Annotated in this window: 49 protein-coding genes and 1 pseudogene (1 of these 50 only partly in view); 25 read left to right on the top strand and 25 right to left on the bottom strand. The window is 65.0% G+C overall.

Annotated elements, in window-relative coordinates:
* Positions 1-30: 30 nt before the first annotated feature.
* Complete coding sequence (locus tag EAG14_RS21315; RefSeq protein WP_099657382.1) at positions 31-462, bottom strand: hypothetical protein; 432 nt, start codon at positions 460-462, stop codon at positions 31-33.
* A gap of 217 nt (positions 463-679) precedes the next feature.
* Complete coding sequence (gene ubiM / locus EAG14_RS21310) at positions 680-2,029, bottom strand: 5-demethoxyubiquinol-8 5-hydroxylase UbiM (RefSeq protein WP_205603449.1); 1,350 nt, start codon at positions 2,027-2,029, stop codon at positions 680-682.
* 587 nt (positions 2,030-2,616) lie between these two features.
* Here ubiM and EAG14_RS21305 point away from each other — a divergent pair.
* Positions 2,617-3,447: a M48 family metallopeptidase gene (locus EAG14_RS21305; protein WP_099742657.1), complete on the top strand. Its 831-nt coding sequence runs from the start codon at positions 2,617-2,619 to the stop codon at positions 3,445-3,447.
* Between the two features lie 121 nt (positions 3,448-3,568).
* On the opposite strand, the gene EAG14_RS23070 is transcribed toward EAG14_RS21305, so the two are convergent.
* Complete coding sequence (locus EAG14_RS23070) at positions 3,569-5,797, bottom strand: right-handed parallel beta-helix repeat-containing protein (RefSeq protein ID WP_205603446.1); 2,229 nt, start codon at positions 5,795-5,797, stop codon at positions 3,569-3,571.
* A 258-nt stretch (positions 5,798-6,055) separates the two neighbouring features.
* Here EAG14_RS23070 and EAG14_RS21290 point away from each other — a divergent pair, with 258 nt between their 5' ends.
* Positions 6,056-8,167: an acetoacetate--CoA ligase gene (locus EAG14_RS21290; RefSeq protein WP_121730064.1), complete on the top strand. Its 2,112-nt coding sequence runs from the start codon at positions 6,056-6,058 to the stop codon at positions 8,165-8,167.
* A gap of 273 nt (positions 8,168-8,440) precedes the next feature.
* Here the strand turns inward: EAG14_RS21290 and EAG14_RS21285 are convergent, their stop codons facing one another.
* Positions 8,441-9,463 (bottom strand): tripartite tricarboxylate transporter substrate binding protein, encoded by a 1,023-nt coding sequence (locus EAG14_RS21285; RefSeq protein WP_240456872.1) that lies wholly within the window; start codon positions 9,461-9,463, stop codon positions 8,441-8,443.
* Between the two features lie 108 nt (positions 9,464-9,571).
* A complete protein-coding gene (locus EAG14_RS21280; protein ID WP_240456871.1) occupies positions 9,572-11,596 on the bottom strand; it encodes an acyl-CoA synthetase in 2,025 nt (674 codons plus the stop codon).
* A 193-nt stretch (positions 11,597-11,789) separates the two neighbouring features.
* Between EAG14_RS21280 and pssA the strand changes: the two genes are divergently transcribed.
* A complete protein-coding gene (gene pssA, locus EAG14_RS21275) occupies positions 11,790-12,416 on the top strand; it encodes a CDP-diacylglycerol--serine O-phosphatidyltransferase (protein ID WP_121730063.1) in 627 nt (208 codons plus the stop codon).
* A 94-nt stretch (positions 12,417-12,510) separates the two neighbouring features.
* Here the strand turns inward: pssA and EAG14_RS21270 are convergent, their stop codons facing one another.
* The gene (locus tag EAG14_RS21270) at positions 12,511-13,491 is read right to left on the bottom strand and encodes a DMT family transporter (RefSeq protein WP_121730062.1); all 981 of its coding nucleotides are present in this window, start codon (positions 13,489-13,491) and stop codon (positions 12,511-12,513) included.
* 229 nt (positions 13,492-13,720) lie between these two features.
* Between EAG14_RS21270 and minC the strand changes: the two genes are divergently transcribed.
* The 6 genes from minC (at position 13,721) to EAG14_RS21235 (ending at position 20,506) form a co-directional block, all read left to right on the top strand.
* A complete protein-coding gene (minC, locus tag EAG14_RS21260) occupies positions 13,721-14,476 on the top strand; it encodes a septum site-determining protein MinC (RefSeq protein WP_099657388.1) in 756 nt (251 codons plus the stop codon).
* A gap of 44 nt (positions 14,477-14,520) precedes the next feature.
* Entirely contained in the window at positions 14,521-15,339 is an 819-nt protein-coding gene (minD, locus tag EAG14_RS21255; protein ID WP_099657389.1) for a septum site-determining protein MinD, read from the top strand.
* A 3-nt stretch (positions 15,340-15,342) separates the two neighbouring features.
* A complete protein-coding gene (gene minE, locus EAG14_RS21250; RefSeq protein WP_099657390.1) occupies positions 15,343-15,609 on the top strand; it encodes a cell division topological specificity factor MinE in 267 nt (88 codons plus the stop codon).
* Positions 15,610-15,755: 146 nt separating this feature from the next.
* The gene (gene yccS / locus EAG14_RS21245) at positions 15,756-17,957 is read left to right on the top strand and encodes a YccS family putative transporter (RefSeq protein ID WP_121730060.1); all 2,202 of its coding nucleotides are present in this window, start codon (positions 15,756-15,758) and stop codon (positions 17,955-17,957) included.
* A gap of 116 nt (positions 17,958-18,073) precedes the next feature.
* On the top strand, positions 18,074-18,700 hold the full coding sequence (locus EAG14_RS21240) for a hypothetical protein (RefSeq protein ID WP_121730059.1): 627 nt from the start codon (positions 18,074-18,076) through the stop codon (positions 18,698-18,700).
* Between the two features lie 294 nt (positions 18,701-18,994).
* On the top strand, positions 18,995-20,506 hold the full coding sequence (locus tag EAG14_RS21235) for a DUF4832 domain-containing protein (protein ID WP_121730058.1): 1,512 nt from the start codon (positions 18,995-18,997) through the stop codon (positions 20,504-20,506).
* Positions 20,507-20,597: 91 nt separating this feature from the next.
* On the opposite strand, the gene EAG14_RS21230 is transcribed toward EAG14_RS21235, so the two are convergent.
* Positions 20,598-21,119 (bottom strand): flavin reductase family protein, encoded by a 522-nt coding sequence (locus EAG14_RS21230; RefSeq protein ID WP_099657393.1) that lies wholly within the window; start codon positions 21,117-21,119, stop codon positions 20,598-20,600.
* Between the two features lie 187 nt (positions 21,120-21,306).
* Between EAG14_RS21230 and EAG14_RS21225 the strand changes: the two genes are divergently transcribed.
* The 3 genes and pseudogenes from EAG14_RS21225 to EAG14_RS23505 all read left to right on the top strand — a co-directional run bounded on the left by EAG14_RS21225 (position 21,307) and on the right by EAG14_RS23505 (position 23,335).
* The gene (locus EAG14_RS21225; protein WP_121730057.1) at positions 21,307-22,098 is read left to right on the top strand and encodes an alpha/beta fold hydrolase; all 792 of its coding nucleotides are present in this window, start codon (positions 21,307-21,309) and stop codon (positions 22,096-22,098) included.
* Between the two features lie 191 nt (positions 22,099-22,289).
* Positions 22,290-22,865: pseudogene (locus tag EAG14_RS23790) on the top strand (hypothetical protein); the annotation flags it as partial.
* Between the two features lie 53 nt (positions 22,866-22,918).
* Complete coding sequence (locus EAG14_RS23505) at positions 22,919-23,335, top strand: hypothetical protein (protein WP_240457092.1); 417 nt, start codon at positions 22,919-22,921, stop codon at positions 23,333-23,335.
* A 184-nt stretch (positions 23,336-23,519) separates the two neighbouring features.
* Here EAG14_RS23505 and EAG14_RS21215 read toward each other — a convergent pair whose 3' ends face one another.
* Both EAG14_RS21215 and EAG14_RS21210 read right to left on the bottom strand, forming a co-directional pair.
* Positions 23,520-24,092: an NAD(P)H-dependent oxidoreductase gene (locus tag EAG14_RS21215; RefSeq protein WP_121730056.1), complete on the bottom strand. Its 573-nt coding sequence runs from the start codon at positions 24,090-24,092 to the stop codon at positions 23,520-23,522.
* An 81-nt stretch (positions 24,093-24,173) separates the two neighbouring features.
* Positions 24,174-25,511: a D-amino acid dehydrogenase gene (locus tag EAG14_RS21210; protein WP_121730055.1), complete on the bottom strand. Its 1,338-nt coding sequence runs from the start codon at positions 25,509-25,511 to the stop codon at positions 24,174-24,176.
* Between the two features lie 226 nt (positions 25,512-25,737).
* Between EAG14_RS21210 and EAG14_RS21205 the strand changes: the two genes are divergently transcribed.
* Together EAG14_RS21205 and EAG14_RS21200 are read left to right on the top strand one after the other, a co-directional pair.
* Positions 25,738-26,649 (top strand): LysR family transcriptional regulator ArgP, encoded by a 912-nt coding sequence (locus EAG14_RS21205; protein WP_099657398.1) that lies wholly within the window; start codon positions 25,738-25,740, stop codon positions 26,647-26,649.
* Between the two features lie 104 nt (positions 26,650-26,753).
* The gene (locus EAG14_RS21200; protein WP_233195101.1) at positions 26,754-27,368 is read left to right on the top strand and encodes a TetR/AcrR family transcriptional regulator; all 615 of its coding nucleotides are present in this window, start codon (positions 26,754-26,756) and stop codon (positions 27,366-27,368) included.
* Positions 27,369-27,433: 65 nt separating this feature from the next.
* On the opposite strand, the gene EAG14_RS21195 is transcribed toward EAG14_RS21200, so the two are convergent.
* The 3 genes from EAG14_RS21195 to EAG14_RS21185 form a co-directional block, all read right to left on the bottom strand.
* Complete coding sequence (locus tag EAG14_RS21195; protein WP_099657400.1) at positions 27,434-27,856, bottom strand: universal stress protein; 423 nt, start codon at positions 27,854-27,856, stop codon at positions 27,434-27,436.
* Positions 27,857-27,981: 125 nt separating this feature from the next.
* Positions 27,982-28,830 carry a metallophosphoesterase gene (locus EAG14_RS21190; RefSeq protein WP_121730593.1) on the bottom strand — a complete coding sequence of 283 codons (849 nt, stop codon included), beginning with the start codon at positions 28,828-28,830 and terminating at the stop codon, positions 27,982-27,984.
* 43 nt (positions 28,831-28,873) lie between these two features.
* Positions 28,874-29,857, bottom strand: coding sequence for a LysR family transcriptional regulator (locus EAG14_RS21185; RefSeq protein ID WP_121730054.1), 984 nt, complete (start codon positions 29,855-29,857; stop codon positions 28,874-28,876).
* Between the two features lie 128 nt (positions 29,858-29,985).
* Here EAG14_RS21185 and EAG14_RS21180 point away from each other — a divergent pair, with 128 nt between their 5' ends.
* Positions 29,986-30,426 carry a hypothetical protein gene (locus EAG14_RS21180; protein WP_121730053.1) on the top strand — a complete coding sequence of 147 codons (441 nt, stop codon included), beginning with the start codon at positions 29,986-29,988 and terminating at the stop codon, positions 30,424-30,426.
* Positions 30,427-30,680: 254 nt separating this feature from the next.
* On the opposite strand, the gene EAG14_RS21175 is transcribed toward EAG14_RS21180, so the two are convergent.
* The 6 genes from EAG14_RS21175 to EAG14_RS21155 form a co-directional block, all read right to left on the bottom strand.
* Positions 30,681-32,549 carry a phosphoenolpyruvate carboxykinase (GTP) gene (locus EAG14_RS21175; RefSeq protein ID WP_121730052.1) on the bottom strand — a complete coding sequence of 623 codons (1,869 nt, stop codon included), beginning with the start codon at positions 32,547-32,549 and terminating at the stop codon, positions 30,681-30,683.
* Between the two features lie 371 nt (positions 32,550-32,920).
* Positions 32,921-33,628 carry a 7-cyano-7-deazaguanine synthase QueC gene (gene queC / locus EAG14_RS21170; RefSeq protein ID WP_099657404.1) on the bottom strand — a complete coding sequence of 236 codons (708 nt, stop codon included), beginning with the start codon at positions 33,626-33,628 and terminating at the stop codon, positions 32,921-32,923.
* A 122-nt stretch (positions 33,629-33,750) separates the two neighbouring features.
* Positions 33,751-33,897 (bottom strand): hypothetical protein, encoded by a 147-nt coding sequence (locus EAG14_RS22990; RefSeq protein WP_162996057.1) that lies wholly within the window; start codon positions 33,895-33,897, stop codon positions 33,751-33,753.
* An 83-nt stretch (positions 33,898-33,980) separates the two neighbouring features.
* The gene (locus EAG14_RS21165; RefSeq protein WP_121730592.1) at positions 33,981-35,180 is read right to left on the bottom strand and encodes a threonine ammonia-lyase; all 1,200 of its coding nucleotides are present in this window, start codon (positions 35,178-35,180) and stop codon (positions 33,981-33,983) included.
* A 33-nt stretch (positions 35,181-35,213) separates the two neighbouring features.
* Positions 35,214-35,837: a cytochrome b gene (locus EAG14_RS21160; RefSeq protein WP_240456870.1), complete on the bottom strand. Its 624-nt coding sequence runs from the start codon at positions 35,835-35,837 to the stop codon at positions 35,214-35,216.
* A 10-nt stretch (positions 35,838-35,847) separates the two neighbouring features.
* Positions 35,848-36,438: a TetR/AcrR family transcriptional regulator gene (locus tag EAG14_RS21155; protein WP_121730050.1), complete on the bottom strand. Its 591-nt coding sequence runs from the start codon at positions 36,436-36,438 to the stop codon at positions 35,848-35,850.
* Between the two features lie 200 nt (positions 36,439-36,638).
* On the opposite strand from EAG14_RS21155, the gene EAG14_RS21150 reads away from it, so the two are divergent.
* From EAG14_RS21150 to EAG14_RS21135, 4 genes are all read left to right on the top strand, one after another.
* Positions 36,639-38,657 carry a ribonucleoside triphosphate reductase gene (locus tag EAG14_RS21150; protein ID WP_121730049.1) on the top strand — a complete coding sequence of 673 codons (2,019 nt, stop codon included), beginning with the start codon at positions 36,639-36,641 and terminating at the stop codon, positions 38,655-38,657.
* Positions 38,658-38,857: 200 nt separating this feature from the next.
* Positions 38,858-39,052, top strand: a complete 195-nt coding sequence (gene nrdD, locus EAG14_RS21145; RefSeq protein WP_099657406.1) for an anaerobic ribonucleoside-triphosphate reductase — start codon at positions 38,858-38,860, stop codon at positions 39,050-39,052.
* The gene (locus tag EAG14_RS21140; RefSeq protein WP_121730048.1) at positions 39,012-39,770 is read left to right on the top strand and encodes an anaerobic ribonucleoside-triphosphate reductase activating protein; all 759 of its coding nucleotides are present in this window, start codon (positions 39,012-39,014) and stop codon (positions 39,768-39,770) included. Before nrdD ends, EAG14_RS21140 begins: the two co-directional genes overlap by 41 nt.
* Before the next feature lie 259 nt (positions 39,771-40,029).
* Positions 40,030-42,267, top strand: a complete 2,238-nt coding sequence (locus tag EAG14_RS21135) for an NADP-dependent isocitrate dehydrogenase (protein ID WP_121730047.1) — start codon at positions 40,030-40,032, stop codon at positions 42,265-42,267.
* A gap of 131 nt (positions 42,268-42,398) precedes the next feature.
* Here EAG14_RS21135 and EAG14_RS21130 read toward each other — a convergent pair whose 3' ends face one another.
* The 4 genes from EAG14_RS21130 to EAG14_RS21115 all read right to left on the bottom strand — a co-directional run bounded on the left by EAG14_RS21130 (position 42,399) and on the right by EAG14_RS21115 (position 46,903).
* A complete protein-coding gene (locus EAG14_RS21130; protein WP_121730046.1) occupies positions 42,399-43,265 on the bottom strand; it encodes a hypothetical protein in 867 nt (288 codons plus the stop codon).
* A gap of 190 nt (positions 43,266-43,455) precedes the next feature.
* Positions 43,456-45,315: a DNA helicase RecQ gene (recQ, locus tag EAG14_RS21125; RefSeq protein WP_121730045.1), complete on the bottom strand. Its 1,860-nt coding sequence runs from the start codon at positions 45,313-45,315 to the stop codon at positions 43,456-43,458.
* Between the two features lie 400 nt (positions 45,316-45,715).
* Positions 45,716-46,312 carry a hypothetical protein gene (locus tag EAG14_RS21120; RefSeq protein WP_143226024.1) on the bottom strand — a complete coding sequence of 199 codons (597 nt, stop codon included), beginning with the start codon at positions 46,310-46,312 and terminating at the stop codon, positions 45,716-45,718.
* A 9-nt stretch (positions 46,313-46,321) separates the two neighbouring features.
* The gene (locus tag EAG14_RS21115; protein ID WP_233205499.1) at positions 46,322-46,903 is read right to left on the bottom strand and encodes a hypothetical protein; all 582 of its coding nucleotides are present in this window, start codon (positions 46,901-46,903) and stop codon (positions 46,322-46,324) included.
* Between the two features lie 143 nt (positions 46,904-47,046).
* Here EAG14_RS21115 and EAG14_RS21110 point away from each other — a divergent pair, with 143 nt between their 5' ends.
* From EAG14_RS21110 to EAG14_RS21090, 5 genes are all read left to right on the top strand, one after another.
* The gene (locus EAG14_RS21110) at positions 47,047-48,111 is read left to right on the top strand and encodes a homocysteine S-methyltransferase family protein (RefSeq protein WP_121730044.1); all 1,065 of its coding nucleotides are present in this window, start codon (positions 47,047-47,049) and stop codon (positions 48,109-48,111) included.
* Between the two features lie 326 nt (positions 48,112-48,437).
* On the top strand, positions 48,438-49,400 hold the full coding sequence (ttcA, locus tag EAG14_RS21105; protein ID WP_121730043.1) for a tRNA 2-thiocytidine(32) synthetase TtcA: 963 nt from the start codon (positions 48,438-48,440) through the stop codon (positions 49,398-49,400).
* Positions 49,401-49,434: 34 nt separating this feature from the next.
* On the top strand, positions 49,435-50,886 hold the full coding sequence (gene yegQ / locus EAG14_RS21100; RefSeq protein ID WP_121730042.1) for a tRNA 5-hydroxyuridine modification protein YegQ: 1,452 nt from the start codon (positions 49,435-49,437) through the stop codon (positions 50,884-50,886).
* Between the two features lie 197 nt (positions 50,887-51,083).
* Positions 51,084-52,118, top strand: a complete 1,035-nt coding sequence (locus EAG14_RS21095) for a M48 family metallopeptidase (protein ID WP_121730041.1) — start codon at positions 51,084-51,086, stop codon at positions 52,116-52,118.
* 149 nt (positions 52,119-52,267) lie between these two features.
* Positions 52,268-53,548, top strand: coding sequence for an SH3 domain-containing protein (locus EAG14_RS21090; protein WP_240456869.1), 1,281 nt, complete (start codon positions 52,268-52,270; stop codon positions 53,546-53,548).
* Between the two features lie 136 nt (positions 53,549-53,684).
* Here EAG14_RS21090 and EAG14_RS21085 read toward each other — a convergent pair whose 3' ends face one another.
* The 3 genes from EAG14_RS21085 to EAG14_RS21075 form a co-directional block, all read right to left on the bottom strand.
* Positions 53,685-54,110: a PaaI family thioesterase gene (locus tag EAG14_RS21085; protein WP_121730591.1), complete on the bottom strand. Its 426-nt coding sequence runs from the start codon at positions 54,108-54,110 to the stop codon at positions 53,685-53,687.
* Positions 54,111-54,278: 168 nt separating this feature from the next.
* Complete coding sequence (locus tag EAG14_RS21080) at positions 54,279-54,920, bottom strand: hypothetical protein (RefSeq protein ID WP_121730040.1); 642 nt, start codon at positions 54,918-54,920, stop codon at positions 54,279-54,281.
* Positions 54,921-55,014: 94 nt separating this feature from the next.
* Entirely contained in the window at positions 55,015-55,611 is a 597-nt protein-coding gene (locus EAG14_RS21075) for a hypothetical protein (RefSeq protein WP_121730039.1), read from the bottom strand.
* Between the two features lie 1,023 nt (positions 55,612-56,634).
* Between EAG14_RS21075 and EAG14_RS23500 the strand changes: the two genes are divergently transcribed.
* A protein-coding gene (locus tag EAG14_RS23500) for a hypothetical protein (protein ID WP_240456868.1) crosses the window boundary here: on the top strand, positions 56,635-56,761 show its 5' end (the start). Its footprint extends 146 nt past the window's final position; only the first 127 of its 273 coding nucleotides appear in the window; its start codon is at positions 56,635-56,637; its stop codon lies beyond the right edge, outside the window.

Genomic DNA, 56,761 nt, shown 5'->3' with positions numbered 1-56,761 from the left:
CGCAAAGGCAGGCTGATCCCGCTCCGGCCCTCAGGCTTTGGCGGGCTTGCGTGTGCTTTTGGCGGGCTTCTTCTTGGCCGTGCCGCCCTTTTTGCCGCGCAGGTGCAGGCCCCAGCCCACCAGCAGCCACAGGTAGGACGCCAGCACCGAGTAGGCCGCGATGGCGGGCAGCGACAGCGGCGGTGCGGTGAGGGAGCGGGGGTTGCTGAGGGTTTCAAGCAACTGCTTGGTGCCCGTGCCCAGCACGGGCACGGTGGGCGCGCTGCCCGCGCGGGCCATGCGCGCGGCCATGAAGACAAAGAACTCCATGAGCAAAGCGCCAATCAGGTAGCAGGCCAGCAGGGACATCAGGAAGGCGAACGCCCGGCGGTCGCCCTTGGCCAGAAAGACGATGGCCGACACCAGCACCAGTGCGGGCAGCAGCAGGACCACGGCGGGCCAGGCGGAGAGGAGTGTTTGCATAGCAGCGGTGGAAATGCGGGGGCTGAGGCCCGTGGGGACGCCAGATGCCCAGGGTTCGTCTCAAGGGCCGATTTTGCGCCTGTCGGGCGCGGCTGCCGATGATAGTGGTCCGGCCGCGCCGCAGCGGCCAAAGCACCGACCACGAGGTAAGCAGGTTTTACAAAGCGGCCGCTTGTGCCGCTTGTGCCGCTTGGCGCGTGGGCACCGCCCCTGCCCGTCACCCCCGTGGCCGGGCGACGGCCAGTGCGTTGCCCAGCTGGGCCAGGGGCGCTTGCCAGCGGGGGGCTTTGCCGGTGAGCTGGGCCACGATGGCCGCCTTGAGCGGCGGCAGGCGCCGCGCGCCTTGCAGCACCAGCTGGCGCAGTGCACGGGGCAGGGGGCGCGCATCGGTGTACAGGCGCACGATGGCGTTGGTGCCCTGGTAAATGGGCCAGGCATGCAGGTGGTGGGCCCGCGCATAGGGCGCCAGCGCTGCCGCGTCGCCCCAGTCTTGTCCGCGCTGGCGGGCGGCCACCAGGGCCTGCGTCAGCCGCCCCACCCCGGCCAGGCCCAGGTTGTAGCCGTGGGCGGTGACGGGGTGCATGCCCACTGCCGCATCGCCCAGCAGCGCGCAGCGTGGGCCGGTAAAGCGCTGCGCGTACACGGCCACCAGCGGGTAGGCGTGGCGCTCGCCCAGCAGCTCCATGGCGCCCAGGCGGTTTTGGAACTGGGCTTGCACCTCGGCCGTGAAGGCGGCGGGCTCCAGCGCCAGCATGCGGGCGGCATCGGCGGCCTGGGCGGTGACCACCACGGAGCATTGCGCTTGGCCCTCGGTGGCGCCGTCGGTCGCACCGGCGGCCACATCGGGCAGCGGCAGCACGGCCAGCGTGCGTTCGTAGCCAAAGCACTCGTGGGCGGTGTCGCCGTGGGGCTCGGCATGGCGCATGCGGCAGACGATGACGGTGCGCCCAAAGTCGGTCATCTGCGCACCAATTCCCAATTGGCGTCGGGCGGCAGAAAAGCGGCTGTCGGCCGCCACCACCAGGGGGGCGCACAGCCGCTCGCTGGGCTGCCCGGGCTGGGCGGCCAGGGCAAAGTCCACTTCGGCGTGGGTGGCCAGGGCGGCCACGCGGTGCACCTGCGCCCCGGCCATGATGCGCACGCCCGGTGTGCGGGCTGCCACCTGGTAGGCCGTGCGGCGCAGGGCGTGGTTGGGCACGATGAAGCCCAGCGGGGGGCGGGGGCCTGAGGCTGTGGTGCCTGCTGGGGTGTCGGCGGAGCCAAACCCATCGGGCGCCTGCAGTTGCATGGCGCTGTGCGCGCCCACGGGGCCGTCGTGCACTTCTGCGGTGCGGATGTGCCCGATTTCATGGGACGCCAGCGCGCCCCAGGTGCCCAGGCGCTGCAGTGTGGCCGCGCTGGGGTAGGTGAGGGCGATCTCCCGCCCGTCCGGGGCGGGCTGCTCCAGCGCTGCGGTGGGGTTTTGGTCCAGCACCGTCGCGGTAAAGCCGGCTTGCGCCAGCGAAATCGCCAGAGACAGGCCGGCAGGGCCTGCGCCCACGATGAGTACGTCGCAGTGCATGTGCATGGAATGGGTGGGGCGCGGCCCTGAAAAATGACGCTGGCATTGTGGCCCCGGCCTTGGCCCCGGGGCTTGCATTGCATCAAAGGGCGCCTGGATACCTGGGGACCCTCTGCACAAATCACCGCGCCGTGTGCATCTGCGGTCTCGGGCGGTCTGCGGCGTTACAAATACTCGCAATAGCGATGGCTATTGCTGCGCTTTGCGCCTTGCAGCCCATCCCGATCCGCAGCGCACACTTGGTCAGCTCGATTCGTGCAGAGGATCCCTGGGCTGTGCGGGGTGGTGCAATGGACGCGCCGAGCGTGAAATATGTAACGCAAAGTGATGCGCGTTGCGCCGCCCGATGGCCACTAGAGCGGCGCCAGTGTTACAAAGTAAGGCGCGTTTCAATCGCCTCCGTAAAGATACGAACGGTTGCAATTGAAGGGACTGGGCAGGGCGTTTGGCGGGCGTGCGTGAAACAATTACGCCGCATTTGAAACAAGCCTCCTGCCCGGGTTGCCAATGCTGCAAGGGGCCACGCGGCACCAGCGGTGTGGCAGGGGCGCGCTGCACTGAATTCACATCCATCCAAAGAGGGAAATCACACCATGAAACAACTGTCTTACATCGCCATGGCCTGCGCGCTGGTCTTGACGGGCTGCGCCACCACCGACGGGGGCTCTGCCGGTGGCCTGTCGGCCGTCTCGTCGGCCTTGGGCTCGACCAGCGCTGGTGGTTCGGGCGCCAGCAAGTCCGAGAACAAAGTGGGCGCAGCCCTGGATGTGTTCAAGGCCGCCACCGTGTCGGACGACGAACTCAAGTCCGTGGCCCTGCAGTACCGCGCCTATGGCGACCGCACTGAAAAGCTGGCCCCTGCCAACAACAAGTACTCCCAGCGCCTGGCCCGCCTGACGGCCAAGCACGTCAATGAAGACGGAATGAAGCTCAACTTCAAGGTGTACCTGAGCAAGAACGTGAACGCCAACGCCACGGCCGATGGCTCCATCCGCGTCTATGCAGGCCTGATGGACATGATGAATGACCAGGAATTGTTGGGCGTCATCGGCCACGAAATCGGCCACGTCAAGCATGCCCACACCATGGGCGCGATGCGCACCGCCTACATGGCATCGGCTGGCCGCAAGGCCGTGGCCGCCTCGGGTGGCGCAGCGGCCAAGCTGGCGGACTCGGACCTGGGCGAGCTGGGCGAAAAGCTGCTCAACAGCCAGTTCTCGCAAAGCCAGGAAACCGAGTCGGATGACTACGGCCTGGCTTTCATGCAAAAGCACAAGTACAACGTCAAGGCGATGGAGGGGGCCTTCCGCAAGCTGGCCTCTTTGGGCGGCAAGCAAGGTGGCATGGACCAGATGCTGTCCTCGCACCCCGATCCAGGCGCCCGTGCCGACCGCATGCGTGACAAGGCTGCAGGCAGCAAATAACGCTATCAATAAAATAGCTGCTAGCGCTTTATGCATAAGCGCTAGAGGCCATTTCCAAACAAAAAGCCCCGCACTGCGGGGCTTTTTTTATGGGTTGGCAACGTGCTGGCGGGCGCTGGCCTCAGGGGTACTGGTGCCCCCGGCGCGTGCGCATTGCGTTTCCTGCGGGCAGACCCATGCCAGGCCCGCTGCCTGTGAGCACACTGGTGGCGCCCACCGTGCTGCCCGACGCGGCCGTGTCAAAGCCATAGGTGCCTTGCCACACGGCCCAGGTCATGTCGTTGCCTGTGCACTCGCTGTCCTTGAACGCCAGCGGGTGGGTGCTCTCCAGCAGGTTGGCTGCCACCGCAAGCTGGCTTGCCAGACCCGCCGGGCGGCTCTGGCAGGAAAGGCCTTCGTAGGGGCTCAAGCTGCCGTTGCTGATGATGTTGTGGCTGATGCGTGTGCCCGCACTGCTGGGGTTGAAGGGCCCCCAATTCAGGCCAATGTGCTGCTTGACGATGGTGTTGTGGTGCACGTCATGGTCGCGCATGGAGCAGGTCGATTGAAAGCACTGCACGCCCAGGTGGATCCCGGCATTGACGATCAGGTTGTGGTGAATGTGCACGTTGGCCGAGTTGTCCTGCGCAGAAATCTGAATGCCCATCGCCGTGCGGTTGGCGTCCGAGAAGGTGATGTAGTTCTCGCGGTAGGTGTTGTACTGCGAGTTGTCCTTGTCGTGAAAGCCTCCGTACACCTTGCCCAGGTTCAGCTGGTTGTTCTCGATCAGCGATTCGCCCGCATCGAACAGCGTGGTGGCGTAGCCGTTGCCCACATAGGGGCCAAAGTCGTTGTCCTGAATGAGGAACTTGTGCCGCCAGGCCGGGCCGGAGTCGCCCCAGCCATGGATGAACGCAGGGTTCTCGCCGTTGTTGGTGGCTTCGCCATCGAGAAAACGCACATGCCGGATCACCAGCCCGGCCTTGCTCGGGTCGCTGACGATGCCCCACTGGGTGACGCCGGTGATGTCGAAACCTTCGATGCGCACCGCGGGGGCGATGTCGCTGCCCACGCTGATGTTGGTGGTCTTGTTGAAGTTCAGCGTCACCACCTCGTCCGGGTAGGCGAGAAACTGCTTGGCCTTGTTGTCGTACACCTTGATGTTGCCAGGCAGGTAAGTCCCTTTGCGCAGCACGATGGCCTGGTTGGGCGTGGAGTTGGTCAGCGCGTAGGCCACGGTCTTGTAGGGCGCTGCCAGGGTGCCGCGCCCTGAAGCGTCGGTGCCATTCGGGTCCACAAAGAGAAAGCGCGAGGCCGCTGACTGGATCGTGAAGCTCTGCTCCAGCGTCTTTTGTGCAGAGCCACTGTCCTTGATCTCCAGGGTGAGCACGTAGGCGCCCTCGCTCGCCGGAGTGAAACGCACGGTGCCCCGGCGCCAGTCCAGCGAGACGCCTGTGGTGCTTTGCGCTACGCCGCCGAGGGTGAAGCTCTTGATGCGGTACTCGTACGGGAAGATGCCGCCCACCACGCCTGGGCGGCTTTCGTACGCAATGCCTGGGTAGGCGATGTCACGCAGGCCAAAGGACACGGCCAGCGCGGCGTTGGGCAATGTCTCGGGCAGGGTGAGGTGCGCAGCGCTGGTGTACATGCAGCGCACAAACACCGGCGCGCCATTGGCAGGCACGGAGGTGGGCGCCGCGCCGGACACCGCACACGCCTGGCCCGCAGGCTGTGCCAGCACACGCAAGTCCAGCGGCGCCCCGGCAGCCACCTGGGGCGTGAAGGTGTAAGGCTGGTTCAGTGTTGCATCCAGCGTGGCCGAGCCGTGCCCCAGCTTGAGCGTGCCACCCAGGCCGAGGCCTTGCACCCGCACATTCAGGGCGACCGGGCTGGCTGGAGCTGGAGCTGGAGCTGGAGCTGGAGCTGGAGCTGGAGCTGGAGCTGGAGCTGGAGCTGGAGCTGGAGCCGGGGCTGGAGCCGGGGCTGGGGCTGGGGCTGGGGCTGGGGCTGGGGCTGGGGCTGGGGCTGGAGCTGGAGCCGGGGCTGGAGCCGGGGCTGGGGCTGGGGCTGGGGCTGGGGCTGGGGCTGGGGCTGGGGCTGGGGCTGGGGCTGGGGCTGGGGCCGGTGCGGGCGTAGGCGTAGGCGCGGGTGTGGGTGTGGGTGTGGGTGTGGGAACCGGCGTCGGTGTGGGCGTTGTCGGTTGCACGGGCGAGGGGGCGGGTTCCGGGTTCGCCGTGGTCACGGTGTCTTGTGTGCCGCCGCCGCAGGCGACCAGGCTGGCGGTCAGCGTCCAGGCAAGCAGGGCCCGGGCGGTGGCATGGTGGCGGGGGCCTGCAGTGTGGGCTGGCAACAGGGGGGCGTGGGGCAGCATGGGGCTCAGATCCTGGGTCTGGTTTCAATCCGGCAGGCGCCGGGCTCTTTTTTTGGCTGCCGCTCGCTGGCGGCCTCTCTCTCTGAGCGCGGATTCTGTGTCATCGGATGTCGTACGTGTTACGTAGCCACCCCCACCTTGTTAAGGTTTGTAATTTTTGAGACCCAGGTGCTGCGTCGCCGCCACAGGCGCTGTGAGTGTCAAACAGGTGACTGACCCGGGTGGCTTATGTGTTGATGCACTGCTAAGTTGCCGGGCATGGAGACACCACATATTTCTGACGGCCGGGGCACATCGGCCGAGGGCCCCACGCCGCCCTACATTCCCCAGATTCGCCTGTACCAGCACTGGCTGCGCGATGCGCGCGGCCTGCAGTTCGACAGCTACGACGCCCTGTGGCGCTGGTCCACCACCGAGCTGGATGCGTTCTGGCAAAGCGTGTGGGACTACTTTGACCTGCAGTCGCCTACGCCGCACACGGCCGCGCTGGCGTGCAACACCATGCCGGGGGCGCAGTGGTTCCCCGGCGCGCAGGTGAACTACGTGCGGCAGGTGCTGCGGCATGTCGATGCGGCCCAGGCTGCGGGTCTGCCCGCCATCATCAGCCGCAATGAAAAAGGCCAGCACCGTGAACTCTCCTGGCCCGAGCTGCGCCGCCAGGTCGCGTCGCTGGTGCTGCACCTGAAGGCCCAGGGCGTGCAGCCCGGCGACCGCGTGGCCGCCTACCTGCCCAACGTGCCGGAGGCCATGATCGCCTTCCTGGCCACCGCAAGCATCGGCGGCGTGTGGAGCATCTGCGCGCCCGACATGGGCACCCACGCGGTGCTTGACCGCTTCCGCCAGATCGAGCCCACGGTGCTCATCAGCGTGGACGGCGTGACCTACGGCGGCCGCGACCACGACCGCACCGGCGTGCTGGCAGAGCTGCGCGCCGCGCTGCCCAGCGTGCATCATGTGGTGCTGCTGGGCAATCTGAATGCTTCTATTTCGATAGCTGGTTGCGCTGATTGGACAAGCGCTACAGCCCAAAATGATGCGGAGACTGCAGCGTTTGAGCCGATGTGGCTCCCGTTTGACCACCCGCTGTGGATCGTCTACTCCAGCGGCACCACCGGCCTGCCCAAGCCCATCGTGCACGGCCACGGCGGCAGCATGCTGGTGGCGCTGCAGCTCAAGGTGCTGCACAACGACATTGGCTGCAGCTACGAGACCAACAGCTTTGGCGAGCGCTACCACTGGTACAGCTCCACCGGCTGGGTGATGTGGAACGCGCAGATGAGCGGCCTGCTCTCGGGCACCACCTGCGTCATCTTTGACGGCAACCCTGGCGGCAGCAAGGAACACCCCGACTGGGGTGTGCTGTGGCGCTTTGCAGCCGAGACCGGCGTGACCTTCTTCGGCGCGGGGGCTGCGTTCTTTGCCAACTGCATGAAGGCGGGCATCACGCTGGCCGACTATGGCGACCTCACGCGCATCCGCGCGCTGGGCACCACGGGATCGCCGCTCTCGCCCGAGGTGCAGCAGTGGGGGACGGCGCAGTTTGAGGCCGTCGGCACGCACGACATCTGGTGGAACAACATTTCCGGAGGCACCGACTTCTGTGGCGCCTTCATTGGCGGCAACCGCGAGATGCCCCAGGTGCCTGGCGAGATGCAATGCCGCATGCTGGGCGCGGCGGTGGAGGCCTGGAACGCCGAGGGCCAGCCGGTGACGGACGAAGTGGGCGAGCTGGTCTGTGCGCAGCCGATTCCGTCGATGCCGCTGTACCTTTGGGGCGACAAGGACGGAAGCCGCTACCTGTCGAGCTATTTCGACATGTACCCCGCAGGCCACGGCCGCCAGCCCGGCGGTGGTGACGGCCCTGCCCACATGGGCGCGGTGTGGCGGCATGGCGACTGGCTGAAGATCGACGGGGCCACGGGCGGCTGCATCATCTACGGCCGCAGCGACGCCACCATCAACCGCCACGGCCTGCGCATGGGCACCAGCGAAATCTACAGCGCGGTCGAATCCCTGCCCGAGGTGCTGGACAGCCTGGTGGTGGACCTGGAGTACCTGGGCCGTGAGAGCTACATGCCGCTGTTTGTGGTGTTGCGCGCCGGGGTGGTGCTGGACGACGCATTGCGAGCCCGCATCAACGCCGCAGTGCGCACGGCGCTGAGCCCGCGCTTCGTTCCAGACGACCTCTTTGCCGTGGCCGAGGTGCCGCGCACGCTCAGCGGCAAAAAGCAGGAGCTGCCGATCAAGAAGCTGCTGCTGGGCCAGCCCATCGAGAAGGTGGTGAACAAGGACGCGATGGCCAATCCGGGGTGCCTGGATTGGTATGTGGCGTTTGCGGCAGGGCGGGCTGTGAAACTACAAAATTCATAGCGGCTAGCGCTTGTTGGACAAGCGGTGGCGACCTTTTTTCTTGAAATATGGCGTGGCTACATGGCCCAGTCAGCCCTGGGTTTCCGCGCACCAGCGGCGCTGCGGTCTTAGCCCCCTCTCCCCTGGTGGGAGAGGGTTGGGGAGAGGGGGCTTGTGCAAGGGGCTGTGCCTCATTACCCCCTCTCCCCCGCCCTCTCCCGCAAGGGGAGAGGGAGCATCAGGGGTGCTATGACCGATGCGGGGCGGTAGAAGGCAGCCCTGTCCCTCGCCACCTCAATCCAGCTTCGCTCCAGATGCCTTGATCAGCCGTTCCCACACCGGCCGTTCCTTGGCCATCGCTGACGCAAACAACGCGGGCGAGCTCTTTTGCACATCAAAGCCCATCGCTGCAATGCGCTGGGCCACGTCGGGCTGCTCGGTGGCTTTGCGCACCTCGGTGGCAATGCGCTCCAGGATGGCGGGTGGCGTGCCTGCAGGCGCACCAACGGCCAGCCAGCCCGCCACGCGGTAGGCCTCGTCATTCAGGCCCTGTTCGGCCAGGGTGGGCACATTGGGCAGCGTGCCCATGCGGCGCTCGCCGCTCACGCCAATGGCCTTGAGCTTGCCTGCGTCAATGTGGGCTTTGACCTGCAGCGCGCTGGCAAAAGCAATCTGGATTTGCCCGCCCAGCAGGTCCTGCACCATGGGCGCCTCGCCCCGGTAGGCCACATGGCTCATGTCGGCGTTTTGCGACTGGCTCATGTACGCGCCCGCCAGGTGCGGGTAGGCGCCCGTGCCATACGAGCCGTAAGACACCTTGCCTTTGTTGGCCACGATGTACTTGAGCAGCTCTGGCCCCGTGGCTACGGGCACGCTGGGGTGGGCCACCAGCACCAGGGGTGCGATGGCGATTTGGTAGACGGGGGCAATGTCCTTCTCGGGGCTGTAGGGCAGCTTGGTGTAGAGGAACTGGTTGGTGAGCATGGAGTTGCTCAGGCCCAGCAGCAGGGTGTAGCCGTCGGGTGCGGCCTTGGCCACGGCGTCGGTGCCGATGATGCCGGCGGCGCCGGGCTTGTTGTCGATGACCAGCGGCTGGCCCAGGCCCACGGCCATCTTCTCGGCCAGCACACGCGCCAGCACGTCGGTGGCACCGCCGGGCGCAAACGGCACCACCACCTTGATGGGCTTGCTGGGGTAGGCCTGGGCCAGTGCTGTGGTGCCCGTGCCTGCGGCGATGCAGGCTGCGGTGGCCAGGGCGGCCCCGCGCAGCCAGTGGCGGCGGGGCATCCAGCGGGGCATCAATGGGGAGGGGTGCATGCGATGTCTCCTGTCGTTGTGGTTGGCAAATCGTCAGCCTGGCTTGCTTTGCTGGGCGGGTGCTGGGGCAAGCCGCCAGCCCCGGCATGCAGCACCATCAGGGCCCAATCAGGTGGGCACAGGGGTGGCAGCAGCGCCCTGCGCTACCACCGTGATGCGCAAGGGCAGGGGGGCCAGCAGGTCGCGCAGCGCGGTCAGCCGTGCCGCGTTGTCTGCGCCAGGGGTGGGGGCTACGGTCACGCGCACGGCGTTATCCCCTTCGGCCTGGATCTGGACCTGTGTTTGCGCCGGGTTCAGGTCGGCCATGGTGGGCAAAGCGGCCATGGCGGCTTGCACCGCCTGGCACGCTGCGCGCTGGCGCAGCTCGGGCTTGTAGATCTTGCCGACGTTGGTCACCGGCATGTGCTCGATCACCTGCACCCAGCGCGGGCGGGCCACAGCCTCGTCCACGCGCGCGGCGGTGAAGGCCATCAGCTCCGCTTCTGTCACCTGCACGCCGGGCCGCAGGGTGGCATAGGCCACGGGCAGCTCGCCCGCATAGGCATCGGGGGCGCCCACGGCGGCGCACAGCTGCACGGCGGGGTGGGCGCCCAGCGCGTCTTCGATCACCTTGGGGTCGATGTTGTGGCCGCTGCGGATGATGAGGTCCTTGGAGCGGCCGCTCAGGTGCAGGCGCCCTTGCTCGTCCACAAAGCCCAGGTCGCCGGTGGCCAGCCATCCATCGTGCGTGAAGGCCTTGGCCGTGTCGGCCGCATCGAGAAAGCCCGAGAACAGGTTGGGCGACTGGAACAGCACCATGCCCGGCTGCCCGGGCGGCAGGTCCTGGTCGGACGCGTTGCCCTGCGCATCGAGCGCCACCACGCGCAGCTGGGTGTACGGCAGCCGCCAGCCCACGCAGCCTGCGGGCGCGTTGACGCCGGGCGGGGTGATGGTGGAGATGCCCGCCATTTCCGTCATGCCCAGGCTTTCGTGGATATGCAGGCCAAACAGCCGCTCAAACCGCGCCGCCAGCTCGGGCGCCAGGATGGCCGCGCCGGTGCGGCAGTAGCGCAGGGTAGAAATGTCGGCCCCGTCCAGCGGCACATTGGCCAGCGCTGCCAGCACCGTGGGCACGGCCGACAGGTAGGTGCAGCGGTAGCGCTCTACCAAGCGCCAGTAGTTGGCAATCACCTCGCGGTTGCGGAACAGGCCGGTGGTGGGGATGATGGTCTCCACCCCCGCAGACAGCGCCGCCAGCGAGCCCGGCAGCACGCCCGCCACATGGAACAGCGGGTAACCGTTGATGCCCACGTCCTCTGGCCGTATGCCCTGCATCTGCACGCTGCCCCAGGCGGTGAACACCTGCGCGCCGTGGCTGTGGCGCGCCAGCTTGGGCGCGCCCGTGGTGCCACCGGTGTGAAAGTACGCGGCGATGTCAGTGACCGCAATGCGGCGGCCGCTCACCAAGTGGTCGCCAAGGTGCTGGTGGCGCGCGGCCAGGTCCACCACGCCAGCGGGCAGGGCGGTTGTTGCGCCCGCTGCCTCATCGTGCGGGGCCACGCGCAGCACGGTGGTCAGCGTGGGCACCAGGGCGCGCAGGCGCAGGGCCTTGCTCCAGTAGCCCAGGTCGCCCTCGCCGCCGTAGGCAATCAGCACCTTGGCGCGGGCCAGGGTCATCATGGCCGCGATCTTCTCGTCGGTGAGCATGGGGTTGAGCGGCTGCACGATGCCCGCCGCCTCGCCACCCCACAGGGCCAGGTGGTATTCCAGGCAGCCGGGCAGCAGCACGGCCACGGCGTCCTGCGAGCCCACGCCCAGGTGGTGCAGCAGGTTGGCGGTCTGGTGGATGCCGGTGAGCAACTGGGCGTAGGTCCAGCGGATGGGGGCATCGGCCGGATCGGCCGTGGGCAGGAAGGTCAGCGCGGCCCTGTCGCCAAAGGCGCGGGCCGAATTCACGAAGATCTCGTAGGTGCTTTGCACCGGCAGCGCCTCGGCCAGGGGACGGGCTTCGAGCCGCTGCACATCCTGCAGGCTGCGAATAGGGAAGGCGTGGGAGAACGGGGCTGCAGGGGCCGAGGATGGGGGCTGTGGCGGCGTCAGCCCGCTCTGGGGCTGGTCGGTGCGTTCGTGCGGGCGGTTCCCGGGGGTGTGCATGGTGTGTGTCTCGCTGGTCCTGGCGCCACTGTGCCGTGGCGTGTGGCCACAGTCTCGCTGCGTGCGGGCGCAAAAGCAGTCGCGCAAATGTCAGTGGTGGCCTGCGGAGGCAGCCAGGGGTTACCCGGGGGCGGGGTGGCGCCGCGCCCATAATGGGAAGTGTTGTCACTGCGCGCTCAGGGCGCTCTTTTTCATGAACACTCCCCAGCACCCCAAACGCTTTTCCATGATCCGCGAATTCCATCTGGCCGACTGGTTCACCCTCGGCAACGCGGTCTGTGGCGTGGGGGCTCTGTTTTCGGCCATGTCGTACCTGGCCACGCACGATGTGGTGCACATCTACTTTGCCGCCGCCCTGGTGCTGGCGGCGCTGATCTTTGACGTGCTCGATGGCCGCATCGCCCGCTGGCGCCAAAAAAGCTCGGCCATGGGCCGCGAGCTGGATTCGCTGGCGGACGTGATCTCGTTCGGCGTGGCGCCCGCCATCATTGCCTACGGCTGCGGCATGCAGGGCCTGTACGACCGCGTGGTGCTGGCCTACTTTGTGGCCTGCGGCGTCTCGCGCCTGGCGCGCTACAACGTCACGGCCGAGACGCTTTCGGAAGGCACGGGCAAGGTCAAGTACTTTGAGGGCACGCCCATTCCCACCTCCATCGTGCTGGTGGGCCTGCTGGCCCTGGCCGCTGCCCAGGGCGCAGTGGGTGCCAACCTGTGGGGTGGTCGTCTGGTGCTGGGGGGCTTTACGCTGCACCCGCTGGTGCTGTTGTTTGCGCTGTCAGGCTCGCTGATGATCAGCCGGATCAAAATCCCGAAGCTGTAATTTGCTATCAATAAAATAGCTGCTAGCGCTTATTTGGTAAGCGCTAGCAGCTATTTTTTATGCAAATGGGTGGGTTGGCCCTTTGGGCAAGGGCTCAGGCCGCTGCCGGTTTGCGGTTGACCAGCACAATGCCCACGGCCACCAGCGCCAGTGCGGCCACCAACGAGGGCGTGACCGGCTCACCCAGCCAGCTGGCGCCAAACAGCAGCGCAAACACCGGGGTCAAGAACACAAACGAAGACATCTTGGTGGCCGGGTAGTGCGCCAGCATCCACATCCAGGCCAGGTAGCTCACAAACGCGCCCACCACCGCCTGCACCAGCAGCGATGCCCAGGCAAACGCGCTGAAGTGCCAAGACCACACCTCCCCCAGCGCCAAGGACAGCAGCGGCAGCAGCGCAGCGCTCACCGCCACCTGGTACAGCAGCTGCTGCGCCGGTGCCACCCGCGCCAGGGCCGTGCTGCGGATGACCACGGTGGTCAAGGCCCACATCAGGCCCGCCACCAGCCCCAGCACATCGCCCAGCCAGGCCAAGGGGTGGGCATCCGGGGCCCGGCCTGCCATGCCATCGCCCAGGGCCAGCCCCACCCCCACAAAGGCCGCAGCCAGGCCCAGCCACTGCCAGCCGCGCAGCCGCTCACCGGGGATAAAGCGCGGCAGCAGCAGCGCCACCCAGAACGGCGAGCCATACAAAAACACCGTGAGCCGCGAGGCGGTGGTGTACTGCATGCCCACGTAAATGCACGCAAACTCGCCTGCAAACAGTGCTCCGGCCAGCAGCCCCGGGCCCCAGCCGCCAAGCCGGGGGGCTTTGTCTGCGGCACCGGCCGGTGTGGGGCTGGGCACAGCGCCTGCCGCGCTTGGCGCGGGGGTGCGCAGGCCACTCCACAGGCACCACGCCGCCACCGCCACCGTGGCCAGGGCAAAGCGCACAAAGGCCTGGAACACCGGCGCCACCTCGGCCACCGTGGCCTTGACCAGCACCTGCTGGAACCCCCAGAACATGCAGCAGGCCAGCAGCAGCGAGATGGAGAGGGTGTCGAGATGGGTTTTGCGTGCGCGGGGGCTGGTCATGGCTTGATTATGGTCAGGTGACAGGGGCGGCGCTTCGGGGTTCAATAGGGGGGAATGCCCCAACCTGCCACCCTCGCCCCTGCCGCCCAGACGCCCCTGGCCGCAGGCGTTCGTCCCTTGAAACCGAATGTGAGCGGTTGCCCCGCCTGTGGCGGCTTGGCCACGCGCTGCCGCTACACTCAGGCCTTTTGGCTGCGCCCGGTGGCGTGGCTGCTCAACACACCCCTCCATGGCCACTGAAACGGCGGCGCACACCCGCGCCAGTTTTGACCTCAAAAGCGCTTCACTGCCGGTGGTGGCCGTGGTGCTCAAGACCACGGACGCGGCGCAGTTTGCCGTGGACTTGGCCGACCGTGTGGCCGATGCCCCAGGCTTCTTTGACTACGACCCGGTGCTGATTGACCTGTCGCCCGTGCGTGAGGCCGAAGACGCCATCGACTTTGCCGCCATCACTGAGCAGCTGCGCGAGCACCGCACCCTGCCCGTGGCCGTGCGTGGCGGCAGCCCTGCCCAGATGGAAGCGGCCCGCGTTGCAGGCCTGGCCGCCGCCCCCGATGCCCCACCCGCCCGCGCCGAAGCGCCCGCCCCGGTGGAGGTGGTGCGTGAAGTGGTGCGCGAGGTCGAGGTCGTGCGCGAAGTGCCCACCCTCGGCCCCGGCACCGTGGTGGTCGACAAGCCCTTGCGCTCGGGCCAGCAGGTGTACGCGCGCGGCGCCGATCTGGTGGTGATGGCCGTGGTGAGCTTTGGCGCCGAGGTGATTGCCGACGGCAACATCCACGTCTACGCCCCGCTGCGCGGCCGCGCCATTGCCGGGGCCCGGGGCAACACCGAAGCCCGCATCTTCAGCACCTGCCTGGAGCCGCAACTGGTTTCCATCGCAGGCATTTACCGCACCACCGAAACCGCCCTGCCCGAGAACGTGGCCGGCAAGCCCGCCCAGGTTCGCCTGGAGGGCGAAAAACTCATCATCGAGCCCCTGGCTTGATGGCTTCCATTCCCTCGTATCAACCCACAGAGAATCTGCAACACATGGCCAAAATCGTCGTCGTGACCTCCGGCAAAGGTGGCGTGGGCAAGACCACCACCAGCGCCAGCTTTGCCACCGGCCTCGCCCTGCGCGGCCACAAGACCGCTGTGATCGACTTTGACGTCGGTCTGCGCAACCTGGACCTCATCATGGGCTGCGAACGCCGCGTGGTGTATGACCTCATCAACGTCATCCATGGCGAAGCCAACCTGAACCAGGCCCTCATCAAAGACAAGCAATGCGACAACCTGTTCGTGCTGGCCGCCAGCCAGACGCGCGACAAGGACGCGCTGACGCAAGACGGCGTAGAGAAGGTGCTCAAAGACCTGGCCGCGATGGACTTCGAGTACATCGTCTGCGACTCACCCGCTGGCATCGAAAGCGGCGCCCTCATGGCCATGCACTTTGCCGACGAGGCCCTGCTGGTGACCAACCCTGAAGTCTCCAGCGTGCGCGACTCCGACCGCATCCTGGGCATGCTGGGCAGCAAAACCAAGCGCGCCATCGACGGCGGCGAGCCCATCAAAGAGCACCTGCTCATCACCCGCTACAACCCCGCCCGCGTGGAAGACGGCCAGATGCTGAGCCTGGAAGACATCCAGGACATCCTGCGCATCAAGCTCATCGGCGTGATTCCTGAATCCGAGGTGGTGCTGCAATCGTCCAACCAGGGCACGCCCGCCATCCATGCGCAAGGCACCGATGTGTCCGAGGCGTACAAGGACGTGATCGACCGCTTCCTGGGCGCGACCGACAAGCCCATGCGCTTCATCGAGGCCGAAAAGCCCGGTTTCTTCAAACGCCTGTTCGGGAGCAAATAAGCCATGGCTTCGTTCCTCTCTTTCCTTCTGGGCGAAAAGAAAAAAACCGCCAGCGTGGCCAAAGAGCGCCTGCAGATCATCCTGGCGCACGAGCGCAATGGCCGCAACGCCTCCGAGCCTGACTACCTGCCCGCATTGCAGCGCGAACTGGTGGCTGTGATCTCCAAATACGTCAAGATCAGCCCCGAAGACCTCAAGGTGCACCTGGAGCGCCAGGACAACCTGGAAGTGCTCGAAGTCAAGATCGAGCTGCCCGACACCGTGCGCTGAACGCCGGGCACTGCCTGGCAAGCACCCCCAAGCCCGCCCCGCAGCCCTGCGGCGCGGGCTTTTTTGTGCCGGTGTTGCGGTGACTGGCCTGACAATTGCTTAAAAAATCAGGGTAAACCCTATACCAATGGGTAGAGAGCATTTTGGTGGACACAACCTGGAAACTCAGCTGGCAGCGTGCCAGCAACCACGAAGGCTTCACACGCGGGGCGCGGGCGTTTTTGGCGCTGGCCGTGGTGCTGGCCTATGGTTGGTGGGCGGATTGGCAGACCGAGCTGATGCCCGTGCTGCTGGGCGTGATCGCCAGCGCCCTGACCGAGACCGATGACAGCTGGCGCGGCCGCTTGCGTGCGCAATTGCTGGCCATGGGCTGCTTCACCCTGGTGGCGTTGGCGGTGTGTGCCACGGTGTCGTGGCCCTGGGTGCTAATGGGGGTGATGGCGCTGTCGGCCTTCACCTTCACCATGCTGGGGGCGCTGAGCGAGCGCTACCGCGCCATTGCGTTTGGTTCGCTGGTGCTGTTCATCTACGAAGCGCTGGCCGCCCACACCAGTCGCGATGCGGCGGTGGTGGCCACGCCCTTGATGCTGGGCGGGGCCGCCTGGTACGGCGTGGTGTCGGTGCTGTGGAACGCGGTGATGCCCCGCGCCCCTGTGCGCTATCGGCTGGCCAAGTTGTACGCCATGCTGGGCGAATACCTGCGCCTCAAGGCCCTGCTGCTGGAGCCCGTGCGCGACGAAGACCTGGAGCGCCGCCGCATGGCGCTGGCCCTGCACAACGGGCGGGTGGTCGATGCGCTCAATGCCACCAAAGAAAGCCTCATCAGCCGCATGGGCCGGGGCACGCCACCGCTGTGGCTGCAAACCGCCATGCATCAATACCTGGCTGCGCAAGACGTGCACGAGCGTGTCAGCTCTTCGCACGAGCATTACGACCTGCTGGCCCAGTCGTTCTTCCACAGCGACGTGCTCTACCGCTGCCAACGCGTGCTCACGCAGCTGGGCGAGCAGGCGCTCAAATTCTCGGTGGCCATCCAGCAGCAGACCGAGCCGGTGCACTCCGGCGTCACCTCGCGCGCCATTGAAGACATGGAAGCCGCCCTGGCCCACCAGGAAGAGATCGAGCGCGAACACCCCAGCGCCGCGCAGGCCCGGCCCCTGCGCTCGCTGCGCGCCCTGGGACACAACCTCACCGCCCTGGCCCGCGTGTTTGCCGGGGCCCTGGCGCTGCCGGTGGACGAGCCCGGCGCCTCTGCGGCGGTGGACTACAGCCTGTTTGACCGCGAGCCCCGCACCCTGCGCGACGCCTGGGGCCGCATCCGCGCCCAGTGCCGCGCGCAGTCGCCCTGGCTGCGCCACAGCGTGCGGCTCAGTCTGTCGCTGGTGCTGGGCTTTGTCGTCATGCAGGCCACCGCCGACCCGCATGGCTACTGGATCTTGCTGACCATCGTCTTCGTCAGCCAGCCCCAATACGCCGCCACCCAAACACGCCTCATGCAGCGCGCCAAGGGCACGGCCATCGGGCTGGCACTGGGCTGGGCGGTCATTCAGCTGTTCCCGGGCGACTTCATCCAGGCCGCCTTGCTGGTGCTGGGCGGCGCCGTGTTCTTTGGCGCACGCCACACCCGCTATGTGCTGGCCACCGCCGCCGTCACCACGCTGCTGCTGCTGAGCTTTCACCAGATGGGTATGTCGCAGGGCGTGATCCTCACCCGCCTGCTCGACACCGCCGTAGGCTGCTGCATTGCCGCCGCCGCCGCCTGGCTGGTGCTGCCGCACTGGCAGTCGCGCCAGTGGCCCCAGCTGGCCGCCCAGGCGCTGCAGACGCAAGCCATCTACCTGCGCGAAATTTTGGCCCAGTACCAAAGCGGCAAGCGCGACCACCTGGCCTACCGCGTGGCCCGCCGCAACGCCCACAACGCCGACGCCGCCCTGTCCAACTCCTACAGCGCCATGCTCAAAGAGCCTTTGCGGGTGCGCGGCGGTGCCGAGGTGGTGGGTAACTTCTTGCGCCTGTCGCACACGCAGCTCAACTACCTGTCTGCCCTGGGCGCCCAGCGCGGCGGCGCAGCCGCCCAGCCCATGGACGAAGCCACCCAGGCCTCGGCCCAGGCACTGCTGCAGTCGTTGCAGGATTTGTCGGACGAGCTAGAGCGCGCCCAGCGCGAAATGGGCGGCCGCCGCCGCCCCGTCGCCCAAGCCCCCGCCGTGGCCGAAGTGCTGCGCCAGTTTGGCCAAACCCCGCCCGCAGCGCCCGCCCAGAGCTGGATGGCCAACCAGCTGCAGCTGGTGGGCAAGGTGTTTCCGCAGCTCAGGGAGCAGGCGCGGCAGATGGTGGAGCGGGGGTGAGGGGTTGGCATTGCTGTCCTTATGTGGGCAACACTCAACGCATCATGATGGCCGGGATGCATTGGCCATTTTGCTGCCTACATTCCGACTGATTCAAGTCATTTAGGAGTAACCGTATGCGAAATACCGCCTTCTTGTTCGCAGATGCCGTTGAGAAGCAGATTCAGGCGCTCAGTGATAAGTCCTTTCACCTTCGGAAAGGAGATGCAAAACGGCTGCTTGAGGAGTGGTACCCCCTCTCTAGACTTGCTCTACACCTGAAGCAACCCGGGTTGGAGGTGTATGTGGAGGGCTTTGATGACAAAAGAGTTGCTGACGGACATATCCAAGAAATTGGCTGGCGTGAGCGATCATTTGATGTTCAGATCACTTGTGTTGAAGATGAGGAAAGTGCGCTGAGGCGTCAACTGATGCAGTTGCAGGGCCACGCTCCAGGCGCGGGGCACATAGCGCGTGACAAGAATTCGAAGCTGATAAACGCGACCATGGTCGCCGTTGATAGCAATCACAACCTGAAGAAGGCGGCGGACGGTGTGGCGAAATGTCTCACTAGCAAGGCTGCAAAGAGCTATCCGGCAAACACTGTTCTGTTGATCGCATTCAACGACATGACCCTACTTGGCTTTGGTATGTGGGAGCAGTTGTTAGGGCTCATCAATACACAAGTCGGACTTGCGAGCAGTCACTTTGCTAGTGTGTATGTCATCAACTCTGCCACCAACGAACTGGTTAAAGCGGCCTGATTTCTCCCATGAAGTCCTCCCGCAGTGGTCGATTGCGACCAGGGGCCAGACACCTGCAGTCGTGTATCAGGCGTCTTTAGTGGGTTCATGGTGCTCCGTGGTGCCAGAACAATCTGCGCGACCGCTTCGCTGAATCGCTAGTGACCGCGCAGCGTCGCATACCAGCTTCTCTTCACCAACCCGCACGCACCCCCCAACCCTCCCTGTTGCCATCGCTCACGATTGCACCTCGCCCACCCCCTGGCGGCAAATCTCGGTTGGCGTAACAATGCGGCAACTATTGCGGAGGGGCGCATGAACAAACCAACCACCATCAAGTGGGCCATGCTGGCCCTGGGCTGCGCGGCCCTGGCAGCCTGCGGCGGCTCTGCCGAAAACGATGGTGTCACCATCTCGTTCGGCGGGCCGGGAGCTCCGCCCGCTGTAGCCGAGGTACCTCAGCCCAAAGCCATGGGCAAGGCCATGGCGCTGGCTTCCACCGCCCCACTGGCCCAGGTCAGCTTGGCACCGTCCGACCAGGACTTCCCCAACCCCGAGCGCGGCTTCTACCGCTTTGCCTCCGACCCCTCCAAGATCACGGCCACCTCGCTCGACTACGTGGTGGCAGACGGGCAGCGGCTGGTCTACACCCCAGCCGACCTCAGCGCCTACCGCACCAAGGACTTGCCCAGCAGCTACCTCACCAAGCTGAACACCGGCTTTGCCAACCTGCGCAAACAGGGCCTCAAGGCCGTGGTGCGCTTTGCCTACAACTACCCTGAGACCGAGGCCGATTACCTCAACGCGCAAGACGCTACGCTCTCGCGCGTCAAGCGCCACCTCACCCAGCTGCAATCGGTGCTGCAGGCCAATGCCGACGTGATTGCGGCTGTGCAGGGCGGCTTCATCGGTGCGTGGGGCGAGTGGCATACCTCGTCCAACAACCTCACCACCCCCGCCAACAAAGCCGCTGTGCGCGATGCCCTGCTGGCCGCCGTGCCCACCAGCCGCCAGGTGCACGTGCGCACCCCGGCCGACGTGGCCGCGTGGTACACCGCCCCGCCCACCCTGGCGCAACTGCTGGCCCCCAGCCCCACGGCCGCCGCGCGCATCGGCCAGCACAACGACTGTTTTCTGGCCAGCCCCGACGACGTCGGCACCTACTGGGCCGATACGCCTGCGCAATCGGCGGCGCTGCGCACCTATGCCCAGCAGGCCAGCGCGGTGACCGGAGCGGGCGGCGAAACCTGCGCCCCGCCCGAGGTGGCCCAGGCCCGCATGGCGTGTGAGGACATCCTGCGCGAAGGCGCGGCCTACCACATGACCTACCTGAACCGCGACTACTACGAAGGCTTCTTCGCCCAGTGGCAGGCGGGCGGCTGCATGGCCGATGTGTCGCGCAAGCTCGGTTACCGGCTGCAATTGACCGCTGTGGCGCACAGCGCCGTGGCCGCGCCGGGCGGTACGCTGGCGTGGCAGGTGGCCCTCAGCAACCAGGGCTGGGCCCGGCCGCTGAATGCGCGCAGCCTGGCGCTGACTCTGGTCAGTGCCACCAACGTGGCCACCGTGCTGCCCTTGGCAGGCACCGACCTGCGCCAGGCCAGCCCTGGCGAGCCGCTGCAATGGTCGGGCGAAGTCACCCTGCCCGCCACCCTGGCCCCCGGCAGCTACAGCGTGCACATTGGTGCCCCTGACGCTGCCAGCGCTTTGGCCGCCACCCCCGCCTATGCCGTGCGCTTTGCCAATGCCGACAGCGCCGTGACGGGTGTGCAGTGGCAGGCAAGCACGGGGCGGCTCATGTTGGGGACCACGCTGCAGGTGCAGTGATGGGGTTTGAAACAAAAATAGCTGCTAGCGCTTATGGAATAAGCGCTAGCAGCTATTAAATTCGTAGCGTCTGGCGCTGCAAAGACGCGCCCTACAACGGGTGCTCCGTATAAAACTTGCCCCCGTGGTACAGCAGAGGCGACGCACCTTCGCGGTGTTCGCAGTGCTCGACCTCGCCCACGAAGATGGTGTGGTCGCCTTCCTTGTACTGGCTGCGGTTGAAGCATTCAAACGTGGCGGCAGCCCCAGCCAGCAGGGGCGCACCCTGGATGCCGGGGCGGTGTTCCACGCCTGCCCAGCGGTCGATGCCACGGGTGGCGAAGCGTTCGGCCAGGGCCTTTTGGTCGGCGGCCAGCACGTGGATGGCGTAGTGCGAGCCGTTGGCAAAGGCGGGCATGCTGCTGGCGCTGTGCGACAGGCTCCACAGCACCAGCGGTGGGTCCAGCGACACCGAGTTGAACGAGCTGGCCGTGAGCCCGACCAGCTCGCCCGCCGCATTGCGTGCGGTGACGATGGTCACGCCCGTGGCAAACATGCCCAGCGCGTTGCGAAACTCGCGGGAGGAGAAGCTGGGGGGCAGTGCCAGGGCAGGGCGGGGCGAGGGGCTGTTCACAAAGGTTGGGCGCGGGGCCTGCATCAAGGGGGGATGGAACTATTATGGAGTGCCGCCCGCGCGCCTGTGCGGCGGGGGTTACTCGGCACTTATTTCTTTAGGACTTACGCAAATCGCGATGCAACAGGCGGCCCAGCCTGGGGCACGCCGCCCGCCTCGGCCCTGTTTGGCGTCCGTCATTTTCTGTATGGCTTTGCTCCCCACCTTCTCCACCCTGGGCTCTGGCCCCACCGTGCTCATGCTGCACGACGCTGATGGCGACCACCTCACCTTTGCCCCCCAGCTGGAGATGCTGGCCAGCGCTGGTTATCGCGCCGTGGCGTGGGACATGCCGGGCTATGGCCACAGCGCACCCATCGAGCCCTACACCTTCAAAGGCCTGGCGCAAAGCTGCCTGGCGCTGATCGATGCGCTGCAGTGCGGCCCCGTCACGCTGGTGGGCCATGGCATGGGGGCGATGCTGGCGCTGGAAGTTGCGGTGCGCAGGGCTGAGGTGGTGCACCGCCTGGTGCTGTGCGCGGGCGGGCCCGCGCTGGATGCGCAGGCCGTGCAAGCCTGGCTGGCCCCGCGCGAGCGTGCGCTGGACGCCGCGCAGCAGCCCGGCGGCAGCATGCAGCAGCTGGCGCAAACCCTGGTGCCGCAGTGCATTGGCACCGCCGCCTTGCCTGAGGGGGTGCGGCTGGCCGAGCATGCCCTGGCGCAGGTCCACCCCGCCACCTACCGCCGCGCCTTGCAGGCCATGCAGGGCTTTGACCGCTGGGCCCAGGCCTGGGTGAATGTGCACACCCCCACGCTGCTGCTGGGGGGCGATGCCGACCACTGCACCCCACCCGCCGCGCTGCAGGCGCTGGCCGAGTTGATGCCCGACGCCCAGCACCTGAGCCTGCCCCACATTGGCCACTGGCCGCAGCTGGAGCACCCCGAAGCGTTTGACGCTGCGTTGCTCGACTTTCTGGCCACGCAGCGGGTGCTGCATTGAGCGGCGCTGCGCAGCCCGCAGGCCAGGGGGCGCGGCACCGGGGGCATTCCCAAGCACGTTCCCCGGCGTGGACCGTGGCGACGGCGAGTGCGGTGGTCACTGCGCTGGCCGCCGTGCTGTGGGTGCCCACGCAGCTGTGGCCTGGTGGCCCCGCGTCCGGCGGTGTGTACGGCCGCGCGCCTTCGGGCCCGATGGGGTTGAAAGCGCTGGAAGGGCGCGCAGCAGTGCAGGGCAACTTGGCCGTGCCTGGCTCAGTCCATTCAAGGTACCGAAGGGACTCAATGGAGCCCATGGGTGCTGAGGCGCAGCCCCGCCCCGCTGCCACGGTGCCAGCGTCGACGGCGCCCTCTGGGGTGGAGACGTCTGCGACGGCTGCGCCCGGGATGTCCGAGCCAGCCACGCAAGCCGCCTGCGAACTGCTGTTGGCGCGCCTGCCCGGTGTGACACGCTCGCAGTGCCTGGCCACGCAGTTGCAGCCCAGCGGCGCGGCATCAGGCCAAGGCGTGCCGCTGTACTGGCGCGATGTGGTGCTACGCACGGGGGCGCCTGCCCCGGCCACCGATGTCCCGCCGCTGCGCGTGCTGGTGGTGGGCGCCATGCATGGCGACGAACTCACGGCCGCCTCGCTGGCCTTGCGCTGGATTGGCCTGGCGGGGGCCGAGGGCGGGGACCGTGGCGCGGCGCAGCCGCCCGTGCATTGGCGCTTTATCCCCGTGCTCAACCCCGATGGCCTGTTGGCCCCCAAACCCACGCGGGTCAACGCCAGCGGAGTGGACCTGAACCGCAACTTTCCCACCCCGGCTGGGCGCAAGACGCGCCGGTGTACTGGGAAAAGCGCACCCGCAAAGACCCGCGCCGCTGGCCGGGCCACACGCCGCTGTCCGAGCCCGAGTCGCGGTTTTTGCACCAGCAGATGGAGCAGTTCCAGCCCCAGCTGGTGGTCAGCATCCACGCGCCTTATGGCGTGCTGGACTTTGACGGCCCGCACGACCCGCCTGCCCGGCTGGGCCGTTTGCGCATGGACAAGCTGGGCGTGTTCCCCGGCTCGCTGGGGCATTACGGCGGGCTGCACCGGGGCGTGCCGGTGGTCACCATTGAGCTGGAGCACGCCCTGCGCATGCCGCCCGACACTGAGGTGCGCGCCATGTGGCGCGACCTGCGCCAGTGGATGAACACCCGGCTGCTGGACGGCGGTGATGCCGTAGCGGGTACGGCAGCCCCCGCTATGGCGCGTTGAGGGCCACGGTTTGGGTTGTTGATCCGGCACGAACTTACTTGAACCGTTCACTGAGCGCAGTCGAAGCGCCGCACAGCCTGTGCCCTGGCTTCGACAAGCTCAGCCCTAACGGACTTTTCAAGCTCAAAGAGGCTGGATTAATAAAAACAGGCGCTAGCGCTTATCTATCAAGCGCTAGAAGCTCCTATTTTGGTAGCAAAAAGCGCGCGGCCTGCGCCACGGCCTCTGCATCGGCCTGCACAGCACCGGGTGGGCCACCCTTGCCCCACAGGGCACCGCCCCAGGGCATGGAGAGGAACTTGGCACACAGCTCGACCGAGTCAATCATCGGCTGGGCTTTGGCACGGTCGCCGCTGGTGGTGATGAGCTGCAGCGACTTGGCGGCCATTTGCTCCTTGAAGGGCAGGCCGGGCACGCGCATCCAGCCGCTCCAGTGGTCCAGATAGGTCTTGAGCGGCGACGGAATGCTGAACCAGTACACCGGCGACACGAACACGATGTGCGTAGCCGCCAGCGTGGCGTCGAGCAGGGTCTTCAGATCGCCCTCGGGCGCGGGGTAGGTGCCCACGGTGTGGCGCAGGTCCACAAACGGTGGCAGGTGCATGCGCGCCAGGTGGTGCCAGGTTTGCACCGTGCCTGCGGGCAGTGCAGCGGCGGCTTGCTGGGCCAGCCATTCGGTGTTGCCCAGGTGGCCGCTTTCGCGGGTGGAGGTGGTCAGAAAGAGATAGTGCGGGGAGTGCGGTGTGGTGTTCGGCATGCCGCCGATGGTAGCGGCGGCGGGGCCGTGATGCCGTGGTGAGCGGCATGGCCCGCAATGCGCCATGCCGTCCCTTGGGGCTCAGGCCGCTACGGTGCCGCGCACGGCGCGCGGTGCCTGCACACCCAGAAAACCAAAGTTCATCGCAGGCACTTCGCCGCTCACCAGCTCGGCCATGGCCTTGCCCGAGCCCGCGCCGTGCGTCCAGCCCAGCGTGCCGTGGCCTGCGTTCACCCATAGCTTGCCCACGCGGGTTTGGCCGATGAATGGAATGTTGGTGGGCGTGGCGGGGCGCAGGCCGGTCCAGTACTCGGGGTTGCCGCCTTCTTCGGGCGTGCGGGTGTCGCACACGCCGGGCAAAATTTCAGCAATGCGGCGCGACAGCATGTGGCAGCGGGCGCGGGCCACGGGGCTATCCAGGCTCAAATCAAAACCGCCCAGCTCGATGGTGCCGGCCACACGCAGAGTGTTGCCCAGGCGGCTCATGGCGATCTTCTTGCCGTCGTCGATGGTGGAGACCATGGGTGCGCCCTCGGGCTTGAGCAGCGGGAAGGTGGCGCTGTAGCCCTTGCCAGGGTAGATGGGCAAATCCACGCCCACGGTGCGCAGCAGCGGTGCACTGTACGAGCCGCAGGCCACCACAAAGGCATCGGCCTTGAGGATGAAGTCTTTTTGGCCGCCAGCGCCCGTGTTGCGAGCGATAACAGCTACAGAATCAATAGCGTCCCCGATCTTGTTCAGTTGCAGCACGTCGTGCCCGTAGAGGAACTGGGCGCCCCGCGCAGCGCAGCGGCGGGCCAGCTCTTGCGTGAACACGCGGGCGTCGCCGCTTTCGTCGGTGCTGGTGTAGGTGCCGCCGGTGATCTTGTCGCCATAGGCTTTAAAGGCGGGCTCGATTTGGAGCAACTCTTCGCGGCTGACCAGGCGGCGCTGCACGCCAAACTTGCGCATCAGGTCCACCGCGTGGCCTGCGGCGTCGAACGATTTTTGGTCGGTGTAGAAATGGGCGATGCCGCGTTCGAGCCGGTTGTATTCAATGCCGGTGCTGGCCACCAGGTCCTTGAGGGCCGCGTGGCTGTAGGCGCCCAGGGCCACGATCTGCTGCACGTTGCGCTCAAACGCCACGTCGTTGCACTGCGCGAGAAACTTCAGCCCCCAGCGCCACTGGTCCCAGTCGAGCTGCGGGCGAAACAGCAGTGGCGCCTCTTTGTCGAACATCCATTTGAGCGCCTTGAGCGGCGCTTCGCGGTTGGCCCACGGCTCGCAGTAGCTCACCGAGATCTGCGCCGCGTTGGCGAAGCTGGTTTCCAAGGCAGCGTCGGGCTGGCGATCGACGACGATCACTTCATGACCGCGTTCCAGCAGGTGCCACGCTGTGCTGATGCCGATGATGCCGGCGCCCAAAACAATGGTTTTCATGAGGGCGCAGTGTGCGCGACATTGCATTTGAGTAAAAGCAAAATTAAACTTACTCCAAAATCATCAGCATCGCTAATGTTTGGCGGTGCCATTTTTCTGTTGTTAACCTGGCCTCTTCGAACTTGAAATATCCGTTCAGGCTGAGCCTGTCGAAGCCTCGCACAGCGCTTCGACAAGCTCCGCGTGAACGGTGTATGGAATGTTCTGCGCAGGCCCTTGCGAGACCATGAGCACTTACGATCCCGCCGCCCTGGAATGCCTTGCCGCCATCGTGGAAGAGGGCGGTTTTGAACGCGCCGCACAGCGGCTGAATGTGACGCAATCGGCCGTCTCGCAGCGCCTGCGGGCGCTGGAGGCGCAGGTGGGCTCGGTGCTCATCGTGCGCAGCCGCCCGCTCAAGCCGACGTCTGCCGGGCAGTTGCTGCTCAAGCACACCAAGCAGCTGCGCCTGCTGCGCGCTGACCTGGAGCGCGACCTGCAGGAGCTGGCCCCCAGCGCCCCCGGCAGCACCCGCGAAGACGAGCGCATCTCCATCGCCATCAATGCCGACAGCATTGCCACCTGGGCCATGGGCGCGCTGCACGACCTGGTGCGCCAGCGCCTGCCGCTCGAAATCATTGCCGATGACCAGGACTTCACGCAGGAATGGCTGCGCTCGGGCCAGGTGCTGGGCTGCGTCACCACGCTCAAGCAGGCGCTGCGCGGCTGCAAGATGGTGCCGCTGGGCGCCATGCACTATGTGGCGGTGGCATCGGCCGAATTCGCCAACAAGCACCTGCCGCAGGGGCTCACGCCGCACAACTTCCGCGAGGTGTCCTTTTTGTCCTTCAACCGCAAGGACGACATGGCGGCCGAGTTTGTGGCCCGTGCGTTCGGCCTCAAGCGCGTGGCACTGAACCACCTGTTTGTGCCCAGCACCGAAGGCCAGATGCGCGCCGTGGCCGCAGGCTGGGGCGTGGGCGTGATGCCCGAGCTGTTGGCGCGTGGCCCCATTGCCGATGGCAGCCTGATCGACCTGGTGCCCGGGCGCTCGCTGCCGATTCAGCTGTATTGGCACTGCTGGAACCTGGAGTCTGAGCTGCTGGATGCGCTGACCGATGCCCTCAAGGCCACGGCCGCACGCACCTTGGTGGCCTGACCGGAGTACGTTTGGGGCATTCGGGCGGCCACACGGCGTGAACGCCGTAGTTGCAAAGCAACTTCTACAGTAGTTTTTTTACCGTAGTGGATAAGATGCGAACCATGTCTTCGCTGCCCACCAAAGTTTCGTTCAAAGAGCAGATGCACCTCGCCCGCGAGGAGGCCATCCTGCAATCGACTTGCCGCCTGCTGGGCGAGAAGGCCTACGACGCCATGACCATGGACGATGTGGCCAACGCCGTCGGCATCGCCAAGGCCAGCCTTTACAAGCACTTCAGCAGCAAAGAAGAGCTGTGCTGTGCCGCCATGGTGCAGATTCTGGAGAGAGTGCGCGCTTACCTTTCTGGCTTGCCAAGCGAGCTTGCACCCATTGAAAAGCTGCGGGCGCTGGTGCGCTGGTCGCTGGAGCGGCTCATCACCAACGAAATGCCGCTGCTGCCCAGCCGCAATTCCAGCCTGCGTGCGGTGCTCATGGCCAACAAGCAGTACCTCAATGGCCTGGTGAACGTGAGCGATCAGATTGGCGAATGGATCACCGAGGCCCAGGCGCAGGGCGTGATCGACCCCAAGCTGCCGCCCCTGGTGGTGCTGTACACCCTGTACGCGCGGGCGTGTGATCCGGTAGTGACCTTCTTGAAGGACGGCGGGCAGTATTCCGACGCCGAAATCGTCGAACTGGTGGTGCGCACCTGCTTCGATGGGCTGGCCGCGCGTTGAGCCGCCCATGAAAAAGCCCCGCTTGGGGCGGGGCTCGTGCAGTACCGTTGAGGGGCTGAGTGGAATCAGCGCACGATCAACAGCGGCACCTTGCAGTGGGCCAGCACCTGCGTGGTGACCGAGCCCACGACCAGCGTGGCCAGGGCGCCGTGACCGTGCGAGCCCATCACCAGCAAGTCGAATTTGCCGCTCTCTGCCACTTTGGCAATGGTCTCGCCCACCGCACCCACTTTGAACATGCACTTGGCTTGCACGCCATGGCGAGCGAGGAACTTGGCCACGGGGGCGGTGACTTTCTCGGCTTCTTCCGTGTGGTAGTTGTCCACCACTTCTTTACCCAACGCCGCGCGTGCGCGGGTGGGCAGCGGGGCCTGCACCGTCAGCACGGTGTAGCTGTGGCTTGCGCCCAGCAGGTCTTCGTGGGTGGCCAGGTAGGCCAGCATCTTCTTGGTGTAGGCGCTGCCGTCGACAGCCAGCAAAATGTTCATGGTGTGCTCCAGGTTGGTGTGCTCAGACTAATGCGCGCGAGCGGTTGTTGTCTTGACCTGGGTCATGTTTTTCGTCGTGCGCTGTGAAAGGCGGTTGAACAGGGGTGTTCAGGGGCCTGCGTCGATCATACGGTGACGCACATCTGGGGCTGGAAGGTGGCCTGTTCCCCCTTGCGGGCATAGCCCAGCGGGTTGGCCACCACGCGGCATTGCCAGGGCTGCCCGGTGGCGTCGTGCGTGCCGCGCACGGTGTAGTCGCTGGGCGCGTGCAGGTGGCCGTGCAGCCACAGCTGGGCGTGGGGCAGCAGCCCGTCCAGGGCGTTGCAAAAACCTGCAGTCCCGGGCACCAGCCCATAGCGCGGGTCCGCACTGCGCAGGCTGGGGGCAAAGTGGGTAACGGCCACGGTGGGGCCGTCAAATGGCGTGGACAGTGCAGAGCGCAGCCATTGCTGGCACACCAGGGCCTGCTCGCGCATGGGCTCGGCCAAAAAGGGCTCGCCATGCCGGGTGCCACCGGTCTTGCGCAGGTAGAAATTGGCGGCGCGGTAGGCCTTGTCGCGCAGGCGCAGTTGGCGGGCAAGGTCTTCGGTGCCTTCGTCCTCAGCCAGTGCGTCAAAGTCGCTCCACAGGGTGGTGCCCACAAAGCGCACGCCGCCGAGCACCAGGGTTTCGCGCTCCAGCCAGGCAATGCCCAGCCGCTCGCAAGTGCTGCGCAGGCGTTGGTGGGCTTCGTCAAAGTCTTGGGCGTCGTATTCGTGGTTGCCCGGCACAAACAGCACGGGGGTGGGCCAGGTGCCGCCTGCCGCCTGGGGGGCAAACCGGGCCAGGCCGAAGTCTTCGTCGCTGAGCTGTCCCCCTTGCTGGTACGAGCCGATGTCGCCAGCGAGCACCAGCAGGTCGGCGCCGGGTGCGGGCTCGGGAACAAAGTGGGGGTGCGCCTCCAGGTGCAGATCGGACAGGAGCTGAATCTTCATGCGGGCAGTGTAGATGCCCAAGGGGCGCCCGGGCTGGGTGCGCCTAGTCCGGGAACATGCTGCGGGCCGAGCGCGCCAGGGCGTTGAGCAGCCATTCCATGGCCTTCTCTTGCGGGCCGCGCCGCCGCCACAGTGCATCAACGTGCACAGCGGGCACGTTCAGGGGCAGGGGGCGTTGCACCAGCCGGTCGGCAATGCCGGTCACCGGCACAAAGTGCCGGGGCAGCACGGTGAGCAAGTCCGAGCCCACCACCACCCGGCCCGCTGTGAAGAACTGGTTGACCGTGATGAGCACATGCCGCTTGCGCCCCAACGAGGCCAGGGCTTCGTCGATGAACCCGTAGGGGCGCCCGGAAAAGCTCACCAGCATGTGTCGCGCTGCGCAATACGCATCGAGCGTCAACTCCCCGCTGGCCAGTGGGTGCCCTTGGCGCATCACGCACATGTATTCACCGTCGTACAGGCGCCGGCTGTCGTAGGCCACGGCGCCGCCCGATTGGGCGCGGGCCGTCAGATCCGCCAGGGCGGCGGGGAAGTAGCCCACGGCCATGTCGGCAGATTCTTCGTCCAGCAGGCGGCGTGGGTCGCGGGTGGTGAGGGGCAGCACGCGCACCGAGATGTCCGGGGCCTCGCGCTCGATGATTTGGACCAGCGCGGGGATCAGCGTGGCGGCGGTGGCATCGGCCATGGCCAGCACAAAGGTGGACGTGGCGGTGGACGGCTCGAAGGCGCCCGGGGCCAGGGACTCCTGCAGCAGGGCCAGTGCATCGCGCACGCTGGGCCACAGCGCCAGTGCGCGGGGCGTGGGCTCCACGCCCTGGCCGCTGCGCACCATCAGCTCGTCACCCACCACTTCACGCAAGCGCCGCATGGCGTTGCTGACGGCCGGTTGGGTGATGGAAAGCTTGTGCGCAGCCTTGGTCAGACTGCGCTCGGCCATCACCTCATCGAAGACACGCAGCAGATTCAAATCCAGTGATCGGAAGTTCACCAGCGATGCTTTGGGCGATGTCTTGGGTGAGGTCATGGCTCGATCATCATCAATGTGAATGTAAAGAATTCAAAATATAAATTTGAATAGATAAAGGGTAAACCCTAAGATTCATGCATTCGCCCGGCAATCTCGCCAAAAGCGTTTGAAAAGGGACTTCCAAAATGACCAATTTCGCACACGTCGACTACCCCACCGAACACCTTGGCGTGACCCGCGCCGAAAACGCAGCCGCCTCCATCAAGGACATGGCGTCGCGCTTTGACGGCACCCGCGGTGCTGCCTCTTTGCTGCTGGCCGCAGTGGTTTCCGCCCTGCTGGTCGTGGCCAACCAAGTGATCGACACTTGGAGCGAAGGCCACCTGCTGGCCGCCTGGATGGTGCTGTGGCTCGTGGCCTTTGCCGCCCTGGCCCTCTTGACCATGCCTGCCCGCCGCATGGCTGTGGCCCTGCGCGCCTCGGCCAAGGCCTGGGCTGAAAACCGCGCCCGCGCCGCTGAAGACGAGCGCACCTGGCAAGTTGCCCTGAAGGACCCCCGCATCATGGCCGAATTGAACCATGCCATGGGCGTGCCCACCGTGAGCGATATCCGTCGCTACTACTGAGCATCAAGTTACTCCAAGCTGCGGCAGGCCCTGGATAAGCACCGGGGTTGAGCCCAAGATTCAAGCCGTGGACGGTACAACGTCCACGGCTTTTTTCATGCACGCTCGCACGGCGAGGTGCCGGGCTGTTTGGTTGCATATGCGGTTGCCCGCAGATGCCCACAAAAAAGCCGCCCGGCACAAAGGCGGGGCGGCTGATTGAGGCCTGAGCCCAGCGCGCAAGTGCGCGCCAAATGGGCTCAGCCATGTGTCGGTCAGGCCGACAGGCGCTTTTCAATAGCGGCCTTGGTGTCCAGCAGGGCTTGGGGCAGGTGGTAGGCCAGTTGCTCAAAATGCGTGGTGTGCAGCTTGAGTTCTTCGGTCCACGCGGCCTTGTCAATGCTGGTGACGGTGTTGAATTGCTCAGGCGAGAACTCCAGGCCGGTCCAGTTGATTTCAGCGTACTGCGGGGCCACGCCAAACATGGTTTCCTCGCCTTGCGCCTTGCCTTCGATGCGGTCGATCATCCACTTCAGGACACGCATGTTCTCGCCATAACCAGGCCACACGAACTTGCCAGCCGCGTCCTTGCGGAACCAGTTGGTGGTGTAGATCTTGGGCTGCTTGCCACCGGCGGCGGTGATCTTGTCGCCCATGTTCAGCCAGTGCTGGAAGTAGTCGCTCATGTTGTAGCCGCAGAACGGCAGCATGGCGAATGGGTCGCGGCGCACCACGCCTTGCTGGCCAAAGGCAGCGGCAGTGGTCTCGGAGCCCATTGTGGCGGCCATGTAGACGCCTTCGGTCCAGCTGCGGGCTTCGGTCACCAGTGGCACGGTGGTGGAGCGGCGGCCGCCGAAGATGAACGCGTCGATGGTCACACCGGCTGGGTCGTCCCAGGCCGAGTCAAGGGCCGGGTTGTTGGTGGCGGCCACAGTGAAGCGGGCGTTGGGGTGGGCGGCCTTGGCGCCGGTTTCCTTGGCGATGGCGGGCGTCCAGTCCTTGCCCTGCCAGTCGATCAGGTGATCGGGCAGTTTGCCGGAGTCCTTGTCCATGCCTTCCCACCACACGTCGCCGTCGTCGGTCAGGGCCACGTTTGTGAAGATCACGTCCTTGTCCAGGCTGGCCATGCAGTTGGGGTTGGTGAGCGTGTTGGTGCCGGGGGCCACGCCGAAGTAACCCGCTTCAGGGTTGATGGCGCGCAGGCTGCCGTCGGCCTGGGGCTTGATCCAGGCGATGTCGTCGCCAATGGTGGTGACCTTCCAGCCTTCGAACGCTGTGGGTGGCACCAGCATCGAGAAGTTGGTCTTGCCGCAGGCGCTGGGGAAGGCTGCTGCCACGTGATACTTCTTGCCCTGGGGGTTGGTCACGCCCAGGATGAGCATGTGCTCGGCCAGCCAGCCTTGGCTCTTGCCCATGGTGGACGCAATGCGCAGGGCCAGGCACTTCTTGCCCAGCAAGGCGTTGCCGCCGTAGCCCGAGCCATACGACCAGATTTCGCGCGTTTCAGGGTAGTGAACGATGTACTTGACGGTGGGGTTGCAAGGCCAGCTGGTCTTGTCGGTTTCGCCTGCCGCCAGGGGGGCACCCACGGTGTGCATGCAAGGCACAAATTCGCCATCCACGCCCAGCACGTCGTACACCGCCTTGCCCATGCGGGTCATCAGGCGCTGGTTCACTGCCACGTAGGCGCTGTCGGTCAGTTCCACGCCGATGTGGGCAATGGGGCTGCCCAATGGGCCCATGCTGAAAGGCACCACGTACATGGTGCGGCCCTTCATGCAGCCGTCAAACAGGGGCTGCAGGGTGGCGCGCATTTGGGCAGGCTCCATCCAGTTGTTGGTGGGGCCTGCATCTTCCTTTTGGGCCGAGCAGATGTAGGTGCGGTCTTCCACGCGGGCCACGTCCGAGGGGTCAGAACAGGCCAGGAAGCTGTCGGGGCGCTTGGCGGGGTTGAGCTTCTTGAAGGTGCCCGCCTTGACCAGTTGCTCGCACAGGCGGTCGTACTCTTCCTTGGAGCCATCGCACCAGAAGATGCTGTCGGGCTTGCACAGAGCAGCCATATCGGCCACCCAGGCAAGCAGGCGTGGGTTCTTGACGTAAGCGGGGGCGTTGAGATTCAGGCCCTGCATGGTGGGTGCGTTCATCGGGAGCTTCCTAAGTTGAAAAACAGTTTTTTCAAAGGAAGCGAACCGTGCGGCTCACGACGACAAAGACCTGGCGCAATTGCGATGCTGAGCGCTGCCTTTGAAAAAACGGCTTGCGGCAAGCGTTGGCAAAGGGAGCGCTGGGCGGGCCACCCCTTGCACAGCGCGGTGCCTGTGCTCAGTCGGCGGGCGAAACAGGTGTGGCTACCCCCACGGTGTGGAGGCGTCTCCACGCATTCCGCGGGTCGGCTGGGATGACGATTTTATGAATCTGTCGCCGTTTTGTCTGTCAGACTCGGGTCAAATCCATGCAAAAATTGCATGGGGTTATGTGGTGATTATGGAGGCTGTGGGGCCTCAGCCTGGGCCATTCAGGGGGCTTTGCTGGCTGTCCAGCGCTCAAAACCGGCCTTGCGCAGCGCACAGGCGGGGCAGGTGCCGCAGCCGTAACCCCAGGCGTGCCGCTCACCACGCACGCCGTGGTAGCAGGTGTGCGATTGCTCCAGCACGATGTCCACCAGCGCGTCACCGCCCAGTGCATGGGCCATCTCCCAGGTGTCGGCCTTGTCGATCCACATCAGCGGCGTCTCAAAGGTGAAGCGTTGCCCCATGCCCAGCGAGGTGGCCACTTGCAGGGCCTTGAGCGTGTCGTCACGGCAATCGGGGTAGCCCGAAAAATCCGTCTCGCACATGCCCCCCACCAGCGTGTGCAGACCACGCCGGTAGCCCACGGCCGCTGCCAACTGGAAAAACAGCAGGTTGCGCCCCGGCACGAAGGTGTTGGGCAGGCCGGCCGCAGTCATCTGGATTTCGGTCTCGCTGGTCAGTGCTGTGTCGCTGATGCGGCCCAGCACGCCCAAGTCCAGCATGTGGTCGTCGCCCAGCTTGCCGCGCCATTGCGGGAACTGCGCGCGCATGGCCTCCAGAACGGCGTGGCGTGCCTGCAGCTCGATGTGGTGGCGCTGGCCATAGTCAAAGCCGATGGTCTCGACATGGGCAAAGTGGCTCAAGGCCCAGGCCAGGCAGGTGGTGGAGTCTTGGCCACCAGAAAACAAAACGAGTGCGTTGCCGCTGCGCATGGGTGGATTCCTTGCAAAAAATGGGTGAAGTCGGGGCCGTGGTCAAGGCGGGTCAGCGCGTGGCGCCAAACGAAAAAAAGCCCCGCAGTGCGGGGCTTTTGCTCTGGGGCGCAGGGGGCGCCTCAGGCCATTTTGACGGCAATAAAGGCCAACAGGAACATGATGACACCGCCCATGACGGGCAGCACCACGGGCATGACGGAGACCACGTTTTCCACGGGGTCAGGCGATGGCTCGGAAGTGGTGTGCGAGGGGCTGTGGTCCGACATGGTGATGGCTCCAGTGCTGAATGTTGGCGCGATTCTAGCGGTTCCCGTGCGTTTTCGTCTGCGGGTCTTTACGGGTCAGGCGCTCACATCAGGGCCGCTTCCATGCCCGCGGCCCGCAGTTGCTGCAGCACCTGCTCGACATGGCTTTTGCTGCGGGTTTGCAGCACCAGTTCAATGTCCACGTTTTGTGCGGCCAGCATGGTGAAGGCGCGCTGGTGGTGCACCTCTTCGATGTTGGCGCCCGCGTCGGCCACCGTGGCGGTGATGCGTGCCAGCACGCCGGGTATATCGCGTGCGCTGACTTGGATGCGTGCCAGGCGGCCCGAGCGCACCATGCCGCGCTCAATGATGGCGGCCAGCAGCAGCGGGTCGATGTTGCCGCCGCACAGCACCAGGCCCACGCGCTTGCCCTTGAAGCGCTCGGGGTAGCGCACCAGCGCGGCCAGGCCTGCAGCGCCAGCGCCTTCGACCAGCGTCTTTTCAATCTCCAGCAGCATCAGCACGGCCTGCTCGATATCGCCTTCGTCCACCAGCACCAGGTCGTCTACCAGGCGCTTGATGATCTCTTGTGTGATCTTGCCCGGTGTGCCCACGGCAATGCCCTCGGCAATGGTCGATGTGCCCTGCGGGTGGTGCGTGCCTTGAATGGCATTGACCATGGCTGGGAAGCGCTGGGTTTGCACGCCAATGATTTCGATACCGGGTTTGAGTGCCTTGGCCGCTGTGGCCACGCCCGAGATCAGGCCGCCACCGCCCACGGCAATCACCAGCGTGTCCAGGTCGGGCACGGCTTGCAGCATCTCCAGCCCCAGCGTGCCCTGGCCTGCGGCCACGCCCTCGTCGTCATAGGGGTGCACAAAGGTCAGCTGTTGCGTATCGGCCAGCGCATAGGCGTGTGCTCGGGCTTCCTCCAGTGTGTCGCCGTGCAGCACCACTTCGGCGCCAAAGCCTCGGGTGCGTTCCACCTTCACACCGGGGGTGAAGCGTGGCATCACGATCACCGCGCGCAGGCCCAGGCGCTGCGCGTGGTAGGCCACGCCCTGGGCATGGTTGCCCGCACTCATGGCCACCACGCCGCGTGCGCGCTCCTCATCGGTGAGCAGCGCCAGCCGGTTGCAGGCGCCGCGCTCCTTGAACGATGCGGTGAACTGCAGGTTCTCGAACTTGAGAAACACCTGCGCCCCGACGATGTGAGAAAGCGTCTTGGATTCAACGCAAGGGGTGTCCAGCACCTGGCCTTGTAGGCGGGTGGCGGCGTCACGGATGTCTTGGAGGGTCAGCATGGGCGCCATTGTGGCGCACCGGGGCTGGTGGTGTCACTTGGGCTGCGGTCCTCCGCCAGGCCACATCCGCTGCAGCACGCCGTCGCGCCGCACCCAGTGGTGGTACAGCGCTGCAGCCACATGCAGTGCGACGACGCCCCAGGCCACAAACTTGCCCAGGAAGTGGTGGACGGCATCCACCGGCGCTTCAAACTCATCCCAGGTGACGTGCAAGGACTCGCTGACCCATGCAAAGGCCGCAGTCTCGTTGAAGCCGGTCACGGTGAACAGGCCGAAGTCCGTGGGCGCGCCCGTGCCGATGTAGCCAGTCACAGGCATCACGATCAGCAGGCCATACAGCCCGATGTGGGCGGCATGCGCCAGTGCGTGCTCCCACGCCGGGCCTGTGGGCTGCGCAGGTTGCACAGCCCACAGGCGCCACAGCAGGCGGGGGACGACCACAAACCCCACCAGCAGGCCCAGCACCCAGTGAATGTTGAGCACGGGCAGGGACTCCGGCGAGGTGTCGTCCATGAACCAGATGACGTAGTACACGACCACGTATGCGCCGATGAAAGCGGCTGCGCTGGTCCAGTGAAAGAGCTGGGCGATGGCGCCGAAACGGTGGGTGGAGTTGTTCCACTGCATAAAGTCTTTGAATGGGTGGGCTGGGGTCAAGCGGTGGTGGTCAGGCACGAAGCCCGTTGAGCAGGCGGTCCAGCCCGTCCAGGGCTTGGGCCAGCTTGATGGAGGGATCGTCATCTGGCTCGGCGATCCAAAAGGAGGCTTCGGTGACAGCGCCGTACAGCATGCGAGCCGTCACGCCAGCGTGATGCCGCGCCACAGTGCCTTCTTCCATCAGCTGCTCCAAGGACGCTTCCAGTGCTGCAATGCCTACGGACTGGGCGGCCTGGGGCACATCCCCCAACACGGCCCTTGCGTCCTGCAGGATGATGCGGCGGATTTCGGGCTCCAGCGCCAGCTCCAGATAGGTGTGGCAGCGTTGGCAAAAACCGTCCCAAAGGGTCGGCGCGGCCTGCGATACCGCGTCCAGCTGGGTGCCCACCTCGGCTTCGATCTGCTCAATCACGGCCACCAGCAAGCCCTCCTTGCCGCCAAAGTGGTGGTACAGCGCCCCCCGTGTAAGGCCTGCTTCGCCCGTGAGGTCGTCCATGGAGGTGTGTGCGTAGCCCTGTGCGGCGAAGGCGTGGCGTGCCGTGGCCACCAGTTTGGCCCGGGTCTCTTCCATCATTTCCGCCCGTGTGCGGCGCTGCGACATGCGCTCCTCCTTTGACATACGCTACGTATGTTAATTGGCATACGCAACGTATGTCAATGTCTTGAGGCGCGTCACGCTGGGCTGCGGATTGCGTGGTTGCGTCATCGCCCGTTGCGCTTCATCAAACTACCTATAGTGTTTCGTGGGTATCGTTGACGCTATAGGTAGTGTTTTAAACCCTCGTTGGATTGTGAGAACCCATGGCGTCCACCCTCGTCACTTTGCCCCGCGAAGTTGTTTTGCGCAGCGGCCAGCGCGCTCCTTTTGATGCGGAGCGCATCCGCGCTGCGCTGGCCAGTGCGGGCCAGGCCTCGGGTGAATATGGCGCCGAAGAAGCCGCGTTGCTCACCGCGCAAGTCACCAAGGTGTTGATCCACCGCTTTCACGGCGAAGCCCCCACGGTGGAGCAGATCCAGGACGTGGCCGAGCAGACGCTCATCGCCGCCAACCACCTGGCCACGGCGCGCGCCTACATCGTCTACCGCGAGCAGCACGCCACGCTGCGCGCGGATAAGCAGACGCTGGTCGATGTGGAAAGCTCCATCAACGAATACCTCACGCGGGCCGACTGGCGCGTGAACGCCAACGCCAACCAGGGCTACTCGCTGGGCGGGCTGATCCTGAACGTGGCAGGGAAGGTCACGGCCAACTACTGGCTGTCGCACGTCTACACGCCCGAGATCGGCGAGGCGCACCGCAATGGCGATATCCACATCCATGACCTCGACATGCTCAGCGGCTACTGCGCGGGCTGGTCGCTGCGCACGCTGCTGCACGAGGGGCTCAACGGCGTGCCGGGCAAGGTGGAGGCAGGGCCGCCTAAGCACATGAGCTCGGCGGTGGGACAGATCGTGAACTTCCTGGGCACGCTGCAAAACGAGTGGGCCGGCGCGCAGGCGTTCTCGTCCTTCGACACCTACATGGCACCGTTTGTGCGCATCGATGCCATGGACTACGCCGCCGTGCGCCAGTGCATCCAGGAGCTGGTCTACAACCTCAACGTGCCCTCGCGCTGGGGCACGCAGACGCCGTTCACCAACCTCACCTTCGACTGGACCTGCCCCGAGGACCTGCGCGAGCAGGTGCCCGTGATCGCTGGCAAAGAGATGCCCTTCGCGTACGGTGACTTGCAGGTGGAGATGGACCTCATCAACCGCGCCTACATCGACGTGATGACCACGGGCGATGCCAAGGGTCGGGTGTTCACCTTCCCCATCCCCACCTACAACATCACCAAGGACTTCCCCTGGGAGAGCGAGAACGCGCAGCTGCTGTTCGACATGACGGCCAAGTACGGCCTGCCGTACTTCCAGAACTTCATCAACTCCGAGCTGGAACCCAACATGGTGCGCTCCATGTGCTGCCGCCTGCAACTCGATTTGCGCGAGCTCTTGAAGCGCGGCAACGGCCTGTTCGGCAGCGCCGAGCAGACCGGCAGCCTGGGGGTGGTCACCATCAATTGCGCACGCCTGGGCTATCAGCACGCGGGCGATGAAGCGGGCCTGCTCGCCGCGCTCGACCGCCTGATGGAGCTGGGCAAACAAAGCCTGGAGACCAAGCGCAAGCTCATCCAGCGCCTGATGGACCAGGGCCTGTTTCCCTACACCAAGCGCTACCTGGGCACCTTGCGCAACCACTTTTCCACGCTGGGCGTGAACGGCATCAACGAGATGGTGCGCAACTTCACACACGGCCGCGAAGACATCACCAGCGAAGGGGGCCATCGCCTGGCCCTGCGCCTGCTCGACCACGTGCGCGAGCGCATGACGCAGTTCCAGGAAGAAACCGGCCACCTCTACAACCTGGAGGCCACGCCCGCCGAAGGCACGACCTACCGCTTTGCCAAAGAAGACAAAAAGCGCTGGCCTGCCATCTTGCAGGCGGGCACGGCCGAGCAGCCGTACTACACCAACTCCTCGCAGCTGCCCGTGGGCTTCACGGACGATCCGTTCGAGGCCCTGATGCGGCAAGAGGCGCTGCAGTCCAAATACACCGGCGGCACCGTGCTGCACCTGTACATGGGCGAGCGCGTCTCCAGCGGTGCGGCCTGCCGCGAGCTGGTGAAACGGGCGCTGACGAACTTTCGCCTGCCCTACATCACCATCACGCCCACGTTCTCCATCTGCCCCACGCACGGCTACCTGGCGGGCGAACACCCGTTTTGCCCGCGCTGCGATGAAGAGCGGCTGGCCGCCAAGCGTGCGGCCCTGGCTGCCTGAAACGGTGTGGGGCAGTTTTGAATAAAAAGTGCCTCCAGCGCCCAATATAAAAGCGCGAGCAGCTATTAAATGCATAGCAAATTGAAGTGCAATGGCGATAGCTGCAGCACCCTATCGGCCCTGGGCCGATACCCCCGGGGCCACAGGCCACAACGGTGGCCCCTTTTTGTCCTTCCTCCCCTTTTTCGGAGATCCATCCCATGACCCATTTCTCATCCACCGAACACACTGCCGTGGCCAGCGCTGCCGTGCAACTGACCGATGCCGAGCGCCAGCCTTGCGAGGTGTGGACCCGCGTGATGGGCTACCACCGCCCGGTGGCCAGCTTCAACGTGGGCAAGCAGGGCGAACACCATGAGCGCCAGTTCTTCAACGAGTCGCGCTGCTGTGGCTGATGCGGCAGGCGCAGCCCCACTGGCCTGGCCAGGCGGGCTGCGCGTGGGCGGCCTCACGCCGCTCACCACCATCGACTTTCCAGGCCGTCTGGCGGCGGTGGTGTATTGCCAGGGCTGCCCCTGGCGCTGCGGCTATTGCCATAACCCTGAGCTGCTGGACGCCACGGTGCCCGCAGCCACCCCATGGCCCGAGGTGTTGGCCTTTTTGGGCAAGCGCCGGGGGTTGATCGATGGGGTGGTGTTTTCAGGCGGCGAGCCCACGCTGCAAGCGGGCCTGCCCGCCGCCCTGGCCGAGGTGCGCGCGATGGGCTTTGCCACGGCCCTGCACACCGGCGGCATGTACCCCGAACGCCTGGCCGCCGTGCTGCCCCTGCTTGATTGGGTGGGGCTCGACATCAAAGGACCCGAGCACCATTACGAGGCCATCACCGGCGTGCCCGGCAGCGGCGCGCGTGCCTGGCAGTCGCTGGCGCTGCTGCAGGCCCATGCGGTGGCTTTTGAATGCCGCACCACCTGGCACGAGGGCCTCTTCAGCCCACAAGAGCTGCAGACGCTGGGCGATACCCTGGCCGATGCCGGTGTGCGCCACTGGGCCGTGCAGGTCTGCCGAAAAGGGCCTGGCGTGCCCCTGGCTGCGGGTGCCGACATCGAGGCGCCGGTGGGAGCCAGAATCCCGCGCTTCGAGGTCCGGGGGGCCGAGAAAACCCTTGGTCGGTAAAAAAAATCGCGCCAAAAGGCCTAATTTTTTGCATCATGAAAATGCATTGCAAAAAATGGCAATTTCGACAGGCCGACGCAAGCAGAATCGGCGACCATCTGAGATGGCTTGCGCAAAACAGGGCCCAGGCATACGGTTCACCCCCGTGTGAATTCCGTTTTTGCGGCCCGATTTGTGTGAGTCTTATCTGAATTTGACCGTGGTCGCCGGGCGCAATCCCAGCCGGTGGCTTTTCCACTCCTGTTCCTTGAGACAAGTCATGAGTACCCAGCAACCCTCCATCATCTACACCTTGACAGACGAAGCGCCACGCTTGGCGACGGCGTCGTTCCTGCCCATCATCCGCAGCTTCGCGGCTCCGGCGGGCATCAACGTGACAGAGAGCGACATCTCTGTGGCGGCACGGGTGCTGGGTGAGTTTCCTGAGTTCCTGAAAGAAGAACAGCGCGCGCCCAACACGCTGGCCGAGCTGGGCAAGAAGACACTGCAGGCCGATGCCAACATCATCAAGCTGCCCAACATCAGCGCCTCGGTGGGCCAGCTGCAAGCCGCCATCAAGGAGCTGCAAGGCAAGGGCTACGCCTTGCCCGACTACCCTGAAGCCCCCAACACTGACGAAGAAAAGGCCATCCGCGCCCGCTACGCCAAGTGCATCGGCAGCGCCGTGAACCCTGTGCTGCGCGAAGGCAACTCGGACCGCCGCGCCCCCAAGGCCGTCAAGGAATACGCCCGCAAGAACCCCCACAGCATGGCCGAATGGAGCCAGGCATCGCAGTCGCACGTGTCGCACATGCACCATGGCGACTTCTATCACGGCGAAAAGTCCCTGACCCTGGACCGCGCCCGTGAAGTGAAGATGGAGCTGATCACCAAGAGCGGCAAGACCATCTTGCTCAAGCCCAAGGTCTCGCTGCTCGACCGCGAAATCATCGACAGCATGTTCATGAGCAAGAAGGCCTTGCTCGAGTTCTACGAAAAAGAAATTGAAGACGCACGCAAGACCGGCGTGATGTTCTCGCTGCACGTCAAGGCCACCATGATGAAGGTCTCGCACCCCATCGTGTTCGGCCACTGCGTCAAGATCTTCTACAAGGAAGCCTTTGAAAAACACGGCGCCCTGTTCAAGGAACTGGGCGTGAACGTGAACAACGGCATGGCCGACCTGTACGGCAAGATCGCCACGCTGCCCCAGTCCAAGCAAGACGAAATCAAGCGCGACCTGCACGCCTGCCACGAGCACCGTCCCGAGCTGGCCATGGTCGATTCCGCCAAGGGCATCACCAACTTCCACTCGCCCAACGACATCATCGTGGACGCCTCGATGCCCGCCATGATCCGCAACGGCGGCAAGATGTGGGATGCCAACGGCCGCCTCAAGGACGTGAAGGCCGTGATGCCCGAATCGACCTTCGCCCGCATCTACCAGGAAATCATCAATTTCTGCAAATGGCACGGCGCGTTCGATCCCAAGACCATGGGCACCGTGCCCAACGTGGGCCTGATGGCCCAGCAAGCCGAAGAGTACGGCTCGCACGACAAGACGTTTGAGATCACCGAAGACGGCGTGGCCAACATCACCGACCTGGCCACCGGCGAAGTGCTGCTGAGCCAGAACGTGGAAGCGGGCGACATCTGGCGCATGTGCCAGGTCAAGGACGCAGCCATCCGCGACTGGGTCAAGCTGGCCGTGAACCGCGCCCGCAACTCCGGCATGCCCGTGGTGTTCTGGCTCGACTCGTACCGCCCGCACGAAGCGCAGCTCATCACCAAGGTCAAGATGTACCTGCACGAGCACGACACCACCGGCCTCGATATCCAGATCATGAGCCAGGTGCGTGCGATGCGCTACACGCTCGAGCGCGTGATCCGTGGCCTGGACACCATCAGCGCCACCGGTAACATCCTGCGCGACTACCTGACCGACCTGTTCCCCATCATGGAACTGGGCACCTCGGCCAAGATGCTGTCCATCGTGCCTTTGATGGCCGGCGGCGGCATGTACGAAACCGGCGCGGGCGGCTCGGCCCCCAAGCATGTGCAGCAACTGGTGGAAGAAAACCACCTGCGCTGGGATTCGCTGGGCGAGTTCCTGGCCCTGGCCGTGTCGCTGGAAGACCTGGGCCTGAAGACCGGCAACGCCAAGGCCAAAGTGCTGTCCAAAACGCTGGATGCCGCTACTGGCAAGCTGCTGGACAACAACAAAAACCCCAGCCCCAAGACCGGCCAGCTCGACAACCGTGGCAGCCAGTTCTACCTGGCCCTGTACTGGGCCCAGGCCCTGGCCGCGCAGACCGACGACGCCGACCTGGCCAAGCTGTTTGCCCCTCTGGCCAAGCAACTGACCGACAACGAGCAAAAGATCGTGGACGAGCTCAACGCCGTGCAAGGCAAGCCCGTGGACATCGGTGGTTACTACCTGCCTGATGTGGCCAAGCTGGACGCCATCATGCGTCCTAGCCAGACGTTCAACGATGCGTTGAAGGCGGCGCTGGCGTAATCTCGCCCATGTGCCACCGCCCTGGCGCCGTGCCAGGGCAAAAAAAAGAGACTGCCGATGGCAGTCTCTTTTTCATTGGCTGATCAAGTCTTTGGATCGAATGCAAGCTTTGAACAGACTTCAGCGCAGGTTCACGGTGCCAGCCCTTGGGTGGCTAAAAGCTCCAACGCTTGCCCCAATGCGGCAGGTGATGCAGCCTGGCTTTCTGTGCCCTCACCGCTTTCCTCGCTTTTTATGGTCAGTCCGGTACCTACACCCCGTGGGTCGGTGAGACGCCGCACCACCAAAAGTTGCTGGCTGCTGGAGTTGGCTGCGGATGAGTAGCCTTCGCCCTCGTTCACGCTGTACTGCAGTACGTACCCTCGCTGCAATGCTCCGCTGCTATTTATCCATACGCATACGACATTGCCTGCGAGGGTGCCGCGGATTTGGTGCTCACAGCCAAATAGGTTGTTGGCGCTGGCCATCAGACCATTGCCATTGGCTGTAGCAGCCTGCGCCTGGGTCAAGTCGACCACATCCGTGGACACAACGCCGCTGCCAATGGAGTTGAATACCCACAAGCCCCGCAGGCTAGAGGCTTGAGCGGGGTAACCAAACTGAAAGCGTGAAATGGCTTTTTCCGTTTCATTGGGAAACTGCACAAAACCCGTGGTGCCAGAGGTGAAGCGGATGGTCATGTTGCCAGCGCTGCCTGCCTCCACTCCAGAGCGGGCATTGCTGCCGAAGAACCGTCCGCCGGTGTAGCGCACCAGGGGGGCCGTCGCGGCGTTGTTCACCACCTTGCCTACAGCCAAGTAGAACGTAGGCTGGCTATTGGCCTCGTACGCATACATCTGCATCAGCAGTGTGTCGTTCTGTACATCCATCGCCAAGCCACGCCCCGGCTTGCCATCCACCTCTGAAGTCACCACCCAAGTCCCTGCCTGAGGCATGAACGCATAGGACATACCGGCGCTGCACAGCAGTGCTGCGGTCATCAATTTCTTCTTCCACATGTGCAAAGCTCTCCCTCAAAACGGTTGGAATGAATGTTTACAAAACTTCACACCTTACCCGTTTTTGCACACATCCGTGAGAAATTGTTAACCGATCGATGCTGTGTCTCAACTCGCCTCTGATTGGCCTTGCTTCGTTCAATCACTTCGCCGTTGTACACAGGCTCCATGCAAGGCTTTGAGCAGATTCTTAGCTGCCAGCGCACACCCGCAGCACCTCTGCCCCATACGCCTCCAGCTTTTTGGCACCCATGCCGCTGATGCCCTGCAGGTCCTCCAGTGTGGTGGGGCTGCGCTCTGCAATGGCTGCCAGCGTGGCGTCGTGGAAGATGACGTAAGCGGGCAGGTTGTGCTCGCGGGCCACCTCGGCGCGCCAGGCTTTGAGGTTGATGAAGCGCACCTGCGCATCCGGCCCCAGGTTAGCGGCGGCAGCCGGGGGGGCGCTGGCCTTGCGCGTGCGTTTGGCGGGGGCGGAGGACACCGATTCGCGCAGCTGCACCGGCACCTCGCCCTTGAGCACCGCGCGTGAGCCTTCGGTGAGGCACAGCGTGTCAAAGCTGTGGCCGCTGTCCAGCATCACCTTTTGCAAGCCCACCGCACCGGTGGCGATGAGCTGGCGCAGCACGCCGCGCAGCTGCGGCTCGGTCAGGTCGGCGCCAATGCCGAAGGTGGAAATCTTCTCGTGCCCAAACTGCGCGACCTTCTCGGTCTTCTTGCCGCGCAGGATGTCCATGATGTGGCCAGTGCCAAAGCTGATGCCGCTGGCCTGGTGCACGCGATAGATGGTGGACAGCAGCTTGCGGGCAGCGTCCGTGGCATCCCACACGGCGGGTGGGTTCAGGCAGTTGTCGCAATTGCCACAGGGCGTGGACTCCTCTCCAAAGTAGGCCAGCAGCCGCACGCGGCGGCAGTCGGTGGCCTCGGCCAGGGCCAGCAGGGCATCGAGTTTGCCGCGCAGTGCCTGTTTGAACTCCTCGCCCGCCGGGCTCTCGTCGATCATGCGGCGCTGGTTCACCACGTCTTGCAGGCCATAGGCCATCCAGGCATCGGCGTTCAACCCATCGCGGCCAGCGCGGCCTGTCTCCTGGTAGTAGCCCTCGATGTTCTTGGGCATGTCCACATGCCCCACAAAGCGCACATCGGGCTTGTCGATGCCCATGCCAAACGCAATGGTGGCCACCATCACCACGCCTTCCTCGCGCAAAAAGCGGTCTTGGTGCCGCTGGCGCACCTTGGCGTCCAGGCCTGCGTGGTAGGGCAGGGCGTTGATGCCCGCGTCGCTCAGCGTGGCGGCCAGCTCCTCCACCCGCTTGCGCGACTGGCAGTACACCACGCCCGCATCCCCGGCGTGCTCGCGTTCGATAAAGCGCAGCAGTTGCGTGGTAGCGTCTTTCTTCTCGACGATGGTGTAACGGATGTTGGGCCGGTCAAAGCTGCTGATGAACAGGCGCGCGTCCTGCAGTTGCAGCCGCTCGATGATGTCTTCGCGCGTGAGGGCATCGGCCGTGGCCGTCAGGGCAATGCGCGGCACCTGCGGATAGCGCTCGTGCAGCAGCGACAGTGCCCGGTATTCAGGCCGGAAGTCGTGCCCCCATTGGCTCACGCAATGCGCTTCGTCAATCGCAAACAGCGACAGGTGCCCGCCTTGGTAAAGGTTGTCGAGCAAACCCAGAAAACGCGGTGTATTGAGCCGCTCGGGCGCGGCATACAGCAGCGTGATGTCGCCGGTTTGCAGGCGCAGCTCAATGTCTTGCGTCTCGTCGTAGCTCAGCGTGGAGTTGAGAAACGCCGCGCTCACCCCCGCCTCGTGCAGCGCCCCCACCTGGTCGTGCATCAGCGCAATCAGCGGCGACACCACAATCGCCACCCCACGCCCCTGCTGCTGGCGCACGATGGCGGGCACCTGGTAGCACAGGCTTTTGCCTCCCCCGGTGGGCATCAGCACCAGCGCATCGCTGCCGCCAATCACATGCTCAACGATGGCCTGCTGGGGGCCTCGGAACTGTTCGTAACCGAAGACGCTTTGTAGTACGGACTGTGCGGGGGACAAACTCAAAGACTCTCTGTGTGATAGCAGCGAATGGTGCAGTCAAGATGCTTGGGCGAGCTTGGCATCCGCATCTACTGCTGCTGCTTTGCGCGATGGCTTGTGAAAGCAAGTGCTTATTGTGCGCTCGGTTCCGGACCTACCTGTCGGATCGGGCCATGGCCAAGAGTTGGTTGAGGCCGGGCCTGGAGTGTGGGCTCAGGTGATCGGTTTTGGCCGGTACACCGATGCTATCGGTGGCTGATGTTTCAGAGCGAATGCTGGGAGAACACCCATGTCTCCGCACTTTTTCTTGGCACAGAGACATCGCGGCTTGCGCCATTGCATCATTTGGCGCGCCGCGATATGAAGAACTCTGTCGCCACCCCGTGCAGGGGCGCGGGGGGCGACACACAGGGCAAGATTATTTTGCGAGTGCCTTGGATTGCCGCAAGGCCACCGTGAGTTTCTTCAGCGCGTCCTCGCTGGCCCGGACTGCCGCCAAAGAGAAGTTGGCTTTGAACTCTGCAAACTCAGCTTTGCCGACACCTTCCACCCGGACCGTGTCCAGGGTCTTGCCTTGATTGTCTTTCAGCTGGCAGTTGAGTACGACGGTGAAAGACGTAGGCGGCCAGGTAAACGCACTTTCGGAAGATGAGTTGGTTGTGATTTCTGGCGTGATGAGCAGTTGGATTCCGCTGGTCTGTACTTCAGCGAGATCCCCAGGGTTTTTGATCTTGGTTACATCCCGGAAAACGGTGCCCAATGCCTTGTACAAACCGGGCTCAATATCGCGGTAAGGGAAGTAGCGCACCTTGTCGCCGCCACCGCCTGGTGTTGTTACTTCGAGCGTTTGGGATGCCGCAGAGATGTGGTAACCCACCTTCTTTGCAAGCAGGTTTTGGTCTGGTGTTGCTTTAACCGCTTCCAGATTGGGCGCCATAGAGATGGGATGGGCACAGCCTCCCAAAATGAGCGTCAATGCGAGGCCACAGGCGAGAAAAATAGATCTTTGGGACATGGCAAATTCTTAGCGTTGTTTCAGTGCACGGATGAAATCTGGATCGGCAAACAGCTCGGCCAAAAGCTGCTGGACCATCAGGGGGTAATTGTTTGCAGCTTGTGGAATAGCGACAGCTCCTGCGAAGGCACCGTCCCACTGCCGTGTGATCTTCTTGACCTTGTCGTAGCGCAACTCAGATCCGTTCTTCACAACAAACTGGGCTTCCAAGACGCCATCATTGGTTTTGATGCCACCTGCGTTAATGTTGTTTTGCAGCAGTCTGCCCGAGACCTCGAGAGGCGATGCTGGCGCATGCAGCTTGGCCATCTCCAGCTCTGCGCGCAAAGCGGCGGCCAAGTAGTCACCATAGTTTTTGCCGACAGGAGACACCAGAGATGCTGCGCGCAACCCAATGGCGTCTGCGTTTTGCATACCTGCTTTGGTGTCAAAAACCCCTACCTTGGCGGCAGAAACGTCTGCTTTCTTCAGTTTTTCAACGTTGTCAATTGATGGCGCGTAGTTGGGCGCAGGGCCAGCGCAACCGACCAAAAAAATGCATGTAAGTGCGGCCAATGGCAGTGCCATGGACATCGAGCGTTTGGACTGCATGTAGCGGTTCCCCCTCTTTCGTGTCTTGTTAGAGAATTGTTTTTGCCGTGGCTGATCCCGGCGCGGGGGATCATATATGACGGTTATTGCCTCAATAGGGGCGATTCAGCCGTTTGCCTTGGGGTGGTTTCTACAATGGAGGGATGCAAGCCCTCCACTACACCCGCGCCCAGCAGCTTCCCGGCATCCTTGCCCAACGCATTGCCATTCTTGACGGTGCCATGGGCACCATGATTCAGCGTTTCAAGCTGGGTGAGGCCCAGTACCGGGGCGAGGGCTACACCGGGCCTGACGGTGCAGGCGACCGGTTCAAGGACTTCCCGCGCGATGTGAAGGGCAACAACGAGTTGCTGAGCCTGACGCGCCCCGATGTGATCCGTGACATCCATGAGCGCTACCTCGCTGCCGGGGCCGACCTGATCGAGACCAACACCTTTGGCGCCACCACCGTGGCGCAAGAGGACTACAAGATGGCCGAGCTGGCGCGCGAGATGAACCTGAAGTCTGCCCAGCTGGCCCGCGCTGCCTGCGACAAGTACAGCACGCCCGATAAACCCCGCTTTGTGGCGGGCGCCCTGGGCCCCACGCCCAAGACGGCCAGCATCAGCCCCGATGTGAACGACCCCGGCGCACGCAATATCGACTTTGAGCAACTGCGTGCCGCTTACTACGAGCAGACCGAGGCCTTGGTCGAAGGCGGCTCGGATGTGCTGTTGGTCGAGACCATCTTCGACACGCTCAACGCCAAAGCCGCGCTGTTTGCCATTGACGAATTTTTTGAAAAAAGCGGCGAGCGCCTGCCCATCATCATCAGCGGCACGGTCACCGACGCATCGGGCCGCATCCTGAGCGGGCAGACTGTGACGGCCTTTTGGCACAGCGTGCGCCACGCCCGCCCGCTGGCCATTGGCCTGAACTGCGCGCTGGGTGCCACGCTGATGCGCCCCTACATCCAGGAGCTCAACCGCGTGGCGGGGGACACCTTCATTAGCTGCTACCCCAACGCAGGCCTGCCCAACCCCATGAGCGACACAGGCTTTGACGAAACGCCCGAGGTGACCAGCCGCCTGGTGCATGAGTTTGCCGCCGAAGGGCTGGTCAACATCGTGGGCGGCTGCTGCGGCACCACGCCCGACCACATTGGCGCCATCGCCCGCGCGGTGGAAACGGTGCCTGCGCGCAAGATGTTCTACCCCGCCGAGGCCTGACAGGGCCGACAGGACTGGCGCCCCGTCAGGCGCCAAGCGGGCCTTGCTGTGGATGGAGCCACTGGCCTCAACCCGGTTTTGCGCCCGCCATGTTTGAGAAAAACCGGGTTTGTAAGAAAATACGGCTCCAGCGCTTGATTGGTAAGCGCTGGCAGCTATTAAAAACATAGCTGACAATCCACAGGCAAAGGGCCTTGCCACTGCCACCCTGATTGCGCGATGCCCACAGGCATGGTGTTGGGGCGGCGGCCCCTGTGCCGCGTTGGCGGCTTTTTTGCCCTGCTTGTGCCTTGCTACCGCCCTGCGGGCCCCCACTGCCTTGATCCATGCTCTCCACCGCTGAAACCCCTTTTGCCGCTGCTTTGCCCACCGATGCGAGCCATGCTGCGCCCGCTGCTGAGCCGTCGGCAGACCCTGCGGCCGAGCGCGAAGCCATCAAGCTCGAAAAGCGCCTGGTGCGCCAGGTGGCCCAGGCCATTGGCGACTTTGGCCTGATCGAAGACGGTGACAAGGTGATGGTGTGCGTCTCGGGCGGCAAGGACAGCTATGGTCTGCTCGACGTGTTGCACAAGCTGCAGCAGCGCAACGGCCACCGCTTTGAACTGGTGGCCGTCAACCTCGACCAGAAGCAGCCCGGCTTTCCGGCCCATGTGCTGCCCGACTACCTCGCGAAGGTGGGTGTGCCCTTTCATATCGAAACGCAGGACACCTACAGCGTCGTCAAAGAGCACATCCCCGAGGGCAAGACCATGTGCAGCCTGTGCAGCCGCCTGCGCCGGGGCATTTTGTACCGCGTGGCCGACGAGTTGGGCTGCACCAAAATTGCACTCGGCCACCACCGTGACGACATGCTGCAGACCTTCTTTTTGAACATGTTCTTTGGCGGCAAGCTCAAGGGCATGCCGCCCAAGGTGCAGAGCGACCGGGGCGACCACCTCATCATCCGCCCCCTGGCCTATGTGGCCGAGAGCGACCTGACCCGCTGGGCCGAGATCCAGCAGTTTCCCATCATCCCCTGCTCGTTGTGCGGCAACCAGGAGAACCTGCAGCGCAAGCAGATCGGCCAGATGCTGCGCGACTGGCAGCAGCTGTATCCCGGGCGCATCGAGAACATGGCCGTGGCCCTGCGCAACTTGGTGCCCTCGCACTTCATGGACACGCGCCAATTCGACTTCAAGGGCATGGTGCCCAATGGCATGGCCGACGCCGATGGCGACAAGGCCTTCGACGCCGAAGAGTTTCCGCAGGCCGTTGGCACCCTCGCGGGCCTATCGGTGATGCCCCGCTGACCTGACACCGACGATTTTTAGATTGGGCCACCCCATGACCACCCTCAAAGCCCCCGAACTGCTGTTGCCTGCTGGCTCGCTCGACAAGATGCGCGCCGCCTACGACTTTGGCGCCGACGCCGTGTACGCAGGCCAGCCGCGCTACAGCCTGCGCGCGCGCAACAACGAGTTCCGTCTGGAGCAGATCAAGCAAGGCATTGACGAGGCGCACGCACGCGGCAAGAAGTTCTTTGTGACCAGCAACCTGATTGCGCACAACGACAAGATCCGCACCTACCTGCGCGACATCGAACCCGTCATCGACTGCCAGCCCGACGCCCTCATCATGGCCGACGCGGGCCTGATCATGATGGTCAAGGAGAAGTGGCCCGAGCAGGTGATTCACCTCTCGGTGCAGGCCAACACCACCAACTGGGCGGCCGTGAAGTTCTGGCAGAAGATGGGCGTGGAGCGCGTCATCCTCTCGCGCGAACTGAGCCTGGACGAGATCGAGAAAATCCGCCAGGAATGCCCCGACATGGAGCTGGAAGTGTTCGTGCACGGCGCGCTGTGCATCGCGTACTCGGGCCGGTGTTTGCTCAGCGGCTACTTCAACCACCGCGACCCCAACCAGGGCACCTGCACCAACGCCTGCCGCTGGAACTACGCCACCCACGACGCCGACATCGACGCCACCACCGGCGAAGCCATTGCGCAGAAGATGGAGGGCGACTTCAACTTCGAGGCCGCGCAGCAGAAGGCCGAACAGGCCTTTGCATCGACCACCGGCAACGGCGGGCGCCACCCCAAGGCCGACAAGGTCTATCTCATCGAGGAAGCCGGCCGCCCCGGGCAGATGATGCCCATCATGGAGGACGAGCACGGCACGTACATCATGAACAGCAAGGATCTGCGCGCGGTGGAGCACGTGGCGCGCCTGGCGCAGATCGGTGTCGATTCACTCAAGATCGAAGGCCGCACCAAGAGCCTGTACTACGTGGCCCGCACCGCCCAGGTGTACCGCCGCGCGATCGACGACGCCGTGGCGGGCCGCCCTTTCAACCCTGAGTTGCTGATTGAGCTCGAAGGCCTGTCCAACCGGGGCTACACCGGCGGCCTGCTGGAGCGCCGCCCCAGCAACGACTACCAAAACTACATCAGCGGCCACTCGCTCACGCAGCGCAGCCAGTATGTGGGCGAGGTGCTGGGCACCGAGGGCATTGCCGAAGCGGGCCTGTCGGGAGACTGGGTGCTTGTGGAAACCAAGAACCACTTCGCCGTGGGCGACCTGATCGAAGTGGTGCACCCCAGCGGAAACATCACCGTGCGGCTGCAGGAGATGCGCAACCTGGAAGGCCAGCCGGTGCAAGTGGCCCAGGGCAGCCCCGTGCGCGTGTGGATTCCGCTGCCTGCGCTCTACAGCGGCGCCTTGCTGGCCCGTGTGATCGAGTCGCAACCCACAGCGGCACCCGCTGCACCGGCCGAAGCGGCACTCGCCGCGCATTGATCCCGGCAAGGCGGCGATGCCGCCTGGGGCCGCCGTGTGATGCCCGCACGCAACGGTGTGCCCCATGTGCGAGGTATTCAATGGGCCAATGCGGAACTAGTTCACTGCACTGGCGTTTCTGACGGGCGCAGGCCCCTGCGAGCCCGCAGGGGCTGGCAACAATCGCGGCTCTGAGACCTTCCCACAGAAAGCGATCCATGCCCGCCATCAAACACGCCGATGCCCTGGTGTACTCCAGCCACCAGGTCGTTCTCTCCGACATCTCCTACACCGCGTTCACCTACCCCGGTGACCAGGAGGCCCTGGCCGCGCTCAAGGCCATCCCCGGCGCCGGTCCGTTGCTGGCCTGGCTGGACGCCAATTTCTCCGAGCAGATCACCCACCTCAACAACAACGAGCAGATGGTGCGGGTCAATGCAAATAACTATGGCTCGTTGTTTGCACTGGTCGAGCGCTGCTGCGCCATCCTCTCGTGCAAGGTGCCTGATGTGTACATCACCACCAACCCGGAGATGAACGCCTACACCTCGGGCCAGCGGCGCACCTGCATCGTGCTGCACAGCGCCTTGGTCGAGGCCCTCACGCCCGACGAGCTGTGCTTTGTCATCGGCCACGAAATCGGCCACATCAAGGCCGCGCATGGCCTGTACCGCCAGCTGGGCGACATGCTGATCCGCTACTGGGACATCCTGTCGTCCGTCGTGCCCATCCCCGGTGTGGGCCTGCTGCGCATACCGCTGCTGCTGGCCTACTGGGAGTGGTACCGCCGCGCCGAATTCACCTGCGACCGTGCGGGCCTGCTGTGCGTGCAAGATGCCGCCCCTGGCCTGAGCGCGCTGGCCCAGCTTTCGGGCAAGGTGGCGGGGTACGAGGACGAGCGCAACATCGAAGAAACCATTGCACAGACCGAGGCCCACAAAGAGGTCAACAAACTGGTGCTGCTGGTGTCGATCCTCGAAAACTCCAGCACCACCCACCCCTTCATTCCGCTGCGCCTGAAGGCCCTCAAAGAGTACGCGCACAGCGATGCCTACCGCCAGATCCTGGCAGGCCAGTACGACCGTGAAGCCAAGGCATTGCCAGCCGCGGCAGCGGCTGCAGCACTGCCCGATGGCGGCCACGATGCCGCAGCGGGCGCGGCCGACGCGTCGGGTGCCAAGCCCCTGTTGGCCGCAGGCGCTGACACCGTGGACAAGTGGAAGGCCTCGGCCACGGGGTTCTTCAAGCGGTAAGGCGGTGCACTGAGTGGGTGGCCGAGGCGGGAGCGCAACGCGCCATTGCGAGGTGTTCACACCTTGCACTACGATGCCACGGCGCCCTTCACCACGCGCCTGCGGGCCTGTGGGGCGCGTTCCCTTTGCGACCCACCCGCGAACCGACCATGCTGCACCCCGAACGCTTTCGTTTGTCTGTTGTTGCCCTCTGGGCGTCCTTGTGTTGCCTGTCGCCCGCCAGCGCCCAGCAGACGGCGCCAGGCGTGGCGCCTGCCAAACCGCGCTACGTGCAGGGCTCATGGGTCAACCTGCGCGAGTCGGCCCAGCCGCAGTCTCGCATCGTGGCCCAGGTGCCCGCCAACACGGTGCTGCAGCAGCTCACCGAACGCGATGGCTGGTGCGCCGTGCTCTACGCAGGCGATGCGCGCCTGGGCCCGCCGTTGCCCGAGCCCTTGCAGGCCCACGTGGCCTGCAACCTGTTGGCGGACAAGCCCCTTACGCTGGCCCAGGCCGGTAAAGACGCCGCCCGCGCCTTCTGGGTCGCGCCATCGCCTAACCGCTTGCGCGCCTACGGCAATGCCCTGCCGCGCCCGCCTGCGCTGCAGTGGCCTGCGCTGGTCAAAAGCCACACGCCCGAAATGCCGGTGCAATACCCCGTGCGCCCCGAGTTTGAGGCCGCCAAGAAACTGCTGCGCGCTGGCGTGCAACTGCGGCCCGAGCAGGAAATCGACCGGGGCCGCCCTGTCAACCCGCTGGACGATGTGAAACTGGCCACCCGCGCCGTGGACAACATCCCCGCCATGGCCCCCCTGGCCACCAAGCCCACCTTGCCCGCTATTGCGCCGTCGCACTTTCGCAGCCACACCAGCGTGGCCCTGCTGCACGAAACCGATGCCGACGGCCTGGCCGCGGTGGCGGGCACGCGCATCAGCGTCATCCCCAAAGGTGGGCCTTATGGCACCTTCACCCGCCACCAGGGGCCGGAGATTGACTACATCATTGGCTTTTGGGATGTGGGCTTGGCCGATCAGGCCTTTGCCCCCGCGCTCACCTTCTATTCCGTCACCCACCAGGGCCTGGTGGGCGCACGCAGCTTGAGCCAACGGTATTGGAATATCAGCAACGAAGCCCACTACTGCGGCGGCCACTACCCAGACAAAGGCTTGGACGACCCACGCGACGATGAAACGGCCCCCGTGCGCGGCTACGCCAAGCTGTCAGACACGGCTGAAGTGCTGGTGCGGTTGGTGGTACCCGGCAAGCTGCCGTCCGACGCCGTGAAGGTCAAGACCCAGCGTTACCCCACCAGCTGGATGATCCCCGCAGAGCCCCCGAGCGGCCCAAGCCGCAGCACAAGGCGTCGGCCGTGCTGGTGCATGAAATCGACCTGGACCGCGACGGCGTGCTCGACATCTTGCGCATTGACACGCCATCGCCGGGCAGCATGAGCTATGAGCCGATTTTTGACTGGCGCTGGGACCTCAATATCAACGGGCAGTGGTTTCGGGCGGGGTATTGGGTGGACCAGGAGTGCACGTGAGGCGACTCTGGATGGGCCGCCAAATGGCCCACTGAACGTACCGCTCAGGCCACTTCGCCTGTCACCACCGAGAGCAGCGTTTCACCGGTGGCGACCAGCTTTTCGGCGCCTCCTGCCTGGGCATACAACTCACAGGCGGTGAAGACCTGTGTTTTGCCCGGCTTGACGACACGGGCTCGGGCAATGAATCGTTCGCCAACTGCTGGGCGCAGGCAGTTGACCGAATAGTGCGATGCCAACACCCGCCCGACCACCGTGGCGGCAGCGAAGCCGCAAGCCGTATCGATGAGAGCGCCGACCAGGCCTGCGTGCAAGAAGCCCGCGTACTGGCCGGCCTCCGGTCGCCAAGGCATGGCGATTTCGACCTTGCCAGGTTCCGCGCTGATGACCTCCATGTTGCACCATCGATTGAAGGCGGCAGTCTGGTTGATTGCGCGAATTTGCGCGAGGGGGTCGTGAAGTGAATGCATCGCGTTGCCTCCAGGCAGGTGGACAACGGCAATGTAGGTTTGGGCGCGTGTGGCGGCTGTCAACGCGGCGACAGGCGATCTTGTTCAATAGCCCTGCATCAACCACCGCGAGGCCACAGTCAACATGGGGGTTATTGCTTCCTTGGCCCAAAGAAATCGGTCGGGTTCTCAATTCGACACGCCATCGTCGTAGCTATTGCAATCAAATCCATTCAGCCTTGCCAGTCTGGGTGCCTCAAAGCGCTTTTCCTTGTTGACTTTGACGCGTCCTTTCACCCGCTCGTAGAGCGTGAGCTTGCCTGCCAGATAGTTGACGCTGGTGCGCCCGTACTCCTTGCCTTGCACCTCCCAAAGGTTTTCCTTGCCGATCAGCTCAAAGTCGCCACGCTGTGGGCTGAAACGGAATTGAAGCGCCGTGGTAGCCGACACATCGCCTTCGGCTTTGTCCACAGCGGTGACAAAAAGCGATGAGTCCTTGGCCTCCAGGTTGAAGAACTTCTGTGCCCTGCAATAGCTGGCAGAGGCAGACAGGAGCGTGTACTGGCCGCCCGGCGTGCCCGCTAGCACCACGAGGCGGATTTCCATCGGCGCATCCGAGGGTCCATTGACTTCGTTGAGGATCAGGGCCAGGTCCTGGACGCCATCGCCGTTCCAGTCGCCTGTCGTGGAGGTCCATTCCACGAAAGTCTGCTGCGGAAACAGGGCAGCGACTGCTGCTTTGGCACTGGCAAATTCAGGCGGCTGGGCGTATGCCACGGCCGCCATGGTCAGGCAGGCGATGGTGGTGGAAATGCGTTGGATGCAGCGCATGCGGTGCCTCATGAATGCAAGTGTTTAGTGCTGTGTCCGTGTGGGATCACCCCTGGGTGCCCGGCTGCCGCAGCAGCGCCGCCAGCACCAGCGCCTAGGCCAGCACTTCCAACGCCTCTTCGAGGGTGGCCAGCAGCGGCGGCAGCTCGGGCAGCCAGTGCCAGTGCGTTTGTACTTCAGGCCACTGGTCCACGCCAATCGCTAGCCAGCCCACGGCCAGGCCCGCCCACAGCAGGGCGCGCGTGCTGCGGTGGCCCAAGGCGCGGTGCAGCCAGGCCAAGGTGAGCAGGCCGATGGCGGCCACGGCCAGCATGGGGGCATCGCGCACGGTGCTGTACTGGCAGGCGGCGGTCCATTCGTGGCAGCGGAACTTCCACAGCTCGTGCAGCATGAACTGCTCGTCCAGCGCCAGCGCCAAAAACGCCACCGCCAGCCACGCGCCCAGCAGGCGGGGCAGGGCGCGTTCGCCCACCAGCCGCAGGGCGGTGATGCTGAGCGTGAGCAGCAGCGCGCTCGACAGCCAGGCCACGGGCGATGCGTCCGAGCGGAAGGCGCGCTCCCACGCGGGGGCGTAGACCCAGGCGCTGAGCAGCAGGTAGCCCAGCACGGCGGCGAGCAGCGCGGGCGCCACGCCACGGTGGGGGTTGGGGCGATGGCGGGGCAGCGGTGTGGGTGGCGCAGCGTGGGGCATGGGCCGATTGTCTGCCAAACCCGTAATATTGCGAATACAAAGTGCCTCTAGCGCTTGATGTGAAAGCGCTAGCAGCTATTGTTTTGATAGTGATTGGGCCGCGGCTTTTCATGCGGGTTGAATGGGAACAGAATCTGGCATCTCCGCTGCACTGGGCCAGGCTTGGCCTTGCGCCCCACCGTTCAGCTACACCGCCTTGCCGCCATGTCCATCCAAATGGATCCCCCCGCAGCCCTGTGCCCGCCGCAGCCCAGGTGTTGGCCGAAGCTGCTTTACAGCGGCAAAACATGCTGCTGGGTGCAGACAAAGGGGGCACCGGTGTGGTGGCGCCCACCCCTGGGGCTCCGCCGTCCCCCACGCCAATCCCTGTCACGCCTTTGGCCCCGCCGCCGTTGCCCGAGGGGGCCCGTGACCCGGCGCAGGCCGACCGGGTGAGCCTGTCGCCCCGCGCCAGCCAGGCGCTGCAGGCGCAAGGCCAGGGTGGGGTTGCGCAGGGCAACGCAGCACCGGCCGCGCCCCGGGCCGCGCCTTTGCCCCCTGCGGCTGCAGCCACCTTGGCGGCCGCGGCTGCTGGCGGCGCTGAAGCGGTGGAGGGTGCTGCATGGCCTGCGCAGGGCGTGTCGCCCGCTATGCGGGGGCTGCTGCAGGCGCTGGTGCAGCAGCTTGCCCCTGCTGCGCCACCGCGCGTGGTGGTGGCGCAGCCCTGGGGCCTGCGGCGGGCGGTGGCGTGGCCGCCGATGCCGATGTGCCCCCGCTGCAAACCTGGCTGGTGGGCCAGGGCCGTGTGCTTACCGAGCAGGGCGAGCGCGCCTTCTCCGCCACGCTGCGTGTGCCAGCGGCGTGGTTGCAGGCGCAACCCGCCGCGCCTGCCGCAGCGCCACCGGGCTCTGCCAGCGCGCTGCAGGCCGCCTTTGCCGGGCGGCCCCAGGCGTTGGCGGGCGGCTTGTTTGCGTTGGTCTTGCAGCCGACGGTGCTGGCGGGCGATGCGCACGGTGGTGCTCCCGTGGGGGGCTCACCAGTGCCTTGTTGGCTCTGGAGCTGGCCCCGTGGGCGGGTGCCGCCGCCAGCCTGGTGTACGGGCGCGAGCAACTGCAGGTGCGCAACGACCCGTGGTTGCAGATGCTGGCGCTGCAAGCCAGCGGCTACGGGC

This window comes from Acidovorax sp. 1608163, from assembly GCF_003669015.1.
In the GTDB taxonomy this organism is placed as follows: domain Bacteria; phylum Pseudomonadota; class Gammaproteobacteria; order Burkholderiales; family Burkholderiaceae_C; genus Acidovorax.
This window is presented reverse-complemented; position numbering and strand designations above follow the sequence as displayed.

Excerpts from the sequence above, each read along its gene's own strand:
- EAG14_RS21315 (WP_099657382.1), bottom strand. The coding sequence starts at position 462 with ATGCAAACACTCCTCTCCGCCTGGCCCGCCGTGGTCCTGCTGCTGCCC.
- ubiM (WP_205603449.1), bottom strand. The coding sequence starts at position 2,029 with ATGCACATGCACTGCGACGTACTCATCGTGGGCGCAGGCCCTGCCGGC.
- EAG14_RS21305 (WP_099742657.1), top strand. The coding sequence starts at position 2,617 with ATGAAACAACTGTCTTACATCGCCATGGCCTGCGCGCTGGTCTTGACG.
- EAG14_RS23070 (WP_205603446.1), bottom strand. The coding sequence starts at position 5,797 with ATGCTGCCCCACGCCCCCCTGTTGCCAGCCCACACTGCAGGCCCCCGC.
- EAG14_RS21290 (WP_121730064.1), top strand. The coding sequence starts at position 6,056 with ATGGAGACACCACATATTTCTGACGGCCGGGGCACATCGGCCGAGGGC.
- EAG14_RS21285 (WP_240456872.1), bottom strand. The coding sequence starts at position 9,463 with ATGCACCCCTCCCCATTGATGCCCCGCTGGATGCCCCGCCGCCACTGG.
- EAG14_RS21280 (WP_240456871.1), bottom strand. The coding sequence starts at position 11,596 with ATGCACACCCCCGGGAACCGCCCGCACGAACGCACCGACCAGCCCCAG.
- pssA (WP_121730063.1), top strand. The coding sequence starts at position 11,790 with ATGAACACTCCCCAGCACCCCAAACGCTTTTCCATGATCCGCGAATTC.
- EAG14_RS21270 (WP_121730062.1), bottom strand. The coding sequence starts at position 13,491 with ATGACCAGCCCCCGCGCACGCAAAACCCATCTCGACACCCTCTCCATC.
- minC (WP_099657388.1), top strand. The coding sequence starts at position 13,721 with ATGGCCACTGAAACGGCGGCGCACACCCGCGCCAGTTTTGACCTCAAA.
- minD (WP_099657389.1), top strand. The coding sequence starts at position 14,521 with ATGGCCAAAATCGTCGTCGTGACCTCCGGCAAAGGTGGCGTGGGCAAG.
- minE (WP_099657390.1), top strand. The coding sequence starts at position 15,343 with ATGGCTTCGTTCCTCTCTTTCCTTCTGGGCGAAAAGAAAAAAACCGCC.
- EAG14_RS21240 (WP_121730059.1), top strand. The coding sequence starts at position 18,074 with ATGCGAAATACCGCCTTCTTGTTCGCAGATGCCGTTGAGAAGCAGATT.
- EAG14_RS21235 (WP_121730058.1), top strand. The coding sequence starts at position 18,995 with ATGAACAAACCAACCACCATCAAGTGGGCCATGCTGGCCCTGGGCTGC.
- EAG14_RS21225 (WP_121730057.1), top strand. The coding sequence starts at position 21,307 with ATGGCTTTGCTCCCCACCTTCTCCACCCTGGGCTCTGGCCCCACCGTG.
- EAG14_RS21215 (WP_121730056.1), bottom strand. The coding sequence starts at position 24,092 with ATGCCGAACACCACACCGCACTCCCCGCACTATCTCTTTCTGACCACC.
- EAG14_RS21210 (WP_121730055.1), bottom strand. The coding sequence starts at position 25,511 with ATGAAAACCATTGTTTTGGGCGCCGGCATCATCGGCATCAGCACAGCG.
- EAG14_RS21205 (WP_099657398.1), top strand. The coding sequence starts at position 25,738 with ATGAGCACTTACGATCCCGCCGCCCTGGAATGCCTTGCCGCCATCGTG.
- EAG14_RS21200 (WP_233195101.1), top strand. The coding sequence starts at position 26,754 with ATGTCTTCGCTGCCCACCAAAGTTTCGTTCAAAGAGCAGATGCACCTC.
- EAG14_RS21195 (WP_099657400.1), bottom strand. The coding sequence starts at position 27,856 with ATGAACATTTTGCTGGCTGTCGACGGCAGCGCCTACACCAAGAAGATG.
- EAG14_RS21190 (WP_121730593.1), bottom strand. The coding sequence starts at position 28,830 with ATGAAGATTCAGCTCCTGTCCGATCTGCACCTGGAGGCGCACCCCCAC.
- EAG14_RS21185 (WP_121730054.1), bottom strand. The coding sequence starts at position 29,857 with ATGACCTCACCCAAGACATCGCCCAAAGCATCGCTGGTGAACTTCCGA.
- EAG14_RS21180 (WP_121730053.1), top strand. The coding sequence starts at position 29,986 with ATGACCAATTTCGCACACGTCGACTACCCCACCGAACACCTTGGCGTG.
- EAG14_RS21175 (WP_121730052.1), bottom strand. The coding sequence starts at position 32,549 with ATGAACGCACCCACCATGCAGGGCCTGAATCTCAACGCCCCCGCTTAC.
- queC (WP_099657404.1), bottom strand. The coding sequence starts at position 33,628 with ATGCGCAGCGGCAACGCACTCGTTTTGTTTTCTGGTGGCCAAGACTCC.
- EAG14_RS22990 (WP_162996057.1), bottom strand. The coding sequence starts at position 33,897 with ATGTCGGACCACAGCCCCTCGCACACCACTTCCGAGCCATCGCCTGAC.
- EAG14_RS21165 (WP_121730592.1), bottom strand. The coding sequence starts at position 35,180 with ATGCTGACCCTCCAAGACATCCGTGACGCCGCCACCCGCCTACAAGGC.
- EAG14_RS21155 (WP_121730050.1), bottom strand. The coding sequence starts at position 36,438 with ATGTCGCAGCGCCGCACACGGGCGGAAATGATGGAAGAGACCCGGGCC.
- EAG14_RS21150 (WP_121730049.1), top strand. The coding sequence starts at position 36,639 with ATGGCGTCCACCCTCGTCACTTTGCCCCGCGAAGTTGTTTTGCGCAGC.
- nrdD (WP_099657406.1), top strand. The coding sequence starts at position 38,858 with ATGACCCATTTCTCATCCACCGAACACACTGCCGTGGCCAGCGCTGCC.
- EAG14_RS21140 (WP_121730048.1), top strand. The coding sequence starts at position 39,012 with ATGAGCGCCAGTTCTTCAACGAGTCGCGCTGCTGTGGCTGATGCGGCA.
- EAG14_RS21135 (WP_121730047.1), top strand. The coding sequence starts at position 40,030 with ATGAGTACCCAGCAACCCTCCATCATCTACACCTTGACAGACGAAGCG.
- EAG14_RS21130 (WP_121730046.1), bottom strand. The coding sequence starts at position 43,265 with ATGTGGAAGAAGAAATTGATGACCGCAGCACTGCTGTGCAGCGCCGGT.
- EAG14_RS21120 (WP_143226024.1), bottom strand. The coding sequence starts at position 46,312 with ATGTCCCAAAGATCTATTTTTCTCGCCTGTGGCCTCGCATTGACGCTC.
- EAG14_RS21115 (WP_233205499.1), bottom strand. The coding sequence starts at position 46,903 with ATGCAGTCCAAACGCTCGATGTCCATGGCACTGCCATTGGCCGCACTT.
- EAG14_RS21110 (WP_121730044.1), top strand. The coding sequence starts at position 47,047 with ATGCAAGCCCTCCACTACACCCGCGCCCAGCAGCTTCCCGGCATCCTT.
- ttcA (WP_121730043.1), top strand. The coding sequence starts at position 48,438 with ATGCTCTCCACCGCTGAAACCCCTTTTGCCGCTGCTTTGCCCACCGAT.
- yegQ (WP_121730042.1), top strand. The coding sequence starts at position 49,435 with ATGACCACCCTCAAAGCCCCCGAACTGCTGTTGCCTGCTGGCTCGCTC.
- EAG14_RS21095 (WP_121730041.1), top strand. The coding sequence starts at position 51,084 with ATGCCCGCCATCAAACACGCCGATGCCCTGGTGTACTCCAGCCACCAG.
- EAG14_RS21090 (WP_240456869.1), top strand. The coding sequence starts at position 52,268 with ATGCTGCACCCCGAACGCTTTCGTTTGTCTGTTGTTGCCCTCTGGGCG.
- EAG14_RS21085 (WP_121730591.1), bottom strand. The coding sequence starts at position 54,110 with ATGCATTCACTTCACGACCCCCTCGCGCAAATTCGCGCAATCAACCAG.
- EAG14_RS21080 (WP_121730040.1), bottom strand. The coding sequence starts at position 54,920 with ATGCGCTGCATCCAACGCATTTCCACCACCATCGCCTGCCTGACCATG.
- EAG14_RS21075 (WP_121730039.1), bottom strand. The coding sequence starts at position 55,611 with ATGCCCCACGCTGCGCCACCCACACCGCTGCCCCGCCATCGCCCCAAC.